Source organism: Actinomyces radicidentis (assembly GCF_001553565.1).
Classification (GTDB): domain Bacteria; phylum Actinomycetota; class Actinomycetes; order Actinomycetales; family Actinomycetaceae; genus Actinomyces; species Actinomyces radicidentis.
Map to the genome: position 1 here is coordinate 575653 of NZ_CP014228.1, position 55495 is coordinate 631147.

Annotated in this window: 55 protein-coding genes and 4 pseudogenes (2 of these 59 running past the window's edge); 33 read left to right on the forward strand and 26 right to left on the reverse strand. The window is 72.7% G+C overall.

The features are described from left to right. From AXF14_RS02455 to AXF14_RS13065, 5 genes and pseudogenes are all read left to right on the forward strand, one after another. Positions 1-586, forward strand: partial view of a transposase family protein gene (locus tag AXF14_RS02455; RefSeq protein WP_067940500.1) — the 3' portion only. Its footprint begins 230 nt before the window's first position; only the last 586 of its 816 coding nucleotides appear in the window; its start codon lies off the left edge, out of view; it ends in the stop codon at positions 584-586. 43 nt (positions 587-629) lie between these two features. Then, positions 630-908, forward strand: a complete 279-nt coding sequence (locus tag AXF14_RS02460; RefSeq protein ID WP_067940503.1) for a hypothetical protein — start codon at positions 630-632, stop codon at positions 906-908. Beyond that, complete coding sequence (locus tag AXF14_RS02465) at positions 905-1495, forward strand: hypothetical protein (RefSeq protein ID WP_067940507.1); 591 nt, start codon at positions 905-907, stop codon at positions 1493-1495. The genes AXF14_RS02460 and AXF14_RS02465 overlap by 4 nt, the downstream gene beginning before the upstream one ends. Before the next feature lie 95 nt (positions 1496-1590). After that, positions 1591-1881, forward strand: a pseudogene (locus AXF14_RS14830) (relaxase/mobilization nuclease domain-containing protein); the annotation flags it as partial. 874 nt (positions 1882-2755) lie between these two features. After that, positions 2756-3268, forward strand: coding sequence for a hypothetical protein (locus tag AXF14_RS13065; RefSeq protein WP_230198271.1), 513 nt, complete (start codon positions 2756-2758; stop codon positions 3266-3268). 369 nt (positions 3269-3637) lie between these two features. Here AXF14_RS13065 and merA read toward each other — a convergent pair whose 3' ends face one another. Then, positions 3638-5062, reverse strand: a complete 1425-nt coding sequence (gene merA / locus AXF14_RS02475; protein WP_005464728.1) for a mercury(II) reductase — start codon at positions 5060-5062, stop codon at positions 3638-3640. 107 nt (positions 5063-5169) lie between these two features. On the opposite strand from merA, the gene AXF14_RS02480 reads away from it, so the two are divergent. The 9 genes and pseudogenes from AXF14_RS02480 to AXF14_RS02520 all read left to right on the forward strand — a co-directional run bounded on the left by AXF14_RS02480 (position 5170) and on the right by AXF14_RS02520 (position 14348). Beyond that, positions 5170-5559 (forward strand): heavy metal-responsive transcriptional regulator, encoded by a 390-nt coding sequence (locus tag AXF14_RS02480; RefSeq protein WP_005464729.1) that lies wholly within the window; start codon positions 5170-5172, stop codon positions 5557-5559. Between the two features lie 89 nt (positions 5560-5648). Next, the gene (locus tag AXF14_RS02485; protein WP_067940513.1) at positions 5649-7085 is read left to right on the forward strand and encodes a recombinase family protein; all 1437 of its coding nucleotides are present in this window, start codon (positions 5649-5651) and stop codon (positions 7083-7085) included. Between the two features lie 182 nt (positions 7086-7267). Next, positions 7268-7480 carry a hypothetical protein gene (locus AXF14_RS02490; protein ID WP_040158809.1) on the forward strand — a complete coding sequence of 71 codons (213 nt, stop codon included), beginning with the start codon at positions 7268-7270 and terminating at the stop codon, positions 7478-7480. Beyond that, positions 7480-7728: a helix-turn-helix domain-containing protein gene (locus tag AXF14_RS02495; RefSeq protein ID WP_040158807.1), complete on the forward strand. Its 249-nt coding sequence runs from the start codon at positions 7480-7482 to the stop codon at positions 7726-7728. Before AXF14_RS02490 ends, AXF14_RS02495 begins: the two co-directional genes overlap by 1 nt. Further along, on the forward strand, positions 7725-9947 hold the full coding sequence (locus AXF14_RS02500; protein ID WP_084355294.1) for an RNA helicase: 2223 nt from the start codon (positions 7725-7727) through the stop codon (positions 9945-9947). The genes AXF14_RS02495 and AXF14_RS02500 overlap by 4 nt, the downstream gene beginning before the upstream one ends. Before the next feature lie 466 nt (positions 9948-10413). Continuing rightward, positions 10414-10875, forward strand: a pseudogene (locus AXF14_RS14945) (plasmid recombination protein); the annotation flags it as partial. A gap of 250 nt (positions 10876-11125) precedes the next feature. After that, positions 11126-12001 (forward strand): hypothetical protein, encoded by an 876-nt coding sequence (locus AXF14_RS14950; protein WP_067940524.1) that lies wholly within the window; start codon positions 11126-11128, stop codon positions 11999-12001. Between the two features lie 89 nt (positions 12002-12090). Beyond that, complete coding sequence (gene cmtR / locus AXF14_RS02515) at positions 12091-12450, forward strand: Cd(II)/Pb(II)-sensing metalloregulatory transcriptional regulator CmtR (protein ID WP_067940528.1); 360 nt, start codon at positions 12091-12093, stop codon at positions 12448-12450. Next, complete coding sequence (locus AXF14_RS02520; RefSeq protein WP_211260115.1) at positions 12447-14348, forward strand: heavy metal translocating P-type ATPase; 1902 nt, start codon at positions 12447-12449, stop codon at positions 14346-14348. The genes cmtR and AXF14_RS02520 overlap by 4 nt, the downstream gene beginning before the upstream one ends. 37 nt (positions 14349-14385) lie before the next feature. On the opposite strand, the pseudogene AXF14_RS13090 reads toward AXF14_RS02520, so the two are convergent. From AXF14_RS13090 to AXF14_RS02535, 4 genes and pseudogenes are all read right to left on the reverse strand, one after another. Continuing rightward, positions 14386-14616: pseudogene (locus AXF14_RS13090) on the reverse strand (LLM class flavin-dependent oxidoreductase); the annotation flags it as partial. A 97-nt stretch (positions 14617-14713) separates the two neighbouring features. Further along, complete coding sequence (locus tag AXF14_RS02525; RefSeq protein WP_067940535.1) at positions 14714-15298, reverse strand: GNAT family N-acetyltransferase; 585 nt, start codon at positions 15296-15298, stop codon at positions 14714-14716. Positions 15299-15669: 371 nt separating this feature from the next. Continuing rightward, positions 15670-16536: a DUF3152 domain-containing protein gene (locus AXF14_RS02530; RefSeq protein ID WP_067940540.1), complete on the reverse strand. Its 867-nt coding sequence runs from the start codon at positions 16534-16536 to the stop codon at positions 15670-15672. A gap of 679 nt (positions 16537-17215) precedes the next feature. Continuing rightward, positions 17216-18160: a DUF3152 domain-containing protein gene (locus tag AXF14_RS02535; RefSeq protein ID WP_067940544.1), complete on the reverse strand. Its 945-nt coding sequence runs from the start codon at positions 18158-18160 to the stop codon at positions 17216-17218. Positions 18161-18252: 92 nt separating this feature from the next. On the opposite strand from AXF14_RS02535, the gene AXF14_RS02540 reads away from it, so the two are divergent. After that, complete coding sequence (locus AXF14_RS02540) at positions 18253-19539, forward strand: ferric reductase-like transmembrane domain-containing protein (RefSeq protein WP_067940547.1); 1287 nt, start codon at positions 18253-18255, stop codon at positions 19537-19539. Between the two features lie 11 nt (positions 19540-19550). Here AXF14_RS02540 and AXF14_RS02545 read toward each other — a convergent pair whose 3' ends face one another. Then, on the reverse strand, positions 19551-20015 hold the full coding sequence (locus AXF14_RS02545; protein WP_067940551.1) for a MarR family winged helix-turn-helix transcriptional regulator: 465 nt from the start codon (positions 20013-20015) through the stop codon (positions 19551-19553). Here AXF14_RS02545 and AXF14_RS13510 point away from each other — a divergent pair. After that, complete coding sequence (locus AXF14_RS13510) at positions 20014-20214, forward strand: hypothetical protein (protein ID WP_150118397.1); 201 nt, start codon at positions 20014-20016, stop codon at positions 20212-20214. The genes AXF14_RS02545 and AXF14_RS13510 overlap by 2 nt on opposite strands. Before the next feature lie 24 nt (positions 20215-20238). Here AXF14_RS13510 and AXF14_RS02550 read toward each other — a convergent pair whose 3' ends face one another. Together AXF14_RS02550 and AXF14_RS02555 are read right to left on the reverse strand one after the other, a co-directional pair. Continuing rightward, positions 20239-20751: a VOC family protein gene (locus tag AXF14_RS02550; protein WP_067940554.1), complete on the reverse strand. Its 513-nt coding sequence runs from the start codon at positions 20749-20751 to the stop codon at positions 20239-20241. A 156-nt stretch (positions 20752-20907) separates the two neighbouring features. Beyond that, positions 20908-21111 (reverse strand): cold-shock protein, encoded by a 204-nt coding sequence (locus tag AXF14_RS02555; protein ID WP_067940558.1) that lies wholly within the window; start codon positions 21109-21111, stop codon positions 20908-20910. A gap of 348 nt (positions 21112-21459) precedes the next feature. Between AXF14_RS02555 and AXF14_RS02560 the strand changes: the two genes are divergently transcribed. Beyond that, positions 21460-21954: a beta-class carbonic anhydrase gene (locus AXF14_RS02560; RefSeq protein WP_067940561.1), complete on the forward strand. Its 495-nt coding sequence runs from the start codon at positions 21460-21462 to the stop codon at positions 21952-21954. Between the two features lie 121 nt (positions 21955-22075). On the opposite strand, the gene AXF14_RS13515 is transcribed toward AXF14_RS02560, so the two are convergent. Continuing rightward, complete coding sequence (locus AXF14_RS13515) at positions 22076-22411, reverse strand: DUF1801 domain-containing protein (protein ID WP_150118398.1); 336 nt, start codon at positions 22409-22411, stop codon at positions 22076-22078. 148 nt (positions 22412-22559) lie between these two features. Between AXF14_RS13515 and AXF14_RS02565 the strand changes: the two genes are divergently transcribed. After that, positions 22560-23156 (forward strand): 1-acyl-sn-glycerol-3-phosphate acyltransferase, encoded by a 597-nt coding sequence (locus AXF14_RS02565; protein ID WP_067940565.1) that lies wholly within the window; start codon positions 22560-22562, stop codon positions 23154-23156. 22 nt (positions 23157-23178) lie between these two features. Here the strand turns inward: AXF14_RS02565 and AXF14_RS14310 are convergent, their stop codons facing one another. Together AXF14_RS14310 and AXF14_RS14315 are read right to left on the reverse strand one after the other, a co-directional pair. Continuing rightward, on the reverse strand, positions 23179-23550 hold the full coding sequence (locus AXF14_RS14310) for a B3/B4 domain-containing protein (RefSeq protein ID WP_236756168.1): 372 nt from the start codon (positions 23548-23550) through the stop codon (positions 23179-23181). After that, entirely contained in the window at positions 23445-23915 is a 471-nt protein-coding gene (locus AXF14_RS14315) for a hypothetical protein (protein WP_236755872.1), read from the reverse strand. The genes AXF14_RS14310 and AXF14_RS14315 overlap by 106 nt, the downstream gene beginning before the upstream one ends. Before the next feature lie 227 nt (positions 23916-24142). Between AXF14_RS14315 and AXF14_RS02575 the strand changes: the two genes are divergently transcribed. Both AXF14_RS02575 and arfB read left to right on the forward strand, forming a co-directional pair. Further along, positions 24143-24637 (forward strand): lipoprotein LpqH, encoded by a 495-nt coding sequence (locus AXF14_RS02575; RefSeq protein WP_067940569.1) that lies wholly within the window; start codon positions 24143-24145, stop codon positions 24635-24637. 28 nt (positions 24638-24665) lie between these two features. Then, positions 24666-25106 (forward strand): alternative ribosome rescue aminoacyl-tRNA hydrolase ArfB, encoded by a 441-nt coding sequence (gene arfB, locus AXF14_RS02580; protein WP_067940573.1) that lies wholly within the window; start codon positions 24666-24668, stop codon positions 25104-25106. Between the two features lie 20 nt (positions 25107-25126). On the opposite strand, the gene AXF14_RS02585 is transcribed toward arfB, so the two are convergent. Both AXF14_RS02585 and AXF14_RS02590 read right to left on the reverse strand, forming a co-directional pair. Continuing rightward, positions 25127-26005, reverse strand: a complete 879-nt coding sequence (locus AXF14_RS02585; RefSeq protein ID WP_067940576.1) for a sulfurtransferase — start codon at positions 26003-26005, stop codon at positions 25127-25129. Positions 26006-26138: 133 nt separating this feature from the next. After that, positions 26139-28025, reverse strand: a complete 1887-nt coding sequence (locus tag AXF14_RS02590; RefSeq protein ID WP_084355297.1) for a BCCT family transporter — start codon at positions 28023-28025, stop codon at positions 26139-26141. Positions 28026-28278: 253 nt separating this feature from the next. Here AXF14_RS02590 and AXF14_RS02595 point away from each other — a divergent pair, with 253 nt between their 5' ends. Then, positions 28279-28773, forward strand: coding sequence for an MFS transporter (locus AXF14_RS02595; RefSeq protein ID WP_067940579.1), 495 nt, complete (start codon positions 28279-28281; stop codon positions 28771-28773). 48 nt (positions 28774-28821) lie between these two features. Here AXF14_RS02595 and AXF14_RS02600 read toward each other — a convergent pair whose 3' ends face one another. The 3 genes from AXF14_RS02600 to AXF14_RS02610 are packed head-to-tail and all read right to left on the reverse strand — an operon-like array spanning position 28822 to position 30958. Further along, positions 28822-29172: a DUF2200 domain-containing protein gene (locus AXF14_RS02600; RefSeq protein ID WP_067940583.1), complete on the reverse strand. Its 351-nt coding sequence runs from the start codon at positions 29170-29172 to the stop codon at positions 28822-28824. Next, positions 29169-30020 carry a class II glutamine amidotransferase gene (locus AXF14_RS02605; RefSeq protein ID WP_067940586.1) on the reverse strand — a complete coding sequence of 284 codons (852 nt, stop codon included), beginning with the start codon at positions 30018-30020 and terminating at the stop codon, positions 29169-29171. Before AXF14_RS02605 ends, AXF14_RS02600 begins: the two co-directional genes overlap by 4 nt. A 56-nt stretch (positions 30021-30076) precedes the next feature. Beyond that, entirely contained in the window at positions 30077-30958 is an 882-nt protein-coding gene (locus AXF14_RS02610) for an Nramp family divalent metal transporter (protein ID WP_067940591.1), read from the reverse strand. A 135-nt stretch (positions 30959-31093) separates the two neighbouring features. Between AXF14_RS02610 and AXF14_RS02615 the strand changes: the two genes are divergently transcribed. Continuing rightward, positions 31094-31933, forward strand: a complete 840-nt coding sequence (locus AXF14_RS02615) for an aldo/keto reductase (RefSeq protein ID WP_067940593.1) — start codon at positions 31094-31096, stop codon at positions 31931-31933. Between the two features lie 19 nt (positions 31934-31952). Here the strand turns inward: AXF14_RS02615 and AXF14_RS02620 are convergent, their stop codons facing one another. After that, entirely contained in the window at positions 31953-32855 is a 903-nt protein-coding gene (locus AXF14_RS02620) for a TIGR01777 family oxidoreductase (protein WP_067940595.1), read from the reverse strand. A 169-nt stretch (positions 32856-33024) separates the two neighbouring features. On the opposite strand from AXF14_RS02620, the pseudogene AXF14_RS02625 reads away from it, so the two are divergent. After that, positions 33025-33522: pseudogene (locus AXF14_RS02625) on the forward strand (aminotransferase class I/II-fold pyridoxal phosphate-dependent enzyme); the annotation flags it as partial. Positions 33523-33547: 25 nt separating this feature from the next. Here AXF14_RS02625 and AXF14_RS02630 read toward each other — a convergent pair. From AXF14_RS02630 to AXF14_RS02660, 5 genes are all read right to left on the reverse strand, one after another. Then, positions 33548-34798 (reverse strand): IS256 family transposase, encoded by a 1251-nt coding sequence (locus AXF14_RS02630; protein ID WP_067940600.1) that lies wholly within the window; start codon positions 34796-34798, stop codon positions 33548-33550. A 538-nt stretch (positions 34799-35336) separates the two neighbouring features. Beyond that, positions 35337-36422 carry a redox-regulated ATPase YchF gene (gene ychF, locus AXF14_RS02640; protein ID WP_067940605.1) on the reverse strand — a complete coding sequence of 362 codons (1086 nt, stop codon included), beginning with the start codon at positions 36420-36422 and terminating at the stop codon, positions 35337-35339. Between the two features lie 100 nt (positions 36423-36522). Then, complete coding sequence (locus tag AXF14_RS02645; protein ID WP_067940607.1) at positions 36523-37122, reverse strand: hypothetical protein; 600 nt, start codon at positions 37120-37122, stop codon at positions 36523-36525. Between the two features lie 168 nt (positions 37123-37290). After that, the gene (locus tag AXF14_RS02650; protein WP_150118399.1) at positions 37291-39060 is read right to left on the reverse strand and encodes an alpha/beta hydrolase; all 1770 of its coding nucleotides are present in this window, start codon (positions 39058-39060) and stop codon (positions 37291-37293) included. Positions 39061-39203: 143 nt separating this feature from the next. Beyond that, positions 39204-40730: an alpha/beta hydrolase gene (locus tag AXF14_RS02660; protein WP_067940614.1), complete on the reverse strand. Its 1527-nt coding sequence runs from the start codon at positions 40728-40730 to the stop codon at positions 39204-39206. A gap of 121 nt (positions 40731-40851) precedes the next feature. Between AXF14_RS02660 and AXF14_RS02665 the strand changes: the two genes are divergently transcribed. The 3 genes from AXF14_RS02665 to xseA all read left to right on the forward strand — a co-directional run bounded on the left by AXF14_RS02665 (position 40852) and on the right by xseA (position 44765). Continuing rightward, the gene (locus AXF14_RS02665) at positions 40852-42255 is read left to right on the forward strand and encodes a DNA recombination protein RmuC (protein WP_067943941.1); all 1404 of its coding nucleotides are present in this window, start codon (positions 40852-40854) and stop codon (positions 42253-42255) included. Positions 42256-42577: 322 nt separating this feature from the next. Then, positions 42578-43261 carry a hypothetical protein gene (locus tag AXF14_RS02670; RefSeq protein WP_236755878.1) on the forward strand — a complete coding sequence of 228 codons (684 nt, stop codon included), beginning with the start codon at positions 42578-42580 and terminating at the stop codon, positions 43259-43261. 250 nt (positions 43262-43511) lie between these two features. After that, the gene (gene xseA / locus AXF14_RS02675) at positions 43512-44765 is read left to right on the forward strand and encodes an exodeoxyribonuclease VII large subunit (RefSeq protein ID WP_417862750.1); all 1254 of its coding nucleotides are present in this window, start codon (positions 43512-43514) and stop codon (positions 44763-44765) included. A gap of 39 nt (positions 44766-44804) precedes the next feature. On the opposite strand, the gene AXF14_RS02680 is transcribed toward xseA, so the two are convergent. Together AXF14_RS02680 and AXF14_RS02690 are read right to left on the reverse strand one after the other, a co-directional pair. Next, on the reverse strand, positions 44805-45794 hold the full coding sequence (locus AXF14_RS02680) for a LacI family DNA-binding transcriptional regulator (RefSeq protein WP_335338921.1): 990 nt from the start codon (positions 45792-45794) through the stop codon (positions 44805-44807). A gap of 35 nt (positions 45795-45829) precedes the next feature. After that, complete coding sequence (locus AXF14_RS02690; protein WP_067940625.1) at positions 45830-47485, reverse strand: glycoside hydrolase family 32 protein; 1656 nt, start codon at positions 47483-47485, stop codon at positions 45830-45832. Between the two features lie 162 nt (positions 47486-47647). Between AXF14_RS02690 and AXF14_RS02695 the strand changes: the two genes are divergently transcribed. Continuing rightward, positions 47648-47905 carry an exodeoxyribonuclease VII small subunit gene (locus AXF14_RS02695; protein ID WP_067940628.1) on the forward strand — a complete coding sequence of 86 codons (258 nt, stop codon included), beginning with the start codon at positions 47648-47650 and terminating at the stop codon, positions 47903-47905. Between the two features lie 100 nt (positions 47906-48005). Beyond that, positions 48006-48980, forward strand: a complete 975-nt coding sequence (locus AXF14_RS02700) for a carbohydrate kinase family protein (RefSeq protein ID WP_067940631.1) — start codon at positions 48006-48008, stop codon at positions 48978-48980. A 97-nt stretch (positions 48981-49077) separates the two neighbouring features. Here the strand turns inward: AXF14_RS02700 and AXF14_RS02705 are convergent, their stop codons facing one another. Further along, positions 49078-49854: an isoprenyl transferase gene (locus AXF14_RS02705; protein ID WP_067940633.1), complete on the reverse strand. Its 777-nt coding sequence runs from the start codon at positions 49852-49854 to the stop codon at positions 49078-49080. 206 nt (positions 49855-50060) lie between these two features. Between AXF14_RS02705 and trhA the strand changes: the two genes are divergently transcribed. The 5 genes from trhA (at position 50061) to AXF14_RS02730 (ending at position 54202) form a co-directional block, all read left to right on the forward strand. After that, positions 50061-50840: a PAQR family membrane homeostasis protein TrhA gene (gene trhA, locus AXF14_RS02710; RefSeq protein ID WP_067940635.1), complete on the forward strand. Its 780-nt coding sequence runs from the start codon at positions 50061-50063 to the stop codon at positions 50838-50840. Between the two features lie 108 nt (positions 50841-50948). After that, positions 50949-52157, forward strand: a complete 1209-nt coding sequence (locus AXF14_RS02715) for a PPK2 family polyphosphate kinase (protein WP_211260116.1) — start codon at positions 50949-50951, stop codon at positions 52155-52157. 142 nt (positions 52158-52299) lie between these two features. Continuing rightward, positions 52300-52803, forward strand: coding sequence for a GreA/GreB family elongation factor (locus AXF14_RS02720; RefSeq protein WP_067940637.1), 504 nt, complete (start codon positions 52300-52302; stop codon positions 52801-52803). A 278-nt stretch (positions 52804-53081) separates the two neighbouring features. Further along, positions 53082-53588: a hypothetical protein gene (locus AXF14_RS02725; protein WP_067940642.1), complete on the forward strand. Its 507-nt coding sequence runs from the start codon at positions 53082-53084 to the stop codon at positions 53586-53588. A 26-nt stretch (positions 53589-53614) separates the two neighbouring features. After that, complete coding sequence (locus AXF14_RS02730) at positions 53615-54202, forward strand: hypothetical protein (RefSeq protein ID WP_067940645.1); 588 nt, start codon at positions 53615-53617, stop codon at positions 54200-54202. Between the two features lie 374 nt (positions 54203-54576). Here the strand turns inward: AXF14_RS02730 and AXF14_RS02735 are convergent, their stop codons facing one another. Then, positions 54577-55495: the 3' portion of a DUF7507 domain-containing protein gene (locus tag AXF14_RS02735; protein ID WP_150118400.1), read on the reverse strand. It continues 2429 nt past the right edge of the window; the window shows 919 of its 3348 coding nt (coding positions 2430-3348); its start codon lies beyond the right edge, outside the window; its stop codon occupies positions 54577-54579.

The window sequence follows — 55495 nt, forward strand, 5'->3', positions numbered from 1 at the left end:
GGCCATCGACGTCGTCGCCGACCGCGCCCCCACCTTGGAAGACGTCCTTGCCGGCCAGCTCGACACCGCCGCGCCGTTCGTCTGCCTGGACGGCACCCTCATCCGCACCAACCGGTGCTCTGCCCGCTCGACCAGCGGGAACGGCGCTGTGAAGGGGTACGACATCTGGTACTCGGGCAAGCACCACGCGCACGGCGGGAACGTCCAGGTCCTCACCGACCACACCGGCTTCCCGATCTGGACCAGCCCGGTCGAGCCAGGGTCCACCCACGACATCACCGCTGCCCGCACCCACGCCTTCCCCCTGCTGTACCCCGCCGCCGCGAAAGGCCTTCCCACGTTGGCGGACAAGGGCTACGCCGGCGCTGGGATCGGGATCCACACCCCGATCAAGGGCCACAACCTCGACCGCGGCACCCGCACCACGAACCGACTGCTGCGCGCCCTGCGGGCCCCGGCCGCACGCGCCAACGCCATCCTCAAGCACTACCGAGCCCTACGGCACATCACCCTCGACCCAGCCCGCATCGGCGCGATCGTCGCCGCCGCCCTCGTCATTGCCACCATGACTCGAGGCCGCTGGTGAGAAAACCTCACTGGACCAGTTCATCCGCCGGCTGGCCTCGGTCGTGAAGGTCTATCGTGCCGACGACATCAATCGTTACCTCGTGCAGCACATCGGGAAGATCGAGCCCTACGAGTGGCACCAGTGCAGCGTTCCGGCCGCCGCGCACACGCCCGGCATGTACGGCAACGCGTATCACCAGAACGTCGGGTCGCGGGAACTGACCTACGGTCCGGAGACCTCGGCGGAACATGATGCGGATGGCGCGGTTGCTGAGCTGCTGGGTGGGCTCGCGGTGCGGAGCCCTGACGTGCCGCTGGCGCTGATCGGAGGTGCCGCATGAGCACCGAACGCGATGCGCTCTTCCAGGGGGTCGAGGGGGCTGGAGGCCCCTCGCAAGCAGCCGGGGAGGACATGAGCGCCAGCGAAATGTCCGACACGGCTACTGCTTGCCACTGTGGCGTACAGGTGGAGCAGCAGGCCGACTCCCGGGTGAACACCGGTCGGGCTGATGCGGAGGCTGTGCGTCAGAGTCACGGCGGCGCGAAGCGTCGTCGTGGGGGCCGCGCGAAGCTCGATACCGACTTCGGAGAGGAGACGCTCGCGGCGCTTCGCACTCGTGCGAAGCGGCTCGGGCTGGCTCCGAGCACGTGGGTGCAGACCGTCGTCCGGGATGCCCTCCACGCCTCTCGGAGCGAGGAGTTGGACGCCGCCGTGGCCGCGCACCTGCTCGGGGTCGAGGCGCGGGTGCAGGCGTCGGCGGATGCTCGCGAGCTGGCCGCGCAGATTCGCCCGCTGGCGATCAACGTCAACGACCTCGACCGCCGGGCGCGGGCTGGTGAGTCAGTGGCGCTGTCGGCGGAGGTGCCCGAGCTGATCGAGTTGCTGCGCGAGGTCCGCGCCCTGCTCGGGGATCGGGCGGCCTCGTGAGCACTACGCACTACAGCCCGAGCGCCAGCGCCGCCGACACGGAGCGCTATATCCGTGGCAAGGTGGACGAGCGGGGCATCGCGATCACGTGCGATGTGCCGGGAGGCCCCGGCGCGTTCTCGGCGCGCGCTCGGTCGCTCACGCAGAACACGACGCGCGAGGTCGAGGCGGTGCATTACCGCCAGTCTTTCAGCGACGAGGAGTTCGACCCGAAGAGTCCGGAGGACGTGCAGCGGGTGAACGATCTCGGTTATCAGCTCGCGAAGAAGATGCACCCGGATTCCGACTGCCTCGTAGTCAGTCATGTGGATGAGCGGGGCAAGAAGCCGCACAACCACATCTTGGTCATCAACCACAACAACCGGACGGGGAAGGCGCCCTCGGACTATCGCACGTTCCACGACCGCAAGGCCGGGAATCAGCGGGGCGTCCAGTCGGCGAACGACCAGCCGATGCGAGAACACGGGCTCTCGGTCGTGAAGCGGCTGGAGCACGCACCGAAGGACTGGGAGCTGCGCCGCGAGGACTTCGCCGAGGGATCGCTCGACCGCGGGATGGGCGACCGGATGAGCGCGGCGCTGGCTGATCCCCGGGCGGTGGACAAGGCCGGTCTGGTCTCGGTGATCGAGGAGCAGAACCAGCGGCTCGGCGATGACGGGGAGCGGGTGCCGCGGATGCGGTTGCACAGCCCCGTCAGCAAGAAGGGCAAGCGCGCCGGGCAAGAGACCTGGACGCTCTACATCGAGGATCGCCGCGGCGAGTCCGGCCGCGCCGAGCGACGCAAGCGCGCGAGCGCCCTCTCGGCGGACTTCACCCCGGAGGGCGCGCGGGCGTTCTTCGACTACCACCAGCAGCAGGAGGAGCAGGAACATGAGCGCAGCGCTCGACAGGCTGAAGCAGCAGAACGCGCAGAGCGGATCGCAGCAGCAGCTCGGCAGTCCGGAGACGATGGAGGCGTTGACCTCGATCCTCGCCGCCGTCGAGGCGCAGAACGCGAGGCTCGACCGGCTGGCCGAGCAGCAGAAGAAGCTCGCGGGGTTCGTGAAGGTCATGGACGAGGAGACGACGAGGCGGCTGGAGCGGATCACGGCCCCGGCGTCGACCTCCTCACCCTCCAGCGACGTGTCCGCGAGGATCGCGAGTATCGAGAGCAGGCAGAACGAGATCGCGAGCACGCTCGGCGAGTTCGCGCAGAGTCTCAACGGCGAGAGCTTGAACGCCGCGTCGCAGAGCTTGGTCGCGGAGGCGCAGAGGAACCACGTGGCTACGGCATCGGCGATTGAGGGGCTCAAGGCGCAGGCCGCGGCGAACCAGAAGCTCGTCAGACAGGTCGGCTGGGCGGTGCAGCGGATCGAGAAGCACACCGAGGAGCGGGTCCAGAAGGCCGTCGAGCAGGTCACCGGAGAGGCTTCGACCACGATGACCGCGAACCTCGACGCGTCGAACGAACGGGCCGAGCGGATCATCGCCGCCACCGCGAAGCTGGAGGCCCGGCAGCTGTGGTCGGCCGCCGCCGCGATGTGCCTCGCGCTCCTGCCGGTGGTGGTCGTCATCGCCGGGCTCTGGATGGGCATCGCCGGGCTCATCACCGGCGCTCAGTGGGCGCTGGACGTGGACGGGAGCGTGTGGCTCGGGATCGGGCGCTGGCTCGTGATCGCCGTGGGCCTCGCGGCGGCCGGCTACGGGGTCTTCGCGTCCGTCCGCTGGGTTGCTGGTCTCGTGGAGACCTGGAAGGGTCGCGGGATGCCGACGTGGCCGAGCTGGCGACGATGACTGGAGCCACTCGAACTACTGACCCCGGTCAGTAGTCGAACGATTGCCGCAGCCGCCGGTCGAGCGACGTCGGTGCCGCGGCAGTCGCCGGAGGACGATCGCCGCTGTGACGGCCACCCCGACTGCGATCCCGGCACCGATGAGCCAAGGGTTGCCGAGGAAACCTCCGATACCTGCAAGGGCTCCGCCCGCGGCGAGGAGAGGCAGGCCGCAGCAGATCAGCAGCGGAAGCGCGCAGCATGCCAACAGGAGCAAGCCCGTCCCAGCACCGACAAGCACGCCCGCGCGATGCGAGTCGTGGCCCTTATCGCCGCTCATCGTCTGGTCCTCTCCCAGCTGAGCGTTCCCCCCGATTGTCTGCGTGCGCGTTCACGCGCAGCACGACAGGAGCGACGGATCGGTGGTGAAGGCCTTGGCGGCGATCCGGATGCCCTCGGCCATGGTCAGGTAGGGGGCCCAGGCGTCGGCGACCTCGGCGACGGTCTTGCCGAGCACGTGGACCCCGGCGGCGGCGAGCTCGCCGGCGTCCTTGGCGACGGCGGTGATGCCGAGGATCTTCCCCGTGTCGGCGTCCACGACGATCTTGACGAAGCCGCGGGTGTCGCGGTTGACCAGGGCGCGGGGCACGTGGTGCAGGGGCAGGACGCGGCAGTCGCAGCGGATCCCGGCGGCGACGACGTCCTTCTCGGTCATCCCGACCGCGCCGATCGCCGGGCCGGTGAACGTGACCCTCGGCAGCCGGGCGTAGTCCACGGCCCGGTCGGCGTCGGTGAACGCGTTCTCGGCGACGAGGGTGCCGTGCTGGGCGGCGACGTAGACGAATTCGGGGTGGCCGGTCACGTCGCCCGCGGCCCAGATCCGCGGGTGGGAGGACTGCATCCGGTCGGAGACGACCACCTCGCCGAGGTCCCCGGTCTTGACCCCGACCGCGTCGAGGCCGAGCCCGTCGGTGGCCGGTCGTCGTCCGAGGGCGAGGAGCACCTGGTCGGCGCGGAACTCCTCCCGGCCGCCGGCGACGTCCGCGGTGACGACGGCCTGCCCGGTCGCGGCGTCGCGGGACACCCGCGTCGGCAGCGCGCGGCGGACCACCCGGATGCCCTCGTCGGCGAACACCTCCTGCAGCGTCCTGGACACCTCCGGCTCCTCCTTCGACGCGAGCCGGGACCGGGCCAGCACGGTGACCTGGGAGCCGAGCCGGGCGAACAGCTGCGCCTGCTCCAGGGCGACGTAGCCGCCGCCGAGCACGAGCAGGGACTCAGGGAGTTCGGTCAGCTCCATCGCCGTGGTCGAGGTCAGGTACCCGGTCTCGTCCAGGCCGTCGATCGGCGGGGCCCACGGCCGAGAGCCAGTCGCGACCAGGTAGTGCGCGGCCTCGATCGTCTCGGTGCTGCCGTCGTCCTCGGCGACCTGGAGGACCGGTGCGTCGGGGGTGCCGGCGAACGCGGCGTCCCCGCGGCGGACGGCCCACCCGTAGGAGTCGGCGACGTCGGCGTACTTCTCGCCCCGCAGCGACTCGACCAGCGCCTGCTTCCCGGCGATCAGGGCGGGCATGTCCACCGGCCCCGCCGTCGTCTCGATCCCCGGGAACCGGTCGGCGGCGTCGGCCGCGGAGTGCCATGCGTCGGCCGCGGCGATCAGGGCCTTCGACGGCACGCAGCCGGTGTTCACGCAGGTGCCGCCGAGCGTCCCGCGCTCGATCATCACCACCGACTTGCCGAGCGTGGTCGCGCGGATCGCGGCGGCGAACGCACCGCCGCCCGATCCGATGATGGCGAGGTCGTACTTCGTGGGCATCGCAGCTCCTGTCAATACTTGGACTTCCGGTCTATCTCAGCCATACTGGACCTTCCAGTGCAGGGGAAGGTCAAGAGGACTTCTGCCGAAAGAACAGGGGGCCTGCGATGCGCATCGGGGAACTCGCCGAGCGGGCGGGAACGACGGCGAAGACGCTGCGGTTCTACGAGGAGCAGGGCCTGCTGCCCCCGGCCGAGCGCACGCCGTCCGGATACCGCGACTACGCGCCCGAGACGGCCGCCCGGATCGACTTCGTCCACCGCGGCCAGGCCGCGGGCCTCACCCTCGCCCAGATCCGCCAGATCCTCGAAATCCGCGACGGCGGCGCTGCTCCCTGCGAGCACGTGCGCGACCTCCTCGACGCGCGCCTCGCCGAGATCGAGCAGCAGATCGCCCAGCTCACAGCGCTCCGAGACACCATCGCCGAGCTCAGGCACGACGCCGCGCAGCCCGACCCCGACTCGTGCAGCGCGGACCAGGTCTGCCGATACCTGTAAACGGCAGAGCCGTTCGCGCCAACGCCACAACCCCGACATGCGCTAGCACATGTCAGGGTTACAACACCCGTTCACGCAAGCTTGGTTGCATGGTTGAACTGGTATCGCTGAGGAAGACGAACGAGGTCGCCGCGTACGTCCGCGCTTCGATGGATCGCAAGGGCGACCGGTGGACGGTCGAGACCCAGTTGCGGAAGATCAGGGCGCTGGCCGAGGCGAAGGACTGGGAGGTCGTCGAGGTCTACGACGACAACGCGGTCTCGGCGACGAAGAAGCGCTGCGCTGGCACCCGGTGGGCCGAGATGCTGGATGACGCCCGGGCGGGTCGGTTCTCGATGGTCGTCGCGGTGGACATGGACCGGTTGCTGCGCAGCACGAAGGACTTGAACACGCTGATCGACCTCGGTCTGCGGGTCGTCACCGTGGACGGCGAGATCGACCTCTCGACGGCGGACGGAGAGTTCCGGGCGACGATGCTCGCCGCTCTCGCGCGGTTCGAGGCGCGTCGCAAGGCCGAGCGTCAGATCAGGTCGAACGAGCGCCGCCGCGCCGAGGGCATACCGGCGTCCACCTGGAAGGCATTCGGCTGGACAAGGGAGGGCGAGCTGATCGAGGAGGAGGCCGACGCGATTCGGCGGGCCTTCGACGCGTTCCTCGGCGAGCCGTCGCTGTCGATCCGGCGCATCCGCGAGGACCTGAACAACGCCGGTCATCTGACCGCGCGCGGGGCGGAGTTTTCCGTCGATGCCGTGCGGTACCTGCTGGCGAACCCGCTCTACGCTGGCTACATCAAGCACTACGCCTCGGGCGAGCTGTACCCGGTGCAGGGCGCGGGGTTCCCGCCCATCGTCAGCGAACAGACATGGCGGGCTGCGGTGGCGAAGCTGGAGGACAACGTGCGGAGGTCGGCGAGGCAGGGCAACCAACCGAAGTACCTCCTGTCCACGATCGGGCTGTGCGGGAAGTGCGGCGCGACGCTCGTCTCGGGGACGAACAGCCGCAAGCAGCCGACGTACCGCTGCGGTGAGCAGTTCCACCTCACCCGCCAGCGCGAGCCCGTCGATGCGATGGTCACCGAGGCGGTGCTCACCCGACTGTCCTCGGTGGACGTGCACGACCTCGTGATGCCGCAGGAAGATGCTGGGCCGGACCGCGAAGAGCTGCTGAGCGAGCGGAACGCCCTGGTCGAGCGCGTCAAGGAGCTGAGCCCGCTGCTGCGCGACATCCACCAGCCCGTGCTGGAGATCACCGCGGCGATCAACGACGTGAAGGCTCGCATCGACGAGATCGACGCGGAGCTGCTCGACCGATCGGTGTCGGTGGCGGCGAAGCTGCTCGCGGACGTGGACGAGCTGGTCGGCACCGCGGAGCGCCGCGAGGTGGTCGAGTCGAAGTGGAAGGAGTTGGACGTGGACCGTCGCCGGATGCTCGTGGACGAGCTGGTGACGGTGACAATCGAGCCCATCGCGCCGGGTCACGTGAAGTTCGACCCCGACCTCATTCGAATAGAGCCTCGTCGCGACTGACACGCGAGTCGACTCGTCAGTGGACCGGTGAGTCGAGTCGTGGGAGAATAGTTGCAGACAAGAAGATCCCACCGGGGCCGCGACTTAGAAGCGCGGGGTTCTGCTCCCGGATGAGTAGCCGGTCAAACAGCCCAACGAACGTGGCGGGGAACGGGAAGCACACTCATGTTTGAGGACTTCCGATGTCTGTCGTTATCGACGCTCCCCGCGCATCTGCGCTGGACCGTCCTGGGCTCGACCAGGACCTGAACCCCGTTCCGCAGGCTGATGGGCTCGATCCCGTCATCGCTGCCGCCCTCGCCGCCGGTCGCCGAGCTGGTGAGCGCCTGGCCCGCACGCCGCTGACCCCGCGCCAGCGCGCCGCGGTCGCCGCTGTGATGGGCGGTGATCGCTGATGAGCGCCAACTCCACCGCTTTCGACTACGTGAACGGCTTCCGCTGGCGTCTGGGCGATCCCGCCCTCGCCGACAGCGAGGCGCACCTCTACGACCTCGGTGTGCTCCGCTCCGTGCTGGAGGAGGCCGTCGAGATCGCCGTCGCCGATGCCCGCGCCGACGGTGTGACCTGGGCCAAGATCGGCGACGCCCTCGGCGTCACGCACCAGGCCGTCATCAAGCGCTACCGCAAGGGCGGTGCCCGATGAACGCCGCCGAACGCACAAGCGCCCTCGTGTCCGCCGACCTGACCCCGCCCGGAGGGCCTGGCCTGGCACCCGCCGAAGGCGGGCTGCCCGTCGTCGATCCGAATGTCGCGAACCCGGTTCTCGCCGTCGAGGACCTTCTCGAAGAAAACGGCTATACGGCTGCACAGAGCGATTCCGCTGGCTCCGACACGACCGCCGATCTCAGCTCTGACCTGGGATCTACCGCCGCAATTCATGCGCGGCCTTCCTTGGGTGGCCGCGCATCCGTTTCAGAAACGGCTGCACAGGCGCCTACTTCGGCTACACCCGTGGACTTCGCCGAGATGGACGTGCCGGGGGCCGATCCCGGTGATGAGGTTGAGGCGTTCGTGGTCGAATCCACGACCGCGCAGGTCGCCGAGGCGAAGGATTTTTTCGCCCGGGCGAAGGCTGCGGAGAGCTCGGAGCAGGTGAAGCGCGCACGGATGCAGTCGCGCGTGTTCTCGGTGATGCAGTACCGGGAGCACCCGGAGACCGGCGAGGTCATGCTCACGCAGGAGCAGATCGACGAGGGCCTCGCGGCGCTGGGCGATCGCCTCCACCGCTGGGCCTACGTGTGGCACCCGTACGACCGCCTGGTCGAGGTGGACGAGGGCACCGGCGAGACGGTGTGCTGCGGAATCAAGGGCCTGCACGCGCACATGGTGCTGTGGGTCGCCGATGCGGACGGTCCGCGCCCCACGATCCGCACGGTCTCCGATGCCTTCTCGATCCCTTCGGCGCGGGTGAAGCCGCCGAAGGAGACCGCGGAGCAGGACGGCACCGAGCACAAGGGCCGAGGCGCTGCGGAGAAGGCGTTTTTCGACCTCGCCGAGTACCTGCCGCACGAATCGCGCGGGAGGGACGCAACCCCCGGCATCCACCAGTCGGATCGGCACTACCTCGTGGACAAGACGCAGGAGGGCAAGCCCGGCAAGTACCAGTACGGGCGCGGGCGGATCGTCGCGAACTTCGATTTCGGCCGGGAGCTGGACGCGCACATGGCGATGCGCCGCACCGCCGCGGAGGGCGGCGGCAGCGCGAAGCTGAGCAAGCTCTTCCAGGCCGTGGACAAGGGTTCGCTGACGCTGAAGCAGGTCCGTGATCAGGAGCCTGCGATCTACTTTGCGAAGGGCAACCTGGCGCATTTTCAGAAGCTGCGCGGCGACTTCCTCTCGCACCAGGACGCGCCGGAGTCGGTCATGAACTTCTACGTGTTCGGCGAGGGCGGCACGGACAAGGACCTGCTCGCGAAGGCGCTCGCTCGCGCCCTGACCCCGGACGCGGACAAGCCGTACTTCAAGGTCGGCGGCGAGAACGTCTCGTGGGAGGGATACGACGGCGAGCCGGTCGTGATCTGGGAGGACATGCGCGTCGGCGACATGATCCGCACGGCGAAGAGCCGGGGAATGCTCTTCCGCATTCTCGGCCCGTGGCGCGAGCCGGACGAGAAGCCGGTCGTGAACATCAAGGGGTCCAAGACGCAGCTGCTCAACCGGGTGAACATTGTGACGGGGCCTGAGGGTTACGAGGAGTTCCTCCGGGGCTTGGCGGGCGAGTACGAGTCGATGCAGGGCGGAGTTCGGGTCAAGCACCATCCGGAGAACCTCGGGCAGGGGTTCCGCCGCTTCCCGGTGATCATCCCGGTGGCCGAGCGTGAGTTCTCGATCTTCGTGAACTCCGGCGTGCTCAACGGCACCCGCGAGTACCAGAGCTACGAGCGGTACGAGCACATGCGCCAGGACCTGGAGCTGCTGGCACGCAAGTGCAAGGCGATCAAGGACACCGCCGAGCGGGAGCGCGTTCGCGGTGCGATCGAGGCGCGCACGGTCGCGCCGATCGTGGAGCAGCACGACCGGATCGCATGCCCTGAGCTGGACGCGATTGACGCGGACGATCTGTTCGCGGAGTTCGCCGGGGTCGGGCAGCCAATCCCGCAGAGTTCCGTCGAGGTCGCAGTTGCACCGAGTGAGCCGAGCCCCCGCGATCGCTGCATCTGCGACGAGTGGCAGGGCTACGCCCTGGACCACACCGAGTCCTGCCCGATCCGCACGGATGCCGAGGCGGCGCTGGCGGAGATGCGCCAGCGCGAGGCCGAGCGCGAAGCGGCGGCGGAGGTCCACCGTCAGGCCGAGCTTGAGCGGAAGGTCGCGCGGCTCCGCGCGAACGGCGGCCTGCTGGTCGTGGGAGGTGCACGATGAGTACCTTCGACGGCCAGCCGCAGCCGATTCGTCAGGGCTCCGGTGGAGCGCTGGCGGATCGGGCTGCATGCCCGCGCAGCGGCCCCCGGAGGGCCCCGGGAACCTTGGAGCGCAGCGGAAAGGTGTATGGGGCTACACCTTCCGTTCCGGAGGTTGTCGCAGAGGCTCCACATCAGGGCGCAGGGTCCCAGATGTGGAGGGGCGATGACCTCCGGAACGGAAGGCCCCACGGGAGTGCCGCCGGAGGCTCCGGGGCACGTCGCGCAGCGGCGGGCGTCGGATCATCGGGAGGTGCGCGATGAGCTACACGGCAACTTTTGACGCGAGCCACAAGGTCAAGGCGTCAGGCGCTCACGCGACGAACTTCGTTCGCCACATCGCCCGCGATGCGGATCAGGCCGCGGGGTTCTCCTTCGCTCAGCGGAACCCGAACATCGATCCGGCGCGCACGTCGATGAACATCACGATGGTCAACGACGGCAACGGAGGTTGGCGTGCCCCGGTCGTGACGCAGGACGAGAAGGGCAACGACCGGCCGCCGTCGGCAGAGCTGACGGACTATCTGGACGCGCGCCTGGCGACGGTCGAGAAGAAGATCAAGGCCGACGCGGTGGCGATGCGCCCCCTCGTCTTGCAGCTCGATCCGAAGTGGTCCGCCGAGCACAACCCGGACTGGCGCGAGGACGGTCTGAACGCCGAAGCAGAGCAGTACATCGGCACGCAGCTCGACTGGGCCGCCCAGGAGTTCGGGCAGCAGAACCTTCCGGGCTACTCCGTGCATATGGATGAGACGAATCCTCAACTCCAGCTCCTGTTCACCCCGGTGACGGAGGACGGGAGGCTGAGCCAGAAGGACTTTTTCAAGGGTCCCGGCGATCTCCAGCGCCAGCACAAGGCGCACCGCCAGGCGCTGGCCGATGCCGGGTACGACGTCGAGTTCAAGGTCACCAAGCGCTCGAAGGAGCACCTGAGCAGCGAGGAGTTCGCCAAGAAGGTTGACCAGGCCCGCGAACGGGCCGCTGAGGCCGCGCAGCACCTCGCCACGGTCCGCGAGCAGGTCGAACAGTCGGACTTCGGCCAGTTCTTCGAGCAGCAGCATCCAGAGGCGTTCGGCCAGGTGCTGGACGAGTACACGAACGAGATCGAGCAGCGCATCCGCGCGCAGGAGGAGCAGGGACATGGACAGCATCACCGCGATGGCCACGGCGAGGGCGACGGAGAAGATCGAGCAGCAGCGGACTACGGAGATGCTGGAGACGTTGGTCTCGAAGCACGCCGCCGTCGAGCAGCAGCTCACGACGCTGACGAAGGCCGTGAGGGACCTCACCGGGCATCAGAAGATCATGGACGAGGAGCTGACGAAGCGGATCGACCGGGCGTCGATCTCGCAGCCGTCCGCCAGCACGTCGCCGCAGATCGCGAGCGTCGAGAGCAGGCTGAGCGAGATCGAGAGCACGCTCGGCGAGTTCGCGCAGAGTCTCGACGGGAAGCGTTTGAGCGCCGCGTCGCAGAGCTTGGTCGCGGAGGCGCAGAAGAATTGCGCGGCTACGGCCTCGGCGATTGACGGGCTCAAGGTGCAGGCCGCGGCGAACCAGAAGCTCGTGAGCCAGGTCGGCGGTGCGGTGCAGCGGATCGAGAAGCGCACCGAGGAGCGCGTGCAGAAGGCCGTCGAGCAGGTCGCCGGGGATGCCTCGACCACGATGACGGCGAACCTCGACGCCGCGAACGAGCGGGCCGAGCGGATCATCGCCGCGACAGCGAAGGTTGAGGCGCGCCAGCTCTGGAGCGCCGCCGCCGCGATGCTCCTCGCGCTCGTGCCGCTCGCGATGCTGGTCGCGGGCGTCTGGATGGCCGCAGCGGGCCTCATCACGGGTGCTCAGTGGGCGCTGGACGTGGACGGGAGCGTGTGGCTCGGCATCGGGCGGTGGCTCGTAGTCGGCGCTGGCCTCGCCGGGGCCGGCTACGCCCTCTTCGCCTCCGCCCGCTGGGTCGTCGGCCTCGCGGAGACGTGGAAGGGCCGCGGGATGCCGTCATGGCCCCGCTGGCGGAGGTGACCCCAGCTCTCGAGGGCAAGCGCGCGGAGCGCGTGCGGCAGAACTCCCCAGAGTGACAATAGGTCAGCCACTACTGTATAGTTCAGTGCATGCTGACTATTGCTTCTCGCCTCGACGTCATGAACCGGCTGGGCCGGGCCATGGCGGACCCGACGCGCTCCCGGATCCTGATGACCCTGCTGGACGGGCCGAGCTACCCGGCCGTGCTCTCGCGCGAGCTGGAGCTGACGCGTTCGAACGTGTCGAACCACCTGACCTGTCTTCGCGACTGCGGGATCGTGGTCGCCGAGCCCGAGGGTCGGCAGACGCGCTACGAGATCGCCGACCCGCACCTCGCGGCGGCGCTCACGGCGCTGGTGGACGTGACGCTGGCCGTGGACGAGCACGCGCCGTGCTTGGACGCCGCGTGCACTGTGCCGCGCTGCTGCGGGACGGGAGCGGGCGCGTGAGCGCGGCGTGCGGCTGCGACGAGCCGGAGACCCGGGTCGGCGAGGAAGCCGATGAGGAGCAGGAGCGTCCGTGGTGGCGTGACCGCGGGATCATGGTCCCGGTGCTCTCCGGCGTCGCCTTCGGCACGGGCCTGGTCCTGGAATGGACAGGGGCGGAGGTCCCGGCGCTGGTGGCGTTCTGGATCGGCCTGCTGCTGGGCGCGTCGACGTTCACCCCGGGCGCGATCCGCAAGCTGTTCAAGGGCAAGCTGGGCATCGGCCTGCTGATGACGATCAGCGCGGTCGGCGCGGTGATCCTCGGCTACGTCGAGGAGGCCGCCGCCTTGGCGTTCCTGTACTCCATCGCCGAAGCGCTGGAGGACAAGGCCATGGACCGCGCCCGCGGCGGGCTGCGGGCTCTCCTCAAGCTCGTCCCGGAGACCGCGACCATCCGGCGGGACGGCGCGCCCGTGGAGGTCGCCGCGAAGGACCTCCAGGTCGGGCAGCTCATGCTGGTGCGCCCCGGCGAGCGGATCGCGACCGACGGCATCGTCCGCACAGGTCGGTCGAGCCTGGATACCTCCGCGATCACCGGCGAGTCGATCCCGGTCGAGGTCGAGCCCGGCGACGCGGTGTCGGCCGGGGCGATCAACACCGCCGGTGCCCTGGAGGTCGAGGCGACCGCGGCGGGTACGGACAACTCGCTGACCACGATCGTGGAGCTGGTCGAGCAGGCGCAGGCCGAGAAGGGAGACCGCGCTCGGCTGGCCGACCGGATCGCCCGACCCCTCGTGCCCGGCGTGCTGATCCTCGCCGCTCTCGTCGCGATCATCGGCTCGCTGCTCGGCGACCCGGAGCTGTGGATCACCCGCGCCCTCGTGGTGCTCGTCGCCGCGTCGCCGTGCGCGCTGGCGATCTCCGTCCCGCTCACCGTCGTCGCCGCGATCGGCTCGGCGAGCCGGTTCGGCGTGATCATCAAGTCCGGTGCCGTGTTCGAGCGCTTCGGCGTGATCCGCCACGTCGCCGTCGACAAGACCGGCACCCTCACCCGCAACGAGCCCGCCGTCACCGCCGTCCTCACCGCCGACGGCGTGACCGAGGCGCAGGCCCTGGCCTGGGCGGCATCCCTGGAGCAGCACAGCACCCACCCGCTGGCCGCCGCGATCACCGCCGCCGCACCCGGAGCCCCCGCCGCCCTGGAAGTCACCGAGCAGGCCGGGCACGGCATCGAAGGCACCCTCGACGGGGCCCGGGTCACCGTCGGCAGCCCTCGCTGGCTGGACTCGGGGACGCTCAAGGACCAGGTCGCGGGCCTGGAGGAGCAGGGCATGACCGTCGTCATTGTGCACCTCGACGGGGTCCCGGTCGCCGCGATCGGGGTCCGCGACGAGCTGCGCCCCGAGGTCCCAGAGGTCGTGCGCACCCTCGCGGCCCAGGGCGTCGGGATGACTATGCTCACCGGCGACAACGCCCGCACCGCCCGCGCGCTGGCCGCGCAGGCCGGGATCGGGGACGTGCGCGCCGAGCTGCGTCCCGAGGACAAGGCCGCCGCGATCAGCGAGCTGGGCAGGCACGGCTCGGTCGCGATGATCGGCGACGGCATCAACGACGCCCCCGCCCTGGCGGCCGCGGACATCGGCATCGCGATGGGCGCGACCGGCTCCGATGCCGCGATCGAGTCCGCCGACGTCGCCTTCACCGGCCACGACCTGCGGCTCCTCCCGCGGGCGTTCGACCACGCCCGCCGCGGCAGGCACATCATCAACCAGAACATCATCCTGTCCCTGCTGATCATCACCGCCCTGCTGCCGCTCGCCCTGTTCGGCGTACTCGGCCTCGCAGCGGTGGTGCTCGTGCACGAGATCGCCGAGGTGATAGTGATCCTCAACGGGCTCCGCGCCGCCAGGACGAGGAAGTAGGAGGGATCATCGAGTGCTATAACTCCGATACGCGCTAGCGCATGTCGATGACGCCGGTGCCGACCTCGAGGTGCTTGGTGCGGGCACCGGCCGCGGCGAGCAGCGGCATGGGCGAGGAGTGCTGGGCGGCGTAGTGGTGGACGCGCCAGGAGGCGTTGTTGACGCCGATCTCGTCGGCGCCGACAACGATCTCGACCGCGTCGTGGAGGGCCTGGGCGGCGTCGGGGGCACCGTGGCCGAGGCCCTCGCCGTAATGGCCGAAGGACAGGAATCCGAATCACTTCATGGAAGGTTAAACCATCTGAAATCTCGGAACATGACCAGCCCCTCAGCGCAGTGGGGCTGACGCGGCGCTGATGCTCGCGTCACTCCCCGGTCGGGACTCGCCCGGAGGTGTCCATCCAGAGGAGGACGCCCTCGCCGCCCTCGAAGGTGATGCCGGCGAGCTCCTCGACCCGCGCCAGCTCCTCGAAGCCGACGGCGAGGTGCACGGCGAGGGAGGCGTGGTTCGTCGCGTTGACGACGCTGTGGAGCACAGCCCCCGGGCTCTGCTCGGCGACGGCGTCGGCCACGGCCGACAGCAGGGCCCGGCCGATGCCGTGCCTCCGGGCATCCGGGTCGACGACCATCCCGGAGACCATCCAGCCCGGCGCCATCTGCGCCGAGGCGGCCATGCCCTCGGGCATGGGGAAGGCGCCGGAGAGCGCGACCGGGGTGAGCTGGGCGTCGATGGGGTGCTCGTCAGTGGTGGCCGGGACGAGCGCGAGGAGGAGGACCGGGAGGGCCCCGATCATGCGGGGCGCCTCCTCGAGGGCCTCGTCGACGTCCTGACCGCGCAGGGCGAGGAGCTGGGCGACGCGCGGCGCGTCAGCGGGCTCGGCCGGGCGGATGACGATGCCTGAGACGGGAGTGCCGTGGGCGTCGGGCTCGTAGGGGGCGAAGTCGTTCACTCCCCCACCCTCCCACGTCCGGGAGCCGGCTCCCTCCATCGGTCTGCGGCCCGCGGCAGGGGGGGGCGCCGGTCATGAGGATCTCGCACGCCCGCGAGCGAGCGGGATCCGAGTCATAGCAGTCGTTGGTCGGCCTGCCCCGGCCGCCGAGGTCGGCGCCCGCGGCAGGCCTGACGGGCCCTGCCCGCCGCCGTCCGTGCAGGGGCGGCAGGTGCTCAGCCGGGCCCGGTGACCCGCCGCGCCGAGGGCCTGGCCGGACGGTCGAGGGCTCGATCGCCACGACGGGAGGGAGGCGTCGGTGCCCCACCCGAACCGCGAGACCGGGCAGTGTGAGGAGGGGGCGAGCACGCGGAGGAAGGCGTCAGCGTCGCTCAGGAGCCGGAGCCGGGCCAGGCGTTGGCGACGCACCCGCCGAGGTCGACGGCCTGGGCCTGCATCACCGGAGCGGATCTTCCCGGCCCCGGACAGGTCTCGACAGGGTGACCGAGCCAGGTGCCGAGCTCGTGGTTGATGAGGTACGCACGGTAGGTGGCGGCGTCGGTGAACGCGGGAACGAGGTGGCGCCAGCGGTCGGCGTTGAGGACGAGCCGGTTGGCGCTCGCGCACGACCAGGTGCCCTGCGTGTCCTGGCCCGCGCAGAGCTCGTCCACGGTGTTGGGGGTGGCGAGGACCACGAGGAGGTCGGCGTCGTCCTGGTCCGCCACCTGCCGGAAGGCAACGCCGTCGATGACGCTCCACCCACGGGGGTCGGTGAGGACGGAGGTGGTGGCCCGGGCGACCTCGGCAGCGTCGAGGCCGGTCCCGTGCTCGACGGCGACGGCGACGGTGCGCTCTCCCCCGACCGGCGCCGGTGAAGGCGAGGGGACAGCGGCGCCCTGACCCTGATCCGCCTCGCCGGGCACGGGAGCGAACGTGAAGGTGCCGTCGCCGACGGCGTGGGAGCGGGTGATGCCGTCGGAGGCGGGGCTCGGGACGGGCGTGGGCACGGTCGGCGTGAGCTCGGCGGCCGGGGCGACGGCCTGCGTGGGCTCATGGGTCGGCGCGAGGGTGGCCCGGGCGGCGGCGCCCGGGGCGGATCCCGGCGCCGCAGAGGCGTCGTCGGCCGCGCAGCCGTGGAGGGCGGCGCTGAGGACGAGCAGGGCGGCGACGGCGACGCCCGCGCCGCGGACGAGCTTCCAGGGCTCCGCGAGGACGAGCTCACCCGAGCCGCCGGGGCGCCCGGGGCGAGCGGAGCGCACTGGACGCGCTGGGGGGACGTCGCGCCCGCCGCGGCGGCGGCCGGGGGCTGGGACGGCGCGGCCGGCGGCCCCGCGACGGGAGCGGGCTGCGGCAGGCTGGTGCGCTGCTCCTCGCCGGGACCTGTCGGTCCGCGACGCCTGCTCTCGGGAGGCGCCTGCGCGCCGGCTCGACGGCGCTCCGGCGTGCGGCCACGAGGACCTCGTCACGACGTCCGGGGCGCCCTCGAGGTCGCGCTGGCGGGAGCGGGAGCCGCGCGCGGCTCTCTCGGTGCGGCGGGGGCGGGGCGGCTCCGGCCTCCGGCCCTTCCGGCCCCCTCGGGAGCCGTGCCGGGCGGGCGCGGACGGGGGCACGCCGTCGTGGGCGCGGCCCGGCTGACGCTCCGCGGGCCCGGGGGCGGTGCTGGAGCGACCGCGCTCGGGGCCCTGACCGGACGCCCTGGTGCCGTCGGCGCGCCCTGCACCGCCGAGACCCCGCGGTCGTCGCGGGGTGGCCCCCTGGCCGCGCCGACCTGGCAATCCGGATGTCATGGACGGCATTGTGCGGCGCTCTCCTCCCTGCTGGTCCCGCCACGCCGTCGCCCCGCGTTGCAGACCGGCCTCGACGGTGCGACCTCGCACACGTTCTGCCCCGCGCGCTGGTCACCGGGTCGAGAACCAGGACCGGGCGGCACCGCTCGACTCAGCCCGGCTGGTTGTCCTGCGTGGGCCAGGGGTTGGCGAGGCACTCACCGAGGCCCTTGGACTGCTGCATCATGACGGGGGCCTTGAGGCCCTTGCCGCCGCACTGCTCGTGACCGCGACCCAGGAAGTGGCCGACCTCGTGGTTGACGAGGTAGCCGCGGTAGTCCTCGAGCGAGCTGAACCAGGGGACGCCGTGGCTCCATCGGTCCGCGTTGATGACGACGTCGGCGCTGATCTGGCAGTCCCAGGTGCCGTCGGTCTCGAGCGGGGCGCAGAGCCTGTCGACGGTGCCGGGGGTGGCGACCTTGATGAAGAAGCCCGCCTGCGCCGGGTCGCTCACCTGCTTGAAGGAGACGTTGTCGATGGCGCGCCAGCCGCGCTCGTCGTTGAGGATCTTGGTGATGGTGGGGGCGATGGCGTTGACGTCGACGCCGGAGCCGTCCTCGGCCTCGAGGACGTAGGAGTAGACGGCCTGGGGCAGGCCCTCGGGCTGCGCGACCGGGTCCGCGACGGTCCACTGCTCGTGGCCGGTGGTCGCGGTGTGGATGATGCCGTCGGAGTCGACCGAGTAGGAGGCCGTCGGCGTCGGGTGGGCGTCCGCCGTCGCCGAGGAGGAGGCCTTGGCGCCGGGCTCCGCCGAGGTCGGGGCCGTCGCGGTCGCGGGGCCGCTCGCCGTCGGGCTCGGGGTGGCCGAGAGCACGGCGGAGGCGGTGGCCCGCGTCGTGCGGGAGGCGGACGCCGCCGTCGTCGCGCCCGCGGAGGCGTCGTTCCCGGAGGGCCCGCCCGTGACGCCGACGGCGAGGAGGCCGAGGACGATCGTGATGACGGCCGCGGCCACGACGAGGACGGCGGTGCGGGAGGTCAGCGGGAGGGTGCTCGAGAGGGTGGGGGCGGAGGAGGGGCGCTCCTCACTGCCCCGTCCGGGGTGCGACGGGGAGCTCATGGGGTCATTGTCGGGCACGGTCGCACCCGTGGCCACCTCCCGCCCGGGACCGGGGCCGGATCGTGCGGGGACGTTCCCGCTACCCTCGCAGGGTGCGCCGCTGGTTCCCCGTCCTGCTGTCCGTGACCGTCATCGCCGTCTCCGTGCTCGTCGCCGCCGCCCCGGGCTCCGGACCGTTCATCGCGGTGGTCCTCGCGCTGGGCACCTCCGCCTACGCCTGCCTGGCGATGGCGATCGGCATCTCGACGCGGCTGCCGCTCGTGGAGACGGTCCTCGGGCCCCTCGACCGGGCCTACGGGGTCCACAAGGTCCTCGGCATCACGGCGCTCGTCCTCGTGCTCGCCCACCTCACCCTGGCGACGACGGCCTCGGCCTCGAGCGTCGGCATCATCGAGCCGCAGCCGCTCGTCATCGGGCTCGGCGCGCTGGGGCTGCTCGTCCTGGCGGGGACGGCTGCGGTCGCCCTGTCCGACGTGTCGCACTCGCGCTTCCAGAAGGTGCACGGCTCTCTGGCCGGGGCCGCCTTCCTCATCCTCACGCTGCACGCCGTCGTCGCGGCGGCCACGGGCCACGGTCACGGCGCGGTGACGACGGCGTGGACCGCGGTTCTCGCCGTCATCGGTCTTGGCGGGATCGCGCAGCGCATCCACCACCGCTACCTCGGCGGTCGGCGGATGAGGGTCACCGCGACGACGCCGCGGGAGCGGGCCCTCGAGGTGGACCTCGTCCCCTCCGACGACGGCGGCCGCGTCCCACCGGTGCGGCCCGGGCAGTTCATCGTGCTCACGGCGTCGCCCGGCGGCGTCCGCGAGGGGCACCCCTTCACGGTGACGCGCTCGGACGAGCACGGACTGTCCGTCATGGTGCGGGCCGTGGGCGACTGGACGGCTCTGCTCCAGGACGGGCTCGACGTCGGTGACGAGGTGCTCATCGACGGTCCCTTCGGCGGCTTCCTCCCGGCGACCTCCGGCACTCCGGAGGTCTGGGTCGCGGGCGGCTCCGGCGTCACGCCCTTCCTGGCGACGATCCGCCCGGTGCTGACCGAGGATCGGGCGACGCGCGCGGCGGGCGGCGAGCCGCCGGAGCGCTGGCCGGTCCGGCTCGTCGTCGCCGCGCACTCCCAGGAGGACGCTCCGGCCTGGGAGGAGCTGCGCGCGGCCGGAGAGGAGCTCGACTGGCTCACGGTGGTGCCCGCCTTCACGGAGTCGGGTGACAGGCTCGAGGACGAGACCCTCGACGCGCTCGTCGCGGACGCCCCGGCGGAGGCGTCCTGGTACGTGTGCGGGCCACAGGACCTCACGAAGGCGGTCCGCGCGGCGCTGCGGCGGGCCGAGCGCTCCACGGAGCGGCTGCACGCCGAGCGCTTCGCCTGGCGCTGACCCCGTCGTCCTCAGCGGCCGGCGGCGACCACCCGGCGCAGGAGCCGGGCGAGGTCCTCGGCGCCGTCGTCCCCGACGGGCTCGACGAGGCGGCGGCGGACGGCTCGCAGGCGCGCGGGCCGGGCGGCGCCGAGGCGGCGCGCGCCCTCCCCGGTGAGGTGGACGGCGACCGCGCCGGCGCCGGACTCGCGCCGCACGAGGCCCCGGGACTCCATACGGGCCAGGAGGTGGGAGACGCGGCTGCGCTCCCAGCCGAGCGCGCCCGCGAGCGCGGAGGAGCGCAGTGAGGTCCCGGCGACGTCGAGGCGGACGAGGACGGCGATCTCGGTGTCGGTCACGTCCGCGGCGGTGGAGGCGGCGGCGACGACGTCGCGCTCGACGGCGTGGAAGGCCTCCTTGAGGAGGGACCAGAGCTCGTAGTCGCGCGCGGCGCTCTCGTCATCGCCCGGGACGGCGAGGCCCTCTCCCTGTGCCATGCCGGACATCCTGCCCGTGTTGACACGTCACCACAACCGGAGCCGTCGTCCCCCAGGCGACCTCCTCGCGCCCGGCGCCGACGCCGCCACGGTACTGGTGCTCGGCTCCGCGGGCTTCGCGCTGGTGGCCGCGCTCATCGCCGTCGACGAGGTGCTGCGACGCCGGGGCACGACCACGGTGAGCGCCTCGACGCGCTGAGACCGCCGCGCGCAGGCCGCCCGGTCAGGGGCGCCAGCGGCGCAGCTCGGTCGTCTCCGTGTACGGCTGGGGCGAGGGGTAGCTGATGAGCTCGAGAGTCGATCCCCACGGGGTGCGGGCGTAGACGAAGCGGTTGCCGTCACCGGCCTCGACGCTCGGCAGCGGGCGGGGCGCGGCGAGCATGCTGCCTCCGGCGGCGACGACGTCCGCCGAGGTCGCCTCGATGTCGTCGGTGTAGACGGCGACGTGCTGCCAGCCAAGGTCGCAGGGCAGGGACGGGTCCTGCTGGCGCGGGCCACGGAACTCGAAGAGCTCGAGGCCCGGGCCGTTGGGCAGGCGGATCATCCGGATCGCGCACTCCTCGGTGCCGAGCGGGACGCCGAGGCGCTCATCGGTGGGGTCGCCGGCCTTGGGGCCGTCCTCCCTGGGGAGCGTGTCGTAGAGGACCTGGGCGCCGAGCGCGCGGACGAAGAAGTCCGTCGCGGCGTCGAGGTCGGGGACGGTGACGCCGACGTGGCCGATGCCTCGAGTGGTCATGGTGGTCTCTTCTCACCTGCTCCCCACCGTAGTCCGCGCCCGCCGTGGTCGCCGGTCCCGTTCCACCCCAGGGACGCGATCGGGCCGCCGTCCCCGGGAGGGGACGGCGGCCCGATCGACAACCGTGACGCCCCGTGCGGGGCGGTCAGCGGGTGCTCAGATGGTGGTGACGTTGGCGGCCTGGAGGCCCTTGGGGCCCGACTCGACGTCGTACTCGACCTTGGCGCCCTCGTCGAGGGAGCGGAAGCCGGTGGAGTTGATGGCGGAGAAGTGGACGAAGACGTCGTCCGTGCCGTCGTCGGGCTGGATGAAGCCGAAGCCCTTGTCGGGGTTGAACCACTTGACGGTTCCGGTGGCCATGAGATCTTCCTTCTGGAGGGTGGAGCGACCGCGGGTCGGGCACTCCCTGGAGCATGCTCGAGCGAGCAGAAGGAACCGTGAGGCCCCGTGGCCGGGCTCCGATCGGAGCAGCCAACTGTCGAACAATGGCTTCACCCTACGCCATGGTCCCTCGGTGCGGGCCCGCTTGGGGACCGCGCGGGGGCCGTGGCCGAACCGTGTCGGACGGCGCCGGCTCAGCCACCGGGTCCCCGGCAGGGCGGTCGGGCGGCGCACGTCCCAGCAGGTGAGAGGTCCCGGGACGCGGGTTCGCCTCACGCGCCCGCCTTCCTAGGCTCCAGGGGCACCACCACCACGAAGGAGACCACCGTGTCCGTCATCCCGGAGCTGCTCGAGAACAACGCCGCCTACGCCAAGGGCTTCGAGGGCACGCTCGCCCTCCCGCCGTCGAAGCAGGTCGCCGTCGTCGCCTGCATGGACGCCCGCCTCGACGTCTACCGCCTCCTCGGCCTGGGCGAGGGCGAGGCCCACGTCATCCGCAACGCCGGCGGCGTCATCACCGAGGACGTCCTGCGCTATCTCGCCATCAGCCAGCGCCTGCTCGGCACCCGCGAGATCGTCCTCATCCACCACACCGACTGCGGCATGCTCAGCTTCAAGGACGCCGAGTTCCGCGACTCCATCGAGTCCGAGACCGGCTCGCGCCCCGAGTGGAGCTCCCGCGACTTCGCCGACCTCGACGCCGACGTGCGGGACTCCCTCGCCCGCGTGGCCGCCGACCCGTACCTGTCGCACAAGGACTCCGTGCGCGGCTTCGTCTTCGACGTCGCCACCGGCGAGCTCCGCGAGGTCGAGACGGTCTGAGTCCCTCGCCCTCCGGGTGCTCCCGCCCGGAGGTACTCACGACCTCGAACCCCGGCCCGCTCTCCAGCGGGCCCGGGCTCGACGTCGTCCCGGGGCGGCGGTTCAGCAGCCCGTCTGCGGGTCAGGGCCGGGTCATGAAGGCCGCGGTGCGCAGGAGCAGGTCACGGGGCAGGGGCTCGTCGAGCGGGAACCACAGGGTGCCCTTGCCGTGGCGGTAGGGCGCGAGCTCCGCCTCGAGGGCCTCGTCCCTTGGCACCAGGTAGACGGCGCCGTGGTCCTTCCAGCCGGAGACGTACATCCGGCAGGCCTTGGGCTTGCCGATCCGGTAGCCGATGAGGCCGTAGGAGACGACCTCGACGGCGCCCGGCGCGGCCCTCGGCGACGCCGTCGAGGAAGTCGGCGACGGGCACGTCGGTCGGCTGGATCTTGTTCTCGCTCGCGGCCATGGCGGGAGCATGCCCGGCGGTCGGCCGCGGAGCGTCGCCACCCGCGGGCGCTGCGGGCCGCCCCTGCGTCAGCACCGGGCGGGGCGCGCGCGGGGCCTCCCGCGCCCTAGAGTGGCGGCGCACCACCACCCCGTCCGCCCCGCTCCCCCCGGAGGTCCCGTGAGCCTCAAGCACGCCGTCGCCCGCGCCTTCCTCGCCGTCTCGCCGTGGAGGGTGGTCACGCAGGAGATGCCGGAGCGGGTCGTCCTCATCGGGGCGCCCCACACCTCCTACCTCGACGGCGTCCTCATGGCCGTCTCGCTGTGGTCGACGGATCGCGACTTCCGCTTCCTCGTCAAGGACTCCGCGGCGCACGCCCCGGTCATCGGCGGACTCATCCGCGGGATCGGCGGGATCCCGGTGGAGCGCTCCGCCTCGCACGGCCTGGTCGAGCAGATGATCGAGCGCTTCGCCGACGGAGCCCCCTTCACCCTGTGCCTCACGCCGAAGGGCACGCGCGGGCGGCGCGAGTACTGGAAGTCCGGCTTCTACCGGATCGCGACCGCGGCGGACGTGCCGATCCAGCTCGGCTTCATCGACCGTCGCGACCGCACCTTCGGCTGGGGCCCCACGTACCGGCTCACCGGGGACGTGCGCGCGGACATGGACGTCATCCGCGCCTTCTACGACGGCAAGCAGGGCGTACGGCCCGAGCTCACCTGCGTCCCGCGGCTGCGCACCGAGGACGAGGCGGCCTCGGGCTCGGCCGGCGCCTGAGGCGCGGTCGGCGCGGGCCAGCTCAGTCGCGGCCGATGAGGCGCCGCGCAGAGCGGACGTCCTCGCCGAGCGGCGCGAGCGCCTCGAGGAGGGCGTCGACGGCGGCGTTCGCCTCGTCGTCGGAGACGGGCTCGAGGAGGTCGAGGACGATGTAGACGGATTGGGTCTCGTCGGTGAGGGCGGTACGGCGGCACTGGCGCCAGTTCCAGCGGCGGCAGGTGACGCCCCCGTCGTCGCGCCAGACGACCTCGCCGGGCTCGGGGTACTCGATGACGCCCTCACCCGAGCTCATCGTGTCGAAGTCCTCCTCGCCGGTGGCGCGCACAAGGCGGGCCGGCCCCTCATAGCGGGCGAGGTCCTCACCGCCGAGGGGGATCTGGTAGAGGACGGAGATCCGTTGTAGAGGTCGGTGAGCGCGTTGACGCGCGGAAGGCCGTCGCCGGCGCGGCGGGTGAGGGCCTCGAGGCTGTTGCGGGTGCGCTTGAGCTTGGCGCCGAAGGCCTTGTAGGCCTCGCGCCAAACGGCGACGTGCGGCAGCTCGATGACGGGGGTGCCGGCGAGGAGCTCGCGGGCGCGCTCCTCAGCCGCGGCGATGAGGCCGTCGGCGACCGAGGACGGGGCACCGGCGTCGATGCCCTCGACGACGACGAGCATCGCGCGGTAGTCGGGGCGCAGCTCGAGGACGGCGGGGTCGACGGCGCAGTCGGCGAGGAAGGCGGCGGCCCCGGCGCTGACGCGGGCGGTCCTGGTCTCAGGCATGGTGGGTTCCTCGCGTCGGTCGGTCCGGGCCGGCTCGCGGCCCCGGCTGCTCGGCTCGAGCGTAGGGCCGTCCCGGCGGGCGAGACGCGGAGGTCCGGACGGCGGTCCGGCGGGTGCGCACCGCCCCGGCGCGGAGCGGCTCCCCACCCCGGCACGGAACGGCGCCTACCCTCGGTGGCGCCGCGGTCCGCCGCGGCGACGCACCCCGTCCCGACGCAAGGACCCTCATGAGTCACTCCAGCACCCGCCGCCTCTCGGCCCGCGGCCTCACCGCCGTCGCCGCCCTCGCCCTGGGCGCGTGCTCCGGCTCCTCCGACTCCGCATCCGCCTCCGCCTCTCCCACGCCGTCGAGCACCGTCATCGCGGTCGGCGGCTCGTTCAAGGGCACCGTCAACGACGAGGCCGTGACGATCCCGGACGCCGGGGTCGCCTGCCCGTCCGACGCCGCCCGGACGACCATCGCGGTCGCCTCGCAGTCGGGCACCGCGGGCTCCTCCGCGAGCGTCGTCATCGACGCCGACGGGCAGGTCCTCCTCGCCGACATCACCACCGCCGAGTCCGGACCGGTGAGTTACTCCGACGGCTTCAACGTCGGCAGCGCCATCGCGGAGCAGGACGGGAAGACGTGGACGGTGCGCGGCGAGGGCACGACCTCGACGGACGCCTCCCCCGCCCCGGGCTCACCGGTGGTCCCCTTCGAGCTCACCATCACCTGCCCCTGAGCGGGCGCGCGCCCGACTCCTCCTCGACATGGACGACCTGCGCATCGAGCCCGGCCCCGGCTGCCCGAAGGGCCTCACCGTCCCGGCGGGCGAGCTGCACGAGCAGTTCTCCCACGCCTCCGGGCCGGGAGGACAGGGCGTCAACACCTCGGACTCGCGCGTCCAGCTGAGCCTCGACCTCGCCACGACGACGGCGCTCACCGACAAGCAGCGCGAGCGGGCCCTGGTGCGCCTGGCCGAGCGGCTCGACGGCACGGTCCTCACGGTCGCGGCGGCGGACGACCGCTCCCAGCTCCGCAACCGCAAGGCGGCGCGGGCGCGTCTGGGGGCGCTGCTGCGCGCCTCGCTCGCCCCGGAGACGGTGCGGCGGGCGACGAAGCCGACGCGCGGATCGAAGCGGCGCAGGCTCGCCGCGAAGAAGCGGCGCTCGGAGCTGAAGGCCCAGCGGCGCCGGCCGGGCGCTGAGTAAGAGCCCGCGGATCGCCCGGTTCAGTCCCCGGCCCCGGTGGCGACGGGACGCGAGGGGTCGGTGACCCACTCGCTCCACGAGCCGGCGTAGACGGCCGGGTCAGCGACGACGCCGGCGGCCTCGGCCGCGAGCGCCGCGTGGCAGGCCTGGACGCCGGAGCCGCAGTAGATGCCGACCTTCGCGCCGTCGGTTCCGGGCTCGACGCCGACGGCGGCCAGCCGTGCTGCGAGAGCCTCCGGCGCGAGGAAGCGCCCGGCGTCGTCGACGAGCCCCATGGCGGGCAGGGACCGGGCGCCGGGGACGTGCCCGGCGACGGGGTCGATGGTCTCGCCCTCGCCGCGGAAGCGGCCGGCGGGGCGGGCGTCGAGGAGGACTCCGTCGCGGGCGAGGGCGGCGGCGCCGTCGGCGTCGACGGTGCGGCGGTGGCCGGGGCGGACGGTGAGGTCACCGGGCTCGGGCGCCGCCTCGCCGGTCTCGACCGTGCAGCCGGAGCCGCGCCAGGCGCGCCAGCCGCCGTCGAGGACACGGACGTCGTCGTGCCCGGCCCAGCGCAGCAGCCACCAGGCGCGGGCGGCGGCGATCGAGAGCCAGTCGTCGTAGACGACGACGGGACGGTCCTCGCGCACGCCGGCGGACCGCATCGCGTCCTGGAGGACGGCGGGCAGGGGCAGGGGGTGGCGGCCGGTGACGCCGGGGACGTGCGGCGCGGCGAGGGCGTCGTCGAGGGGGACGTAGGCGGCGCCGGGGACGTGGCCGGCGAGGTACTGGGCGTGACCGTCCTCGGTGGAGCCGACGCCGGGATAGCGCACGTCGAGGACGACGGGGCGCACCCCTTCCGGGCCGTTCAGGGCGGCGGCGAGCTCGGCGGCGGTGAAAAGGGGCGAGGTGGTGGCGCTCATGGCTGAAGCGTAGGGCGAGCGTCCCGCCCCTGCGGGCCCGTGGGGCCGTCCCCGGACCCGCCGAAGAGACGGGAGGCGGCCGCCCCGCTGGGGGACGGCCGCCTCCTACCGCGTCCGCGGCGTGCGCCGGGACTCAGCCCTTCGGGGCCGGGTCGGCGTCCGTGACGCCGGCGTCGTGGGAGCCCGCGTGCTGCTCGGACCTGGGCGCGCGCCCCTTGCGCGGGGTGCGGGGCCCGCGCGGGTGCATGCGCTGGCGCAGTGCCTCGACCTCGAGCTGCTCGCGGTGGAGGCGGCGCTCGCGAGCGAGCCGGCGCTGCCACTGCTGGTGCTCGCGGTACTCGAGGTAGATGACGTCCTCGCGCAGCCCCTTGACGATGGCGAACATGAGGGCGACGAGGATGATGAGGAAGGGGCTCGCCGCGATGATCGTGACGCTCTGCAGGTTGTTGAGGGCGTTCGCGCCGTCGCCCGAGAGCAGGAGCGTCAGGCCGATCCCGGCCGTGATCAGGCCCCAGAGGGCGGAGAGCCAGGGGCTGGCCGTCGCCCGGCCGCGCTGACTCATCGAGCCCATGACCGTGGAGGCGGAGTCCGCCGACGTGATGAAGAAGGTCGCGAGCAGGACCATCGCCACGAAGCCGGCGATCGTGCCACCGGGCATCGTGTGCAGCAGGGCGAAGAGCTGGGTCTCCGCGGAGCCGTCGCCCCAGATCGACTCGCCGGCGCGCTCGAGGGTGATGGCGGTGCCGCCCATGATGGCGAACCAGACCACGGAGACGCCGGCGGGGACGAAGAGGACGGTGAGGCAGAACTCGCGGATCGAGCGACCGCGCGAGATGCGGGCGATGAACATGCCGACGAAGGGGCTCCAGGAGATCCACCACGCCCAGTAGAAGATCGTCCAGCTGCCGAGCCAGTCACCGGCCGTGCCGTCGGCGGACTCCGCGGTGCGGCCGGCCATCTCGAAGAACTCCGAGAGGTAGTAGCCGATCGAGCCCGGGATGAGGTTGAGCTCGGAGACCGTCGGGCCGAGGACGAAGACGAAGACGGCGAGGACGGCTGCGATGACCATGTTCGCGTTCGAGAGGTACTGGATGCCCTTGCCGACGCCGGACATGGCGGAGAGCAGGTAGGCGAGGGTGAGGACGAGGACGATGCCGATGATGACCTTGGTGCTCGGGTCGTCGATGAGTCCGGAGGCCTGCAGGCCCGCGCCGATCTGGAGGGCGCCGAGGCCCAGGGAGCAGGCGGTACCGAAGACGGTGGCGACGATCGAGGCGATGTCGATGATCTTGCCGAGCCAGCCCTTGGCGAGCTTCTCGCCGACCAGCGGGGTGAAGGCGGCGGAGAGGAGCTGCGGCCGTCCGATGCGGTAGGTGGAGTAGGCGATGGCGAGACCGACGATCGCGTACACGGCCCACGGGTGCAGGGTCCAGTGGAACATCGCCTGCGCCATCGCGGTGCCGACCTCGTGGGCCTGATGCCCGGGCATGCCGTCGCGGTAGAAGGTCAGCGGCTCGGAGGCACCGTAGAACATGAGCCCGATGCCCATGCCGGCGGCGAACATCATGGCGATCCACGAGCCGGTGGAGAACTCGGGCTCCTCGTCGGGGCGGCCGAGCTTGATCTGGCCGAAGCGGGAGACCGCGATGATGACGACGAAGACGACGAAGACCGTCGTGAACAGGACGAAGGCCCAGCCGAAGCCGTGGAGGAGGCCACCGAGGGCGGAGTCGGCGACGGAGGCGAAGCTGTCGGGGGAGCTCAGTCCCCAGATGACGACGGCGAGGGCGATGAGGGCGGCGGGCAGGGCGACGAGCCAGTCGACCTTGGCGTCGTTGTTGTCCGCCTCGTAGGTGATCTCCTCGGCGGCGGGGGCGGCGGAGGCGACCGTGTCACGGCTGGCGACGAGGAGGTCGCGCAGCTCGCTCGCGGCGGTGGAGGTCTGCTCGGCGGCGGGGGCGGGCTCGCCGGGCGGAGCCGGGTGGAGGTTCTGGGAGTCCGGGGTCTGGGGATCGGACATGTCTTCCTTCCGTGCGGGGCACGACCGGGGCGTCACGGGACCATCGCCGGCGCGGGTGCGGCGACCGGCCGCCCGACTGCGTCGTGCTCGTAGGTTGTATGCGGATCCTATCAAGTGGCAGGAACTCATCATCAGTCACCCGCTTCTTCCGCGCCATACCGGGGCAGACTCACCCCGGTTCACCCCCTCACCGCCGCGGGCGGCCCGTCACCAACGGACGCACCCTCGCGAAACCGACCGCACGGTCGTTACGGTGGTCACTCACCCCGCCAGAGCCCGGGCCCGACAAGGACGTCCCGCGCCCTCCCTCCTCCTCGCGATCACCTACCTCGCCTGCATCAGCCTGGGTCTGCCCGACTCCCTCGTCGGCTCCGGCCTCGTCACCGCGCTCTCCGTGGCGACGACGGCGGTCGCGCTCCTCGGCTTCTCCTCCGCCCGCTCGTACTGGGCGCTGCGCCTGTGGGCGGTGCCGTACGGGCTCGGCGCGGGCGCCGTCGACGCCGCGCTCAACAACGTCGCGGCCGTGCGTTACAAGGCGCGGCACATGAACTGGCTGCACGCCATGTGCGGCGTGGGCGCCTCGATCAGCCCCTTCATCATGGGCCGCGCGCTCATCACCGACGCGAGCCGGCCCGCCGGGTGGACCTCGCCGCACCCCCTGCCCTGGTACCTGGGCACCCTCGTCGTCCTCGGCCTCGTCATGTCCGAGCGTCTCAACCGTCTGATGGACCGCGACGAGCGCGGGTGAGTCGCGGGCCACTGCCCGGTCCGCGTCCCGCACGCCCACAGCCGCTCCTCAGGTGCTGCGGAGGACCTTCTCCATGGGGCGACCCTTGGCGACCTCGTCGACGAGCTTGTCGAGCTGGCGGATGAGGCGCATCGTCGGGTCCTCGACCTCCTGGACCTTGACCCCGCAGATCGAGCCGGTGATGAGCTCGCGGTTCGGGTTGAGGGCGGGCGCCTGGGCGAAGAAGTCCTCCATCGTGGCGCCGTCCTCGCGCACGCGGGCAAGGTCGGTCTCGCTGTAGCCGGTGAGCCAGGTGATGACGCGGTCGAGGTGCTCGATCGGCTGCCCCTTGCGCTCGACCTTGGCGGCGTACATGGGGTGGATCGTGCCCCAGGTGGTGGTGAGGATCCGGTGGGTCATACCGGGATCGTAGCGGTGGCCGGCTCGGCGGAGCCCGGGAGGACGGGCCGCTGGTCGATGCGCAGCGTGGTGAGGTCGACGGCGGTGACGGTCTCGTCGGGCAGGAGCTGGAAGCCGTCGCGCGGGATGCCCGAGGAGGAGAAGGCGATCGAGCCGTCGTCGAAGCGGCGCACCCCCATGCGGAAGTAGCCGCCGTCCAGGTGGCTCGCCGGGGCCGTGTCGTCGGTGAGGCCGGCGGCGCGCATGCCGTCGGTGTCGGCGACGGCGTCGGCCGAGGCGCGCACGACGACGAGCGTCCGACTGCTCAGGGCCAGCATGTTGAGGCTCGAGGCGGGGAAGCGCTCGCGCAGGGCCCCGGTCGCGAGGGCCACGGCCTCGCCGAGGTCCGCGCCGGCGCGCAGGTGGTGGTGGATGAGGGCGGCCATGCGCTCGGAGTCGGTGCCGCCGCGTGGGAGGTCGCGGACGTCGTCGGGCAGGAGCTCCTCGACCTCGGACGCGGGCCCGATGAGACCGTTGTGGGCGACGGCGACGCCGTCCGTCACGAAGGGGTGGGCGTTGAGGCCGGTGACGTCCATGCCGGTGGAGGCCCAGCGCAGGTGGAAGAGGGTGGCGCGCGAGGGGCTCACGGTGCGCTCGTCGAAGGCGGGGTCGTCGGCGGCGCTGGACGGGGACCGGTGGGAGCGCAGGACCGGGACACCGCCCTCGGAGCCGGCCTCCTCGATCCAGGCGGCGCCCCAGCCGTCCGCGTGGAGGCGGGACATGGAGCGGTAGACGTCGACGACGGCGTCGCCGAGCACCTCCCGCGGCGTGCGCGGGGCGGGCGAGACGACGGCGAGCAGGCGGCACACGGATCCCGTCTCCTTCCTGGTGCGCGGGCGGGGACCGTCTCGACCGTACGCGGGTCTCAGAACAGGTCGGCGAGCGTCTCACGCAGCTGGAGCAGTGCGAGGAAGCCGGACAGGGCGAGGCAGGCGACGAGCATGATGTTGGAGACGATCCCGTTGCGCAGCTCGGCCGCCGTCGTCGAGCGGTTGAGGAGGATGAGGAGGGCGATCGCGAGGACCGGCAGCATGAGGGAGCTGATCGCCGCGTAGACGAGGACCAGCGTGACCGGCTTGCCGGCGGTGAGGATGACCACGGACCAGAGCGTCAGCCACAGGAGGGCGCCGCGGAACTCCGGGGCCTTGGCGGACATGTCGAAGTCGGGCTCGTCCTGGTGCGGGTAGCGGCGGATGACGCGGACGCAGTCGCCGGTGACGTAGGCGATGCCCTGGAAGCCGCCCAGCACGCCGGAGTAGACGACCGCGAAGAAGGCGAGGAGGAACAGGACGTGGGCGACGGAGCCGATGTTCGTGCCGATGATGTCGCCGACCTCGAAGACGGCGTCGTTGGAGTCGATCTCGTAGCCCTTGCCGTAGAGCCAGTAGGCGCCGACGGCGGTCATGGCGACGGCGAAGATCCCGATGAGGAGCTCGGCGATGAGGATGAGGACCGGGAAGGTGCGGCCGCCGGCGTCGGTGAGGTGGGAGGAGAAGGAGCGGTCGTCGCTGAGCTGGAGGCGGGCGACGGCGTCGTTGACGGCGTACTTGATGACGAGGCCGACGACGAAGACCCAGGCGAGGGCCATGCCGTACTGGGCGCCGGAGTTCAGGGTGGTCACCATGTCGGAGGCGCCGACGCTGGCGAGGGCCAGGACGATGCCGGGGCCGATCTGCCCAAGGGCGCGGGTCCAGGTAGACGGAGGGGTCGGACGGGAGTCGGGGAGGGTGTCGACGGTGTGGGGCATGGGGCACCTCATCGGGTCCGGGGAACGTGCGCGAGCCGATGCAGGCGGTTGCGTGCGCGCTCGGCGGGCCCGGTGGATGGACCGGGAGCGGCACACGGCGGCCGCCGTGGAGGGCCGACGCGATAGGTTGGGGACATGAGAACGCTGGAGTTCGCAGGTCAGGAGGTGCCGGCCATCGGACTGGGCACCTGGTACATGGGCGAGGGCCGCGCCACGCGCGCCGAGGAGGTCGCGGCGATCCGCGCGGGCCTCGACGCCGGGCTGAGGGTGGTCGACACCGCCGAGATGTACGGCGACGGCGCCGCCGAGGAGGTCGTCGGCGAGGCGCTGCGCAGGCGGCGCGACGACGCCGTCCTCGTCTCGAAGGTCTACCCGCACCACGCCTCGCGCGGCGGTGTGCGCCGCGCCTGCGAGGCGAGCCTCGAGCGCCTGGGCACGGACCACCTCGACGTCTACCTCCTGCACTGGCGCGGCCAGTACCCGCTGGCTGAGACGGTCGCCGGCTTCGAGGACCTCGTCGACGACGGCCTCATCGGCGCCTGGGGCGTGTCCAACCTGGACCCGGACGACCTGCGCGAGCTCGCCTGCGTGCCCGGCGGGGACGCCTGCGTCACCGACCAGGTGCTCTACAACCTCACCCGGCGCGGCCCGGAGATCGACTTGCTGCCGATGACCCGCGAGGCGGGTATGCCGGTGATGGCGTACTCGCCGCTCGAGCAGGCGCGGCTGCTGTTCGGCTCCGGGTCCGAGGTCCTCGAGGACGTGGCGGACGCGCACGGCGCGACGCCGCCGCAGGTGGCGCTCGCCTGGTGCGTGCGCGACGGGAGCGTCCTGGCGATCCCGAAGTCCGCGAGCGCGGAGCGCGCCCGGGAGAACGCCGGCGCCGCGGAGCTCGAGCTGACGGACGAGGACCTGGCGGCGCTGGACGAGGCCTTCCCCGCCCCGGACGGCCCGGTGCCGCTGGAGACGCTCTGAGCGCTCAGCCGGGCCGCCCTCAGTGCGTGAGGGCGGCGTCGAGGGCGGACCCGAGCCCCGGGTGACGGAAGGTGAAGCCGGAGTCCTCGAGCGCCGTGGGGCGCACGTCGGCGTCGGCCAGGAGCAGTCCCTCGGCCGGGCCGCGACCCATCGTGGCGCGCAGGAGAGGTGCGGGCACGGGGAGCCAGTACGGCCGGTGGAGCCGGTCCGCGACCTCTCGACCGAGCTCGTCGAAGGTGGTTCGCGCGGGGGAGGCGAGGTTGACGGGGCCGGTGAGGCCAGCTTCAAGTACGTGGAGGATGGCGCGGACCTCGTCCTCACGGGTGATCCAGGGAAGGACCTGGTCGCCAGGGCCGAGCGGCCCGGCGAGGCCTGCGAGGGTGAGGGGGATGAGGGGGCGCAGGAGCGCGTCCTGGTCCAGCAGTGAGGCGGTGCGCAAGAGGCTGACGTCGGTGACGTCGTCGGCGCTGAGGGCCTCGCGCTCCCACGCCTCGCACAGCCCGGCGAGGAACCCGGTCCCTGCCGGGTCGGTCTCGGTGAGCCGCTCCCCGGGACGGGAGCCGTAGTAGCCGACGGCGGAGGCGGACAGGAGTCGCGGGCGCTCGCCCTGCATCGTGTGCAGCGCCGTGACGACGGTGCGCACGGGGTCGCGCCGGGAGACCGCGAGGGTACGGCGGTAGGAGCGGGTCCAGGGGATCCTGGCGATGCTGGCGCCGTTGAGGACGATGACGGCGTCGGCCCCCTCGAGGACGGAGGGGTCGAGCTGACGCGCGGAGGGGTCCCAGGTGGCGGCGCCGGGACTGGACTCCCCTCCGGAGCCGCGGCGGACGAGGCGGACGACCTCGTCCCCGCGGTCCTTGAGGGCGGTGACGAGGGAGGATCCGATGAGGCCGCTGGCCCCGGCGATGATGACGCGTGACATAGTTCGAGGTTAGCGGTCGGGCGAGGCTCGCGCGCGCTGACGGCGTGCTCGCTCGGGGCGGGCTCGTCCTCACGAGTGGTGACGACCGGGCCGCGGGGCCCCTGAGCGCCCGCGGCCACGTCGGGCCTCTGTCCCGTCACGGCGGCGCGGTGCTCGCCCCACCCCGCGCTACCTCCTCATCGAGTCGGTCGCGCGGCTCGAGGCAGTGGAAGCGAGGACGTACCCGCTGCACCGCTACGGGCGCTGGGAGATCGACGTCGCCGACGTCGAGGAGCAGCTCGACGACGCCGACGGCAGCCCGGTGCGCGCCTTCATCGTCATCAACCCGAACAACCCCACCGGCTCCTACGTCACCGCGGACGACTACGCGCGGCTGGTTGCGATCTGCCGGCGTCATGGGCTGCCGCTCATCGCCGATGAGGTGTTCCTCGACCACGAGCTCGCCGCATGCCCGGACCGGGTCCGCGTGACCGGCCGCGACGACGTCCTCACCTTCTCCCTGGACGGGCTGTCCAAGCGCCTGGCCGCCCCGCACGCGAAGCTCGCCTGGATCGAGGTCTCCGGGCCGGCGGAGGAGGTGGCGGCAGTGGAGCGGCGCCTGGACGCCGTCGCCGATGCCTACCTGCCACTCAGTCGGCTCGTGGTCACGTCCCTTTGTGTGGTGTAACCGTTCTTCGGGTTGCTTGTGGGGGTCAGGCGGTCAGGGCTGGGAGGTGCTGGTCGGTGATGGTCTGGCTTTCATTGGTGGGGACGATGTGGAGGCGGCAGCGGGCCAGGACCTCGAGGCTGAGGTAGCGGCGGCCTTCGGCCCACTCGTCGGTCTGCTCGGCCAGGACGGCTCCCACCAGGCGGGTGATGGCGTCGCGGTTGGGGAAGATGCCCACGGAGTCGGTGCGGCGGCGGACCTCCTTGTTGAGACGCTCGCCTGGGTTGTTGGACCAGATCTGGACCCACACGTCCTTGGGGAAGGCGGTGAAGGCCAGCAGGTCGTCCCGTGCGGCGCCTGGGTGCTCGGCGACGGCGGAGAGCTTGTCGGCGACGTAGTCCAGGAGCCGGTCGAACTGGGCGTTGACCGCGGCGGCGTCGGGCTGGTCGTACACCGAGTGCAGCATGGCCTTGACCGCGGGCCACAGGCTCTTGGGGGTGACGGCCATGAGGTTGGCGGCGTAGTGCGTGCGGCACCGCTGCCACGAGGCGCCGGGGAGGTTGGCGCTGATGGCCTCGACCAGGCCGGCGTGAGCGTCGCTGGCGACCAGCCGCACCCCGGCAAGGCCCCGGGCCACCAGGTCCGCGAAGACCGCGTTCCACGCCGCACCGGTCTCGGCAGTGGCGACCTGGGCTCCCAGGACCTCGCGGTGTCCATCGGCGTTGACGCCGGTGGCGACCATGACGACCGTGTTGACCACGCGCCCGCCCTCACCCACCGTCATCGTCAGGGCGTCGGCGGCGACGAACGTGAAGGGGCACGCCTCGCCCAGAGGGCGGTGGCGGAACTGGGTGACGTGCTCGTCCAGGTCCGCGGCCATCCGCCAGACCTGCGACTTGGACACAGACTCGATCCCCACAGTCTTGACCAGCTGATCCATGCGGCGGGTGGAGACCCCAGCGAGGTAGCAGTCGGCGACCACGGTGATCAGCGCCGCCTCGGAGCGCTTGCGTCGCTCCATGAGCCACTCGGGGAAGTAGGTGCCCTTGCGTAGCTTGGGGACAGCGACGTCAATCGTGCCGACGCGGGTGTCCAGAGGCCGGTGGCGGTAGCCGTTGCGCTGCGCGGTGCGCTCGGGGCTGGGCCTGCCCCACTCGGCGCCGCACACGGCGTCAGCGTCCGCGGACAAAAGCGCGTTGATCACTGTCTGCAGCAGGTCACCCATCAGGTCCGGCGACGCCTCGGACAAGGCTTCTGCAAGTAGGCCTGCAGGGTCGACAATATGAGGAGCGGTCATCGTGACGACTCCTTTGACAGGGTTGTAGGAGATTCCTCGAAGGATCACACGGTGACCGCGCCGACGTTCACGACGCCTCCGGCCACCGAGCGGTTACACCACTATGCGGGACTCCACTGGTTCGCCTCACGAAGACGGTCAATGACGGCCGCCGTGAGCACGCCTGCGCCCGCACCCGGGTCAGGCACGCGCACCACTTCACGCCGCGGACACTCAATAAGCGAGGTCATGATGCGAGCGACTGGGCCGGGTGTGAAGAACTGGGCGAACGACTCCCGGTGGTCCGAGTCCAGGGCGTCAAGCACGGCGCGGCTACGCGGTTCGACACTGTCCAGGAGGCTCACCGGCCAACCCTAACTTCCGCGGGGACCCCGCCAGTAATGCCGGAGTGGCCGACGTGCTTCTGGTTCCAAGGAATGGGCAAATGCGTCTTAGGGCACACTATCGAGCAATAAAGGGCACCCAGAAGGGCAAATCTGAGGGGAGGGCAACGCTATTCTTGCCCCTTGCGACAGCCTTTCCGTTGCTATCCAGCGGTTTAGACGTTGAACCGGAACTCCACGACGTCGCCGTCGCGCATGACGTAGTCCTTGCCCTCCATGCGCATCTTGCCGTGGGCGCGGGCCTCGGCGATGCTGCCGAGCTCCATGAGCTCGTCGTAGGAGATGATCTCGGCCTTGATGAAGCCGCGCTCGAAGTCGGTGTGGATGACGCCGGCGGCCTGCGGGGCGGTCCAGCCCTTGTGGATGGTCCAGGCGCGCGACTCCTTCTCACCGGCGGTGAGGTAGGTCTGCAGGCCGAGGGTGTCGAAGCCGACGCGGGCGAGCTTGTCCAGGCCGGACTCCTCCTGCCCGTTCTCGTGGAGCATCTCGGCGGCCTCCTCGGGCTCGAGCTCGACGAGCTCGGACTCGAACTGGGCGTCGAGGAAGATCGCCTCGGCCGGGGCCACCAGCGCGCGCAGCTCGGCCTGCTTGGCCTCGTCGTTCATGCCGGCGTCGTCCATGTTGAAGACGTAGATGAAGGGCTTGGTCGTCATGAGCTGGAAGGAGTTGAGCGCCTCGGCGTCGAGCCCCTCCTTCTCGGCGACGGCGGAGAGCAGCGTGCCCTGCTCGAGGATCTCGAGCGCCTTCTTGGCGGTGTCGAGGACGGAGGCGTCGATCTTCTTGCCGCGCAGCTCCTTCTCGAGGCGAGGGACGGCCTTCTCGAGGGTCTGGATGTCGGCGAGGACGAGCTCGGTGGCGATCGTCTCGATGTCGCTGGCGGGCTCGATCTTGCCGTCGACGTGGACGACGTCGGGGTCGTCGAAGGCGCGGGTGACCATGCAGATGGCGTCGGCCTCGCGGATGTTGGCGAGGAACTGGTTGCCCAGGCCCTCGCCCTCGCTGGCGCCGCGGACGATGCCGGCGATGTCCACGAAGGACACGGTCGCGGGCACGGTCTTGGCCGAGCTGAACATCTCGGTGAGGCGGTCCAGGCGCGGGTCCGGCAGCGGGACGATGCCGACGTTGGGCTCGATGGTGGCGAAGGGGTAGTTCGCCGCGAGCACGGTCGCGCGGGTGAGGGCGTTGAAGAGGGTGGACTTGCCGACGTTGGGCAGTCCGACGATTCCGATAGTGAGGGCCACGGCCGCGAGTCTAGCGACTGGCCCGACGGCGCCCCACCGACCGGACTACGGGCCGACGGACCAGGTTACCCGCGGGCGGACCCGGGCGCCGAGGCACGGCTCACAAGGACCCGAGAAGCCCGCTCCACGTCGTCGGCGCCCCGAGGACGTCGTGGGCGAAGAGCCCGATCATCCCGGCGACGAGGAGCGCGGTGCCCGCCACGAGCGCGACGCGCAGGCCCCAGCCGCGCAGGCCCTCGGCGGGCGCGGCGGCAAGGCGGTGGGCGCGGGCGTCGTGGATCTCCTGCTCGCGGTTGCGGGCGGTGACGATGAGCAGGCCGATGCAGGCGCCGGCGGCCGCGGCGGCGAGGACGAGCACGGGGACGCCCTGCGGCGACCAGGCGCTCGAGCCGACGACGCCGAGCCGCGAGGCGAGCGGGACGACGGCAGCCCCGTCGGAGCTGCGGGACGCACCGGCGACCACCGCTCCCGCGGCGCGCGCGTGGGCGGCGACGAGGCCGGCGCCGACGGCGAGCACGCCGAGGACGGGCAGCACGAGGGCGAGGGCGACGGCGACGGCCCGTTCAGCCGCGTTGCGCCTCAGGTGCCCGAGCACGGCCCCTCCGGTGAGGACGACGGCGAGGGTCGCGGTGCCGATGAGGGGCAGGTGCGCGGCGGCGTCGGAGGAGAGGCGCAGGAGCTCGTTCACGTCGCCGATCATGCGTCCGCGTCTCCCGGCCGCGACTCGCCCACGGGGGCGAGTCCTGCGTGACGCTCCCCTCGACGAGGAGGAGTCCCTCCTCCCCCGCCGGGCGGCCGTGCCGCACGACGACCGGGCCGCCCCGCGCAAGGCGGGACGGCCCGGTCGAGGCCCCAGTGGGTCCTCACCTCAGAAGGAGGCGAGGATCGCGGCCCAGGTGGTGCAGTAGCCGGTGACCGCGTTGCCGGCGAGCCCCAGCGCGCATGCGATGACGACGGCGCAGCCTGCGACGAGGACGACGCGCCCCGCCCACCCGCTCACGGCGAGCACCGGGCCCGCCCGCCGGCGCTCCCCGGCGCGGACGGCGGCGAGGACCCGACCTCGCCGCCGGGCCACGAGGATGAGGGCGGCGACGCAGAGTGCCGAGGCGGCCGCGGCGACACCGAGGACGGGGGCGCCCACGGGGGCCCACGTGCCCGGGGTGACGGGGCCCGCGTTGCGCTGGGAGCGGGGCGTGTCGGTGATGGTGCCCAGGAGGGCGGCGTCGGCGGTGCGGGTCGCGGATGTCGACGGAGCCGCCCCCTCGACGGCGTTCCAGACAGCGGGGTCGGAGCCCCACCAGGCGAGGACGGCCGGGAAGCGGGCGCTCCACAGGCTCCAGGCGTGACCGCCGGTGGGCGGCGTGTCGGTGGTGACGGTGTCAGGGGCGTGGACGGCCTCGGCCATCGACCAGGCGGTCTGGGCGGACTTGAGGGCGTCGTCCTGCGCCCCGAGCGCGTAAAAACGGGTGCCGAGCACCGGGTGGCTGGCGGCGAGGAGGTGGGAGAGCGTGTAGGCGTCGGCCACGGCGTCGCCGGAGGTGGCGAGCCCGCCCTCGGCGGGCCGGTCGTAGCTGGACATGACGGCGGCGGAGCCGAAGGTCTCGGGCTGGGCGAGGGCGGCCCAGCCGGCGCAGTAGGCGCCCGCGGAGATGCCGAGCGCCATCCAGCCCTCGCGCTGACCGGTGACGTTGGGGAAGCTGGCGCGCACCATCCGCGGGATCTCCTGCGCCACCCAGGTCCCGACGGCGGGGCGACCGGCGAGGTTGGCGCAGTCGTGGGCGTTGTCGTCCGCGTTGAGCGACGGGATGACGATGATGCTCGGCGGGATGCGGTGGGCGTCGATGGCGGCCTGGAGCGCGGACGGGGACTCGAGGGCCCCGATCATGGAGTCGGGTGTGCCCCGATAGCCGTGCAGCGCCTCGATGACGCCGTAGCCGCGGCCGTCGGCGGCGCTGTACCCGCTGGGGACGACGACCTTGACCTCGAGGCTGATGCCGCTGACGGGGCCGGTCCAGGTGGCGGTGAGGACGCCGTCGGCGCCCTTCGTGAAGGTCGCCCTCCAGGCGGAGGCGGGGACGGCGTCGAGCTGCGCGGCGGCGGCGAGCGGCCGGACGTCGCCGACGAGGGCGGGGCCCGTCGAGGTCGTGCTCGGAGCGGCCGTCGTCGCCGTCGGGGCCGCCGTCGCGGCGCGGGCCGGCTCGGCGGGAGCATCGGCCTGCGTCGTCGGGACCGCGGCCACGGTCCCCCGGTCTCCGACGGCGGAGCGGGCGACCTCCTCGGTCGCGGCGGCCAGACGGCGGGTGGCGCCGGAGACCCCGGCCCCACCGGGAGCCGCGGCGCTTCCGCCACCGGACGCTGCGGCACTCGCCGAGTCGGTCGACTCGGTGGCGTGGACGCCGACGAGGTCCCCGACCGTCTGGAGGTACTGCCCGTGCCGGTTGATGAGGAGCCCGCCGACGGCCATGACGCCGGCGACCGGCAGCACGAGGACGAGGAGTACGGCCGCGAGGCGCCGGACGGCTCCACCGCGGTGGCGGCCCAGCGCCGCGGCTCCGATGACAGCGAGGAGGACCGCAACGACCACGGCGCCGATGAGGACGCCGTCGGAGCTCAGCGACAGGCGGAGGAGTTCATTCACGCCAGGATCGTGCGCCGGGAGGCCGACGACCCGGATCGTCCCACCGGGCGAACCCCGCACCCCCTCCCCCTCCTGCAGGAGGAGGGCGCTCTCATCCCGGGGGACGCGCGCCCTCCCGAGGAGAGGGGCGGCGTGCGCGGGCCCTAGTGGAACGCCGCGATGATGATGCCGCCGAGGTCGTCCCACGACGTGGCGAAACCGGTGAGGAAGTTGCCGACGAGGCCGATGGTCGCGGCGATCGCGGCACCGAGGAGGAGGACTGCGAGGCTGCGGACCGCGAGGGCGCCCGCCCCCCGCCCGCACGGCCCCCAGCGCAGGAGCGCGACGGTGCCGAGGAGGCACAGGATGACGCAGGCGGCGAGCGTGACGGGGCCGCCGGGGTCGGTCGGCGTGGCCTTCTGGGCCTCGGCGACGGTCCTGCTCGTGCGCTGGGCCAGGGGCGTGTCGACGACGGGCGTGATGCTGCTGGAGGCGGCGGCCTGGGCGCTCTGCGTCGTGCTGAGGCCGGCCGCGCGGAAGACCGCGGGGTCGGAGCCCCACCAGCGCAGCATCGTGGGCAGGTGGCTCGACCACAGCCGCCAGGTGTGGCCTCCGGTGACGGGCGTGTCGGTGGTGACGGCGTCGTCGGCGTTCTGGGCGGCCTGCATGCGCCAGGCGGTGAGGGCGGCGGCGTAGGGGTCGTCCTGGGAGCCGAGGACGTAGTAGCGCAGCCCGGGCCGCCCGGTGCGCTCGCGGACCATGGTGGACAGGGTGTTGGCGGCGGCGACGGCGTTGCCGCCGTGGGCCATGCCGCCCTCGACGGGGCGGTCGTAGCTGGACATGACGCCGGCCGCGCCGTACTGGGCGTCGTCGTTCATCGCGAGCCAGGCGGCGCAGTAGGCGCCCGAGGACAGGCCCATGAGGAGCCAGCCGTCGCGCTCGTGCGTGGTGTTGGGGATGGTCGCGGCGACCATGCGCGGGATCTCCTGGGCGACCCAGGTGCCGACGGCCGGGCGGCCGGCGATGTTGGCGCAGTCGTGCTGGCGGCCGTCGGGGTCGAGGGAGGGCATGACCATGATCGAGGGCGGGATGAGCCCGGAGCTGATGGCCTGGTCGAGCCCGGTCTGGGCGTCCAGCGCGGTGGAGAAGGAGCCAGGGTCGCCAGGGTAGCCGTGGAGGCCCTCGATGACGTCGTAGGTGCGGCCGTCGGTGGGGCTGTAGCCCTTGGGGAGGATGACGCGGACGTCGAGGTCGAGCCCGCTGACCGGCCCGCGGAAGGTGGCGGTCAGCGTGCCGTCCTTGAGGCGGGTGAAGCGCGCCTTCCACCTGGAGGCGGGGACGGCGTCGAGCCGGGCGGTGGAGGCGAGGGACCCGACGTCGCCGGTGACCGGCTTGGAGGAGGTGGCGGTGCTGACGAGGTCGGCGACGGTGGGCACGTAGTCGCCGGAGCGGTTGAGGGCGAGCGCTCCCGTCGAGAGTGCGAGCAGCGCGGGGACGAGGACGGCGGCGACGGCGCCGAGGAGGCGGCGGGCGCGGTGGCACGGGGCGCCGTCCGGCGACGCCCCTGCGACGCCCGACCCTCGTAGTCGCGGCAGGAGGGCGGCCACGAGGATGCTCACCAGCACCGTGGCGACGGCGGCGGTGACGACGGCGCCCACGGTGGTGAGCGGGATGGCGCCGATCTGCTTCATGGTGCTGAATCTGCCTCAGGCCGAAGCCCGCGGGGATCGTTCTGGAGGAGGAGCGGCGACGTGGGCCCGGTCATCCGGAGTGCACCGGATTCGTGTCGTGGGGTCGTGGGACGGTGGGGGCATGAGCACCACCGCCCTGCCCGTCCTGCTCCTCGTCCTCGGTCTCGCCGTGGGCGCCGCCCTCGGCTACGCGCTGGCCGTCGCCCGGTCGGCGACGGCGAGGGCGGGCGGCCGCGACGAGGCCGCGTCCCTGCGCGCTGAGGCGGCGCAGTGGCGCGCTCGGGCCGAGGAGCTCTCGGAGCGCACGCAGCTCGCGGAGGAGCGGGCCGAGAGGGACGGCGCGGTCCTGCGGGCCCTGGCGCCGGTGCGCCAGCAGCTCGAGCAGGTTGGGGCACGCGTCGAGAGCATGGAGCGGCAGCGGGCCGCGCAGCACGCGACGCTCGCGGAGCAGCTGCGCGCCGGGGCCCGCAGCGAGCAGGAGCTGCGGCGGGCGACGGCCTCGCTGGAGGGGGCGCTGCGCTCGCGCTCGAGCCGGGGCCTGTGGGGCGAGGTCGAGCTCGCCCGGGTGCTCGAGGCCTCGGGGATGATGCGGCACATCGACTTCGTCGAGCAGCGCTCGGTGGCCTCCGTCGTGGGGCGCCGGGCGGGCGCGGGCGCGCTCGACGACGCGGGCCGCGGGGCGGGGCGGTCGCGTCCCGACGCCGTCATCCACCTGCCCGGCGGCGGCCACCTCGCGCTGGACGCGAAGGTGCCGCTGGACGCCTACCTGCGGGCCTGCGGCGTCGGCGTGGAGGCGCACGGCGCCGACGACTCCGGCGCGACGGCGCAGGGCACCGGACACGACGCCGACCCCGGCACCGGGCCGGGGATCGAGGGCACCACCGTCGCGCAGGACGCGCGGGGAGCCGCGCCGGGAGGGGCGCGGCCCGCCCACGGCGCGGCGGGCGGCTCAGCCACCCCGGCGGGCCCCGCGGAGGCCGAGCGCGCACGGCTCCTCGCCCAGCACGCGAGGGCGCTGCGCGGTCACGTCGACGCCCTCGCGGACCGTCACTACGACCGCTCCCTCGGGGACTCCCCCGAGCTGGTCGTCCTCTTCGTGCCGGCGGAGCCCATCCTCGCGGCGGCCCTGGACGCGGACCCGGCGCTCATGGAGCATGCCCTGGACCGCGGCGTCGCGCTCGCCTCCCCCGCGTCGCTTCTCGGCATCCTGCGGACCTGCGCGACGGCGTGGGCGCGCACGGCGGTCAACGAGGACGCCCGGGAGCTCCTCGACCTCGGGCGGACCCTCTACGAGCGGCTAGGGACGGTCGCCGGGCACCTTGACCAGCTCGGCAGCGCCCTGACACGGTCGGTGACCGCCTACAACAGGGCGGTGGGCTCGGTGGAGTCGCGGCTGCTCGTGACGGCGCGGTCCTTCGAGGCGCTCGGGGACTCGCTGCCGGAGCTCCACGAGGTCGACCCGGACGCCGCCCAGGTGCGCAGGCTGACGGCGCCGGAGCTCACGGATCACCCCTTGCGGTCCTGAAAATCCACCCGGGCCAAGTCCCCCGCCCTCGCGGGTGAACTTTCGGGCCATTCGGGGTTTTCCCAGGTTTTACGCCAATCGCTGCTCTTCGGCGTCCTACCCCCGAAAGACCCGCACCACCCACGCGCCCCTCCGGGGTGTATTGACATTACGCATGCGGGTTCTCAGGTGCTCTACGGGAACGCAAGGACCGCAAGCGCATCCGGGTTCTTTCTCATCATTCCGCAGAAAGGTGCCGACTGCGGTCCGCACTTGAGTTCCGGCGGGCCCCTCAATATATGGTTGCGCGCGTCCTCAGTTACTCGACACGAAGGTCTCTTTCATGGCACTCGACGAAGGCATGATCGGCGCCCCGGTCGCGATGACCGCAAACGACGCCCGCAGCCGTTCCGGCGCCCGCCTCACGGCGGAGTCCGCCCCGATCCTCACGCGCCTCGATGAGCTCGCCGGCGAGCAGGAGCGTCTGCAGGAGCAGCTCGCCTCCCTGCGCGACGAGCGCGACTCGCTCATCCTGCGCGGCCTCGCCCACGGCATCTCCTCCTCGGAGCTCGCCAGCACCTCTCACCTCACCGGCGCCCGCGTCCGCGCCATCGCCGACGCCGCCGCCTCCTCCTCCGCCCGCGAGCGCGTCTCGCACGCCGTCGCCCGCCTCGTCGAGCACAAGCCGGCGCTGTGCACCACCTACGGAGCCCTGGCCACGGCCGTCGGCATCGGGTCCGCGAAGGGCGTCGCCTCCTCGCTCGCCACGAACCCGGACGTCTCCGCCCGTGAGGGCGCGCGCGTCCTCCTCCTGCGGTGGGCCTCCCCCACCATCGGCGGCTACGCCATCCCCATGAAGGAGCCGGCCTGGCAGACCCAGGGCGACGACACCGCCAGCCGCCTTGAGTGCCTCAAGGCCGAGGGCCTCGTCACCCAGACGCTCGGCCCGGACGGGCCGATCTGGTACGTGCCCTTCGACCGCGTGTGCGCCGACGCCAAGCGCCTCGCGCAGATCATCGCCGGCTGACACCAGCCGCACCGCCCGCCGTCGGCCTCGTCGGCGCACCGGGCGCATCGAGTCGGGACATCAGCGCCCGCCGCAGCACCGCTGCGGCGGGCGCTGTCGTGCGCGGGGCACGTGGCACAGTGGGGCCGTGACGCAGCAGCCCCCCGCCCAGGGATCACCCGCCCCCGGCCGTACCGACGCACCCGGCGGGGCCGGAGCCCGCGCCGACGACCAGCGCGGCAACCCGGCCACCCGCAAGGAGCCCGCCCGCCTGGCCCGGGACACGACGGCGGAGAACCCGTGGCCGCTGCGACTGCTCTCCTCGAAGATCGACGCCTACGTCGCCCGCATGACCGAGGTCTGGGTCGAGGCGCAGATCGTCCAGCTCAACCGTCGCGCCGGCATGTCCTTCCTGACGCTGCGCGACCCCGACGCGGAGATGAGCCTGCGGGCCTCCATGTACCGCCGCGACCTCGAGCGCTCCGAGCGGGCGATGGGCGCACAGCTGAGCGAGGGGTCCCGCGTCGTCGTCCACGGGCGCCCCACCTTCTGGACGAAGGGCGGCTCCCTCCAGCTCCAGGTCGACGACGTCCGCCCCGTGGGCGAGGGCGACCTCCTGGCGCGCATCGAGCAGCTCCGCCGGATCCTCGCCGCCGAGGGCCTCTTCGAGCCGGAGCGCAAGAAGCCCCTGCCCTTCCTGCCGGGCAGGGTCGGCCTCGTGTGCGGGCGCGACGCGAAGGCCAAGGACGACGTCATCACGAACGCGCGCCTGCGCTGGCCGGGGCTGCCCTTCGAGGTGCGCGAGGTCGCCGTCCAGGGCGTGCACGCGGTCCCGCAGGTGACCCGCGCGATCCAGGAGCTCGACGCGGACCCGAGCGTCGACGTCATCGTCGTCGCCCGCGGCGGCGGAGGCGTCGAGGACCTCCTGCCCTTCTCGGACGAGGGGCTCGTCCGGGCCGCCGCAGCCGCCCGCACCCCCCTCGTCTCCGCGATCGGCCACGAGACGGACCGGCCGCTCCTGGACTACGTCGCCGACTACCGGGCCTCGACGCCGACGGACGCCGCCCGGCGGATCGTGCCGGACCTGGCCGAGGAGACCGTGGGCCTGGACCAGGCCCGCGAGCGCATCCGGGTGAGCCTGTCGAAGCGGATCGAGGACGAGCAGCGGCGCCTGGACCAGGTGCGCGAGCGCCCGGTCATGCAGGACCCCACCGTCATCGTGCGGGACAAGGTGGTCGAGCTGGACCACGCGCGGTCCCGGATGCGCCGGGCGATGACGACGGCGATCGACCTGGCGGCCGCGGACCTGCGGGCCGACCACGCCCGACTCACCGCGCTGTCCCCGCAGGGGGTGCTCGACCGCGGCTACGCGATCCTGCGCAAGCCGGGCGGCGGCGTCATCCGCAGCGCGGACCACATCAGGAAGGGCGACCTCATCGAGGGTGTCCTCGCCTCCGGGCGCATGGTGGCGCAGGTCGTCGGCGCGACGAAGCCCGCTCCCGCGGTCCCGGCGGACGGCGGGTAGCGGCTCGGCCGGCCGGCTCCGGCTCCGCCCGGCCCGGGCTCAGGCGCGGGCAGGAGCCGCGACCGAGGCCCCCTCGACGACGCGGCCGACGAGCCGCTCGTGACGGCGCTCGTGCCCGCCCGGCGTCATGACCTCGTAGAGGCGCTCAACGGCCCAGGCCGCCATCTCGGCGTGCGGCAGCGCGACGCTCGTGAGCACCGGGGACAAGGACACGTCGATGAGTCGCATCGCGTCGAAGCCGACGACGCTGAGGTCCTCCGGGATCCGGAGGCCCAGTGCGGAGGCGGCGAAGTACACACCGATGGCCATGGCGTCGTTGAAGGCGAAGAGCCCCGTCGGGCGGTCGGGACCCGTGAAGAGCCCCGTCGTGGCGATCCGGGCAGCCTCGGCCGTCGGCTCGATCTCGATGACGACGGGCTCGACGCCGGCCTCGCGGCACCGCGCCTCGAAGCCCTGGCGGCGTCCGTGAGCGGCCGGGATGTCGTCGCGGTTGCCGATCATGGCGACGCGGCGGTGCCGGGCGGCGAGGAGGACCTCGGCGGCGTCGCGGCCGCCGCGGACCTCGTCGGGGACCACCCAGGAGGAGTCGGGGTCCTGGGTGAAGGCGTTGACGACGACGGTGGGCAGGCCCTCGAGGGCGGCGGGCACGTCGATCTGCTGGTGGTAGAAGGCGCCGAGGATCACGCCGTCGACCTGGTGGTCGCGCAGGGTGCGCACGACGCCCTCGCCGTCGTCCCCGGTGTCCGCGACGATGAGGATGCCGCCGTGGCGGCGGACCTCCTCCTGGGCGCCGCGGATGAGCCCGCCGAGGAACTCAGTGGTGACGAGGTCGCGTCCGACCAGGGCGATGGTGTCGGTGCGCCGGGTGCGCAGGGCGCGGGCCGAGGTATTGGCCCGGTAGCCGAGGCGGGCGGCGACGTCCTTGACGTGCTCACGGGTCGTCTCCGAGACGCGCGACCCCTCGGGGCTGTTGAGCGCCTGGGAGACGGTGGTGACGGAGACGCCCGCCTCGTGGGCGACGTCGCGGATGGGTGACGCGGGGGCTCATCGGGGATCCTGTCGGCTCACTCGGAGGCGGCGAGGCGCTCGTCGTAGGTGTCGTCCATGGCCCAGGCGTCCAGGTGCGCCCCGGTGAGGCCGCCGCCGCGCAGGACCACCCGCTCGTCGGCGGGGTCGGAGCCGACGCGGGCGGAGAGGGGCTGGCCGTTGACGAAGACCTCGAGGCTGGAGCGGTCCAGGAGGAGGCGGAGCTCGACGGCGCCGTTCTCTCCCACGGGCACGGGGCCGGAGAGCTCGCGCGCCTCCTCCCCGGTCCAGGGCGAACCGGCCTCGGCGGAGGCGGAGCGGTCCAGGCTGAGCCACCCGGTCCAGGCGTCCTGGCCTGCGGCGCCCGCCGGCTCCCGGTGCGTCAGGGTCAGCCGCGTGCGGCGCTTGCCGTCCTCGGAGGCCAGGACGTCGATGACGAGGGGCTCCTCGCCGAGGGCGCCGGTGAGGACGAGGTCGAGGCTGCGGCCGCGCAGCTCGGCGGTGGCGGCGGCGTCGCCGTCGAGGTCGGCGAGGCGCTCGCCGCGCAGGGTCGCGAGCTCGGCGATGGGGGTGAAGCGGACGGTGCCGTCGGCGGCCAGCGTCACCGTGCGCGGGGCGTTCATGGAGCCGGCCCAGCCTGCGGCGAGGCGCTGCTCCTCGGTGCCGTTGGGCTGCATCCAGCCGACGGTGACGCGGCGGCCGTCGGGAAGGGCCACGGACTGCGGGGCGTAGAAGTAGTTCTCGCCGAGGTCGGAGCGGCCCTGGGCGGTGATCGTCATGCGGGTGCCGGTGCGCTCGCCGGTCATCCACATGGAGCGCATGGTGGCGCTCTCGTGCCAGGCGGAGACGGTGAGCAGGTCGGCGCCGCCGACGCCGCTGCCGGCCTCCCCGGTGACCGTGCCGAGCTCCGGGCACTCCCAGATGGTGCCGGTGGCGCTGACGTCTCCGTCGCCGACGGCCAGGGGGCCCTCGTAGGTCCAGGTGCGCAGGTCGTCGCTGGAGAAGCACAGGGCGGCTCCGCCCTGGGCGCCGTCGGCCCCGGCGCCGGGGATCCCGGAGCCCATGGCCTGGTACCAGCGGCCGTCCTCGCGCCACACGGAGTGGTCGCGCATCTCGGGCAGGTCCTGCCCGACGCTCACGGGGGCGACGTCGACGACGGGGTTGGCGCCGTCCTTGGCCCAGCGCGTGAGGAGCGGGTCCTCGGACGGGGAGGCGGCGGGGACGGCGAGGCAGGCGACCTGGGTCGGTCCGCCGTGGTTGCCGGAGTAGACCATCGTGGGAACGGTGGCGCCGTCGGGGTCCGCGGGGTCGGCGGGCCCGTCGACGATGACGCCGGACCAGCAGCCGAGCGAGTCGGGGCCCTCGGGGCCGGGCTCGAGGGCGATCGGCAGGTCGGTCCAGTGGACGAGGTCCGCCGAGTACTGGTGCCCCCACTGGATGAGGTCGTGGACCGGGGCGTGGGAGTTGTGCTGGTAGAAGAGGTGGACGAGCGGGGCGCCGTCGGGACCCGGCTGGACGGTGAGCCCGTTGGGGTCGTTGAGCCACCCCCACGGCGGGGTGACGTGCCAGCGCGGGCGGGCGGCGTCGGCCTCGGCGCGCTCCCGCTGGACGGCCTCGGGAACCTCGACGCGGCGCGCGGGGGTGCTCGGGTAGTCATGGGCGGTGGGCTCGGGCTCGACGGGGCGGCTCGTCATCGTGGCTCCTCAGGTCGGACGGAGCGGCGTCGACGTCGTGCGCCGGCCGCGTGCAGGCCGCCTCACCATACGGCTCTCCCCGGGCGCGTCGCCGTGGATGGCGGGTGTCCGCACTGTCTCGGACGGGCACGCCCTGGCGGGCAGCGTGCCACAATCGGGCGCATGAGCCTCACCCCCGACGAGTCCGAGCCCACCGCCGCGCCCGACGCCAACGCCGACGTCGAACGCCTCTCCTACGAGCAGGCGCGCGAGGAGCTCGTCGGGGTCGTCCAGCGCCTCGAGGCCGGGCAGGTCCCGCTGGAGGAGTCCCTCACCCTCTGGGAGCGCGGCGAGGCCCTCGCCGCCCGCTGCCAGCACTGGCTCGACGACGCCCGCGCCCGCCTGGCCGCCGTCGCCGAGCACGACGCCGCCGAGTCCTGAGCGGCCCGCCGCGGCCGGGCCACCAACCGGCCCCGGCGCCCCGTCCCCTCCCCCACACGCCACGACCACCGCAGTCACACGAGCACGAAGGAGCCGCACCATGACCGCACCCGGACGCGAGGGCACCGCCCTCGTCATCGGCGAGGCGCTCGTCGACGTCGTCATCCGCCCCGACGAGGACCCCGAGGACATCCCCGGCGGCTCCCCCGCCAACGTCGCCCTGGGCCTGGCACGCCTGGGCCGCGACGCCGAGCTCGACTGCTGGATCGCCGACGACGACCGCGGCCGCGCCGTCCGCGAGCACCTCGCCGCCTCCGGCGTGCGCCTCACGACCGGCTCCGAGGGCGCCGAGCGCACCTCGACGGCGCAGGCGACGATCGGCACCGACCGCGCCGCCACCTACTTCTTCGACCTCGACTGGAACCCGCCCTACCCCGAGCGCGAGGCCGGCTCGGAGCCCCCGGTGCTCGTCCACACGGGCTCGATCGCCGCGATCCTCCAGCCGGGCGCGCAGACCGTCGCCAAGGTCCTCGACGACTTCCGCGCGACCTCGACGATCTGCTACGACCCCAACGCCCGCCCGCAGCTCATGGGCGAGCCCGCCGACGCCCGCGCGACCGTCGAGTCCCTCATCGCGCGCTCCGACCTCGTCAAGTGCTCGGACGAGGACGTCGCCTGGCTCTACGGCCGCGAGGACCTCAGCACAGAGGACCTCGAGTCGATCCTCGAGGGCTGGCTCAAGACGGGCCCCGCAGTCGTCGTCGTCACCCGCGGCAAGGAGGGCGCCCTGGCGCTCACCTCCTCCGGCGTGCGCATGCGCGTCCCGGCGGACCCGAGCGTCGTCGTCGCGGACACCGTCGGCGCGGGCGACTCCTTCATGGGCGGCCTCGAGGACGCGCTGTGGACGGAGGACCTCGTCGGCGCGGACCGTCGCGAGGCGCTGCACGCCATCGATCCGGAGACGCTGGAGCGTGTCGTCAAGCACGCGGCCGCGATCGCGGACATCACGGTCTCGCGCGCCGGCGCGAACCCGCCCACGCGCGCCGAGCTCACCGGCTCCCTCGATCGGGACTGAGCCCTCCCGGCCCCACGGGGCCGGGCTGAAGCCCGACGACGGCGCCTCCCGGATCGTTCCGGGAGGCGCCGTCGTCCATGCCCTGTCGGGGTCGGCGTCAGCGCCCGAGGCGGCGCTCGCGGTGCGCGTAGTCGCGCAGGGCGCGCAGGAAGTCGATGCGCCGGAAGTCCGGCCAGTAGACCTCGCAGAAGTAGTACTCGGAGTGGACGGACTGCCACAGGAGGAAGCCGGAGAGCCGCTGCTCGCCGGAGGTGCGGATGACGAGCTCGGGGTCGGGCTGGCCCTTGGTGTAGAGGTGCGCCGTGACGTCCTCCTCGGAGAGGGACTCGGCGACCTGCTCAAGGGTGTCTCCCGCGGCGGCGCGCTCGCGGAGGATCTCGCGGACGGCGTCGGCGATCTCCTGGCGGCCGCCGTAGCCGACGGCGACGTTGACCTGCATGCGCGCGTCGGGGTCTTCGGCGCCGTCGTTGGCGGACTCGACGGCGGCGCAGAGGCGGTCCGCGACGGGTACGGGAAGGAGATCGACGGCGCCGACGAGGCGCAGCCGCCACTGCTTGTCGGAGGCGAGCTCCTCGACGGCGTGGGCGATGATGTCGAGGAGGGGCGAGAGCTCGGCGGGGTCGCGGTTGAGGTTGTCGGTGGAGAGCATCCACAGGGTGACGACCTTGACGCCGGCGTCGTCGGCCCAGCCGAGGAACTCGGCGATCTTGTCGGCGCCGCGCTTGTGCCCCTGGGCGGTGCCGAAGCCCATGGCCTTGGCCCAGCGGCGGTTGCCGTCGAGGATGACTCCGACGTGGGCGGGGGTGCGGTCGTTGTCCGTCTGCGCGATGAGCCGGCGCTCGTAGAGCTCGTAGACGAGGTTGTCGCCTGCCATGCCTCTCCTCGGGTCCGGTGGTCGGCGCGCGGCGCCTCAGGGCGGCCGCGTCGGACTGCTGGGACAACCGTAGCGCGGCCCTGTTGCTCGCAGGGTGCGAGGAGGAGACTCTCGGCACGTGGGGGTGACGCCGAACCTACGGTCGCGTAACCTACGGAAGCGTAACCTTCGGGTCGCACCCGCTCACCCACCGCAGGAGGACCACCGTGAGCCCACACGCAGCAACGCGCGGCCGAGGCGCCCGCCTCGCCGAGGACGTCCGCGACGCCGCCTCGGAGGCGACCTCCCGCGCGGCCGGCGCCGCCGGCTCCGTCGCGTCCGCCGCCGCCGAGGCCGCGGCCGCCGTCCTCGCCTCCAAGCCGCGCCTGCGCGGGTGGATCCACGCCTGCACCGCGCCCCTGGCACTCGCCGCCTGCATCGTCCTCACGGTCCTCGCGCCCGGAGCGGGCCTCACCTGGGCCTGCGCCGCCTACCTCGCGTGCTCCCTCGTCCTCTTCGCGAACTCGGGCGTGTACCACCTGTCCAACGGGCACTTCCCCACGCGCGTCACCACGGTTCTCCAGCGCTTCGACCACGCCAACATCTACCTGCTCATCGCCGGCACCTACACGCCGCTGAGCGTCGCGCTCCTCGCCCCGGGCACGGCGCGGCTCGTGCTCGCGATCGTGTGGGGCGGTGCGCTCGCCGGCATCGTCACCACCCTCGTGTGGCGGACCGCCCCGCGCTGGTTCGCCACCCTCCTCTACGTCATCCTCGGCTGGGTGGCGATCTGGTTCCTGCCGTCCTTCTGGCGGGCCGACGGCGCCGCCGTCGTCTGGCTCATCCTGGCCGGCGGCATCGTCTACACGGTCGGCGGAGCGGTCTACGCACGCCGGTGGCCGGACCCTGCCCCGCGCTGGTTCGGCTTCCACGAGATCTTCCACGTGTGCACGGTCCTCGCCTGGGCCTGCCAGTGCGTCGCCTGCTACATCGCCGTCCTGGGCTGAGCGCGAACCGTCCCTGAACCGCCGCTCGACACCGCTCCCCCGGCGCTAGCCTGCCTCCAACCACTCGACGACGCCGTCGCCGTCGCCCCGTCCCGGCAGGAGGACCCCATGGGCAGGAACAAGAACAAGAAGGACTCCGCCGAGGCCACCGTCAACGCGGACCTGTGGAGCGAGGACCCCCGCGAGGCCCTGCGCGTCGGCCCCGACTTCCACCTCGCCTCGATCGACCGCGCCTCCACCCCCGGCTGGGACGGCGACGAGGACGACGCCGTCGCCTACCAGACGGCGATCGCCCCGCTGCTCGCCACGCTCCAGGAGCGGCTCTTCGCCGCCTCGAAGGAGGGCTCCACCAAGCGGGTCCTCATCGTCGCGCAGGGCCTGGACACGGCGGGCAAGGGCGGCATCGCCCGTCACGTCATCGGGCTCGTGGGCCCGCAGGGCGTCGAGCTCACCGCCTTCAAGGCGCCCACGGAGGAGGAGAAGGAGCACGACTTCCTCTGGCGCATCCGCAAGGCCGTGCCCGACGCCGGCTACATCGGCTACTTCGACCGCTCCCACTACGAGGACATCCTCGTGCCGGGCGCCAACGGCCAGCTCGACGACGCCGCCTTCGACGAGCGGGTCGAGCAGATCCGCGCCTTCGAGCACGAGCTCGTCCAGTCCGGCACCGCGATCATCAAGATCGCCCTCATGGTGTCCTACGAGGAGCAGGGCCTGCGGCTGCTCGAGCGCGTCGACCGGCCGGACAAGCACTGGAAGTACTCGACGAACGACATGTCGGTGCGCGGCCAGTGGTTCGACTACCAGGCGATCTACCAGCGCATGCTCACCGCGACCTCCTTCGACGAGGCCCCGTGGCACCTCGTCCCGGCGGACAACAAGTGGTACTCGCGCGTCGCCGTCACCGAGATGCTGCTGCGCACGCTCGCGGACCTCGACATCCCGTGGCCCGAGGGCAAGTTCGACGTCGACGCGGAGCGCGAGCGCGTCCGCGCCACGATCTCGGACGAGGCGCTCGCCAGCTACGACAAGAAGCTGACGGCCAAGCTCGCCAAGGTCTCCGGCCGGATCGCCGCGGTCGACGAGGCCGCCAAGGAGATCCAGGCCGAGGGCGAGGACGACGCGCCCGGCTCCGCCGACAGCCTGGCGAAGGCACCCGTGGGGGCCGCGTCGAGGAAGAGCGCGAAGGCCAAGGGCTCCGAGCCCAAGGCCCCGAGGTCCTCCAAGCGCACCAAGAGCGCGAAGGGCTCGAAGGACTCCGCCGCCGGGGCCGGCGCCGCCGCGTCGCGGAAGCCGGGCAAGAAGGCCGCGAAGTAGCACCGGGCGGTAGACTCGCCCACCTGACACGGGCCGGGGCCGCGTGCGCCGTCGACGACCTCGACGGCGTCGGCGCCCTGACCGACCGGCGGAGTCCCCTCGGGGACGCCGCCGCCCCGAAGCAGAACACCGAGGAGGAACCATGGCCGACGAGACCACGGAGAACACCGAGCAGCAGGGCACCTGGCTCACCCAGGAGGCCTTCGACCGCCTCACCGAGGAGCTCAAGCGCCGCCAGGAGACGGACCGCAAGGAGATCGCGCAGCGCGTCGAGGCCGCCCGTCAGGAGGGCGACCTGCGCGAGAACGCCGGCTACCACGCCGCCCGCGAGGAGGCTGCGCTCAACGAGGCCCGCATCGTCCAGCTCACCGAGATGCTCGAGAACGCGCAGATCGGCGAGGTCGCCGACGACGGCCGCGTCTCCGCCGGCATGATCGTCACCGCGAAGGTGGCCGGCAAGGAGCAGGCCTTCGCGCTGGGCGGCCAGGAGATCACCGCGGACGTCCCCGAGGGCGTCAAGGTCTTCTCCCCCGACGCGCCGCTCGGCAAGGCCCTCATGGGTCACAAGGCCGGCGAGACCGTCTCCTACGCCGCTCCGAACGGCAAGGAGATCAAGGCCGAGATCCTGGACGTCAAGAAGCTCTGACGCTCCCCTGACGCCGACGACGGCGGTGCGGCCCCTCCCAGCGAGGGGCCGGCCGCCGTCGTCGTTCCCCAGCGGTGCGGCGACGGTGACGACGTCGCCGCCGAGGCGGGGACGCGGCCCCGGGCGCGGGTGGTCACCGGGCAGGACCCGGGCAGCACTGCCCACCGGCGGTCGTGGGAGCGGTGAGAACCTCCTTGTAAGGGCCGGGGCGTGAAGCACGAGGCCTCTGCCCGTACCCGAACGAGAGTCGAGGAGAGCTGATGGGTGACCTGCCCTGAGTGGTCCTGATCATCGTCCTGTGCGCCGCTGGGGTCTGGTCGCTCAAGGCGAAGGGCCCGGTCAGGCGCAGCGAGGACGGGGCCCTCACGGTCCGACCGCCCGTCGGCCGCATGCTGGCGCACGTGTTCCTCGGCCTCCTGGTGGGCGCCGTGCTGGGCCTCTTCGCAGTGCTCGGCGTCTCCGAGGGACTGCCGTGGTGGGCGGGAGCGGTCCTGGGACTCATCGGCCTGTACGGCCCGTGGATCGCCCTCAGGGGAGTCGTCGAGCTGGCGCGCGCCCGCGTCATCGTCACGACGACGACGCTGACCGTCGTCCCGGCCTTCGGCCCGGGCACGAGCCTCGAGCTGGGCTCGGTCACCGCCGCCACGCACCACTGGGAGACGCACTCCAACGGCGACTCGACCCGGCACGAGAGGGCCGGGTGGGAGGTCGCCGGCCACGACTCCTCCGGCGCCCCGCACGTGGTCGTCGTGCCGGTCTGGGTGCCGCGCCAGGTCGCGCCCTGACTGCCCGACTCCGAGGAGTCGGCCTGATGGGCACCGTCATCGGGGTCCTCGTCGGCCTGGTGGTCGCGGCGGTCGCCTTCTACCCGTTCATGGCGCGGCCGGTCGTGCGCGAGCTCGACGACGCAGGTTCCTTCGAGCTGCGCCACGGATGGCTGCGCGCCGGCGTCGGGAGCATGGACGCGCTCGTGGGCGCCGGTCTCCTCGCGGCGGGCGTCATCGCCGTCGTCGACCCGTCGGCGTCGATGAGGGTCTGGATCCTCGCGCTGGCGGTCATCGTCTGGGCGCTCATCACGTGGCACCTCGTCCACGACACCCTCACCTGGCGGATCCGGGTGGACCGCGAGGCCGTCTGCTGGCGCACCGGCTCCGACGGCGAGGGTCGCGTCGCGCTGGACGAGGTCCGCGACGTCGAGCCCGTCTACAACTGGGGCGACTCTGACGACGCGACGGTGCCGCGGCGCGGTACCCGCCTCACGGCCCGCGACGGTCGGACCGTCATGCTCCCCGTCGGCACGCCCACCGAGCTCCTCCGCGAGCGCTTCCCGCGCGCCGACTGGAGCGAGGAGCGGGGCGTGCTGGGGCGCGACGGTCGCATGCGCCCGCGCCGCCGCTAGACCCGCCTGCGCCCCGGCACGGCGCCGCGCAGGTCATCGTGGAGGCCATGTGCTCGGCGAAGTTCTCGGCATGGACGTCACCGGCCTCGATGAGCGCGGGCGCACGATGACGGTGACGGCGCCGAGACGGGTACCGGGGACGTCTCGTGCGTGGACGGCAGTCGCCGCCGCCCACCCGACGATCAAAAGGCACTGGTGAGAGGCCGCCCCGCCTCGTCGGCGCGGTCCTCCGCGTCATCGCGCGTCGGCCGCGCCCCCTGCTGCGCTGAGGCGCCCCGTCCGGAGGACGAGCGGAGGCCCGGCGCCCCTTGCGGGGTGCCGGGCCTCCGGTGCGGCTGACGGCCTCAGGGGCCGGTCACCGTGGGCTCAGCGGCTCAGTCCTCGTCGGTGCGACGACGACGGGCCAGGAGGATCGAGCCGGCGACGAGGAGGCCGCCGAGGAGGACGATCCCGCCGAGCACGTTCGCGCCGGTGTGGGCGAGGAAGTGGCTCGGGCTGCTGGGCTTGTGCGGCGTCACCGGCGTGACCGGGACCGCCGGGTGCGTCGGCGGGCTGACGACGGGGTGCGTCGGCGTCGGGCTGGGAGAGCTCGGCGTGTGCGCGTGCGCCGGGTTGTGGTCCGTCACCGGCGTCAGAGGCTCCGGGTTCGGGTTCTCCGGCGTGGGCGGCGTGGCCGGCGGGTTGCCGGTCACGGTGCCGACGTCGACGTGCTCGGCGCGCGCGGCGGGAGCCGGGTAGGTCGCCGTGAAGGTCGTCGTGGCACCCACGGCGAGGTTGCCGTCGAAGCCCGCAGCTGCCTTGATGTCCGCGGCCGCGATCTTGTCGTCCGTGACCGTGACATCCGTGAGCGGCTCGTTGCCGGTGTTCGTGACCTCGAAGGTCACGTTCATCGTCGAACCAGCCTTGACCTCGACACCGGGGGCGGTGTCGGCGTCGTCGCCGTTGATCCTCTTGATGATCTTGGTGCCCGGCGTGCCCTTGACGGGGACGCAGGCGTCGTTGTTCTCGACGCCGTCGGTGTCGCCCGCCATGAAGACCTGGTTGAACAGGCCCTTGGTACGGTCACCGGCACCCTGGGTGGAGCACACGCCCCGGTCGCCCCAGTCCGCCGCGGTGAGCGCGGTCGGGTCGGCCTCGTAGGTCACCGCCACGGTGTGCTCCTTCGAGCCGTTGGCCTCGAGGGTGTCGCCGGCGGTAACGAGGTAGGCGCCGTCGGCGTCGGCCGAGACGGCCTTGTCGTCCACGGTCACGCTCGTGATCGTGAAGCCGGTCGGCTTCTCGGGGACGTCCGTG

What these genes read in the sequence shown, in the direction of transcription:
- AXF14_RS02555 (WP_067940558.1), bottom strand. Translation starts at nt 21,111, where the DNA reads ATGGCCACCGGAACCGTCAAGTGGTTCAACCCCGACAAGGGCTTCGGC.
- AXF14_RS02700 (WP_067940631.1), top strand. Translation starts at nt 48,006, where the DNA reads ATGACCGCACCCGGACGCGAGGGCACCGCCCTCGTCATCGGCGAGGCG.
- AXF14_RS02480 (WP_005464729.1), top strand. Translation starts at nt 5,170, where the DNA reads ATGCGCATCGGGGAACTCGCCGAGCGGGCGGGAACGACGGCGAAGACG.
- AXF14_RS02600 (WP_067940583.1), bottom strand. Translation starts at nt 29,172, where the DNA reads ATGACCCACCGGATCCTCACCACCACCTGGGGCACGATCCACCCCATG.
- AXF14_RS02705 (WP_067940633.1), bottom strand. Translation starts at nt 49,854, where the DNA reads ATGGCAGGCGACAACCTCGTCTACGAGCTCTACGAGCGCCGGCTCATC.
- AXF14_RS02500 (WP_084355294.1), top strand. Translation starts at nt 7,725, where the DNA reads ATGAACGCCGCCGAACGCACAAGCGCCCTCGTGTCCGCCGACCTGACC.
- AXF14_RS02465 (WP_067940507.1), top strand. Translation starts at nt 905, where the DNA reads ATGAGCACCGAACGCGATGCGCTCTTCCAGGGGGTCGAGGGGGCTGGA.
- AXF14_RS02620 (WP_067940595.1), bottom strand. Translation starts at nt 32,855, where the DNA reads ATGTCACGCGTCATCATCGCCGGGGCCAGCGGCCTCATCGGATCCTCC.
- AXF14_RS02490 (WP_040158809.1), top strand. Translation starts at nt 7,268, where the DNA reads ATGTCTGTCGTTATCGACGCTCCCCGCGCATCTGCGCTGGACCGTCCT.
- AXF14_RS14315 (WP_236755872.1), bottom strand. Translation starts at nt 23,915, where the DNA reads ATGCCTGAGACCAGGACCGCCCGCGTCAGCGCCGGGGCCGCCGCCTTC.
- AXF14_RS02575 (WP_067940569.1), top strand. Translation starts at nt 24,143, where the DNA reads ATGAGTCACTCCAGCACCCGCCGCCTCTCGGCCCGCGGCCTCACCGCC.
- AXF14_RS02550 (WP_067940554.1), bottom strand. Translation starts at nt 20,751, where the DNA reads ATGACCACTCGAGGCATCGGCCACGTCGGCGTCACCGTCCCCGACCTC.
- AXF14_RS02660 (WP_067940614.1), bottom strand. Translation starts at nt 40,730, where the DNA reads ATGAAGCAGATCGGCGCCATCCCGCTCACCACCGTGGGCGCCGTCGTC.
- AXF14_RS02485 (WP_067940513.1), top strand. Translation starts at nt 5,649, where the DNA reads ATGGTTGAACTGGTATCGCTGAGGAAGACGAACGAGGTCGCCGCGTAC.
- AXF14_RS14950 (WP_067940524.1), top strand. Translation starts at nt 11,126, where the DNA reads ATGGACAGCATCACCGCGATGGCCACGGCGAGGGCGACGGAGAAGATC.
- AXF14_RS02670 (WP_236755878.1), top strand. Translation starts at nt 42,578, where the DNA reads ATGGCACTCGACGAAGGCATGATCGGCGCCCCGGTCGCGATGACCGCA.
- AXF14_RS02610 (WP_067940591.1), bottom strand. Translation starts at nt 30,958, where the DNA reads ATGCCCCACACCGTCGACACCCTCCCCGACTCCCGTCCGACCCCTCCG.
- AXF14_RS02695 (WP_067940628.1), top strand. Translation starts at nt 47,648, where the DNA reads ATGAGCCTCACCCCCGACGAGTCCGAGCCCACCGCCGCGCCCGACGCC.
- AXF14_RS02630 (WP_067940600.1), bottom strand. Translation starts at nt 34,798, where the DNA reads ATGACCGCTCCTCATATTGTCGACCCTGCAGGCCTACTTGCAGAAGCC.
- AXF14_RS02590 (WP_084355297.1), bottom strand. Translation starts at nt 28,025, where the DNA reads ATGTCCGATCCCCAGACCCCGGACTCCCAGAACCTCCACCCGGCTCCG.
- AXF14_RS02720 (WP_067940637.1), top strand. Translation starts at nt 52,300, where the DNA reads ATGGCCGACGAGACCACGGAGAACACCGAGCAGCAGGGCACCTGGCTC.
- cmtR (WP_067940528.1), top strand. Translation starts at nt 12,091, where the DNA reads ATGCTGACTATTGCTTCTCGCCTCGACGTCATGAACCGGCTGGGCCGG.
- AXF14_RS02730 (WP_067940645.1), top strand. Translation starts at nt 53,615, where the DNA reads ATGGGCACCGTCATCGGGGTCCTCGTCGGCCTGGTGGTCGCGGCGGTC.
- AXF14_RS02715 (WP_211260116.1), top strand. Translation starts at nt 50,949, where the DNA reads ATGGGCAGGAACAAGAACAAGAAGGACTCCGCCGAGGCCACCGTCAAC.
- AXF14_RS02585 (WP_067940576.1), bottom strand. Translation starts at nt 26,005, where the DNA reads ATGAGCGCCACCACCTCGCCCCTTTTCACCGCCGCCGAGCTCGCCGCC.
- AXF14_RS02665 (WP_067943941.1), top strand. Translation starts at nt 40,852, where the DNA reads ATGAGCACCACCGCCCTGCCCGTCCTGCTCCTCGTCCTCGGTCTCGCC.
- AXF14_RS13515 (WP_150118398.1), bottom strand. Translation starts at nt 22,411, where the DNA reads ATGCTCCCGCCATGGCCGCGAGCGAGAACAAGATCCAGCCGACCGACG.
- AXF14_RS02495 (WP_040158807.1), top strand. Translation starts at nt 7,480, where the DNA reads ATGAGCGCCAACTCCACCGCTTTCGACTACGTGAACGGCTTCCGCTGG.
- arfB (WP_067940573.1), top strand. Translation starts at nt 24,666, where the DNA reads ATGGACGACCTGCGCATCGAGCCCGGCCCCGGCTGCCCGAAGGGCCTC.
- AXF14_RS02615 (WP_067940593.1), top strand. Translation starts at nt 31,094, where the DNA reads ATGAGAACGCTGGAGTTCGCAGGTCAGGAGGTGCCGGCCATCGGACTG.
- merA (WP_005464728.1), bottom strand. Translation starts at nt 5,062, where the DNA reads ATGCCCACGAAGTACGACCTCGCCATCATCGGATCGGGCGGCGGTGCG.
- AXF14_RS02545 (WP_067940551.1), bottom strand. Translation starts at nt 20,015, where the DNA reads ATGGCACAGGGAGAGGGCCTCGCCGTCCCGGGCGATGACGAGAGCGCC.
- AXF14_RS02645 (WP_067940607.1), bottom strand. Translation starts at nt 37,122, where the DNA reads ATGATCGGCGACGTGAACGAGCTCCTGCGCCTCTCCTCCGACGCCGCC.
- AXF14_RS02535 (WP_067940544.1), bottom strand. Translation starts at nt 18,160, where the DNA reads ATGAGCTCCCCGTCGCACCCCGGACGGGGCAGTGAGGAGCGCCCCTCC.
- AXF14_RS13510 (WP_150118397.1), top strand. Translation starts at nt 20,014, where the DNA reads ATGCCGGACATCCTGCCCGTGTTGACACGTCACCACAACCGGAGCCGT.
- AXF14_RS02690 (WP_067940625.1), bottom strand. Translation starts at nt 47,485, where the DNA reads ATGACGAGCCGCCCCGTCGAGCCCGAGCCCACCGCCCATGACTACCCG.